50 protein-coding genes (2 of these 50 running past the window's edge) are annotated in these 56,574 nt (G+C 62.0%); 21 read left to right on the top strand and 29 right to left on the bottom strand.

What is annotated here, in order from left to right; all coding sequences use genetic code 11:
• The 3 genes in view from AC1DJO_RS22400 to AC1DJO_RS22390 are tightly spaced (at most 55 nt apart) and all read left to right on the top strand, a layout consistent with a single transcriptional unit that may run on beyond the window.
• Positions 1 to 564 carry the 3' portion of an NADPH-dependent oxidoreductase gene (locus tag AC1DJO_RS22400; protein ID WP_112389934.1) on the top strand. 282 nt of this gene lie to the left of the window's left edge, so the window shows 564 of its 846 coding nt (coding positions 283–846); its start codon lies off the left edge, out of view; its stop codon occupies positions 562 to 564.
• Between the two features lie 55 nt (positions 565 to 619).
• Complete coding sequence (locus AC1DJO_RS22395; RefSeq protein ID WP_112389935.1) at positions 620 to 1,690, top strand: LLM class flavin-dependent oxidoreductase; 1,071 nt, start codon at positions 620 to 622, stop codon at positions 1,688 to 1,690.
• A 45-nt stretch (positions 1,691 to 1,735) separates the two neighbouring features.
• A complete protein-coding gene (locus tag AC1DJO_RS22390) occupies positions 1,736 to 2,227 on the top strand; it encodes an Lrp/AsnC family transcriptional regulator (protein ID WP_112389936.1) in 492 nt (163 codons plus the stop codon).
• Here AC1DJO_RS22390 and AC1DJO_RS22385 read toward each other — a convergent pair.
• The 11 genes from AC1DJO_RS22385 to AC1DJO_RS22335 form a co-directional block, all read right to left on the bottom strand.
• Positions 2,213 to 3,601, bottom strand: coding sequence for an FAD/NAD(P)-binding protein (locus AC1DJO_RS22385; protein WP_112389937.1), 1,389 nt, complete (start codon positions 3,599 to 3,601; stop codon positions 2,213 to 2,215). The genes AC1DJO_RS22390 and AC1DJO_RS22385 overlap by 15 nt on opposite strands.
• A 79-nt stretch (positions 3,602 to 3,680) precedes the next feature.
• On the bottom strand, positions 3,681 to 5,000 hold the full coding sequence (locus tag AC1DJO_RS22380) for an LLM class flavin-dependent oxidoreductase (protein ID WP_477831553.1): 1,320 nt from the start codon (positions 4,998 to 5,000) through the stop codon (positions 3,681 to 3,683).
• Between the two features lie 141 nt (positions 5,001 to 5,141).
• Positions 5,142 to 5,738: a 2-hydroxychromene-2-carboxylate isomerase gene (locus tag AC1DJO_RS22375; RefSeq protein WP_112389939.1), complete on the bottom strand. Its 597-nt coding sequence runs from the start codon at positions 5,736 to 5,738 to the stop codon at positions 5,142 to 5,144.
• A gap of 2 nt (positions 5,739 to 5,740) precedes the next feature.
• Positions 5,741 to 6,814, bottom strand: coding sequence for an LLM class flavin-dependent oxidoreductase (locus AC1DJO_RS22370; RefSeq protein WP_112389940.1), 1,074 nt, complete (start codon positions 6,812 to 6,814; stop codon positions 5,741 to 5,743).
• A 9-nt stretch (positions 6,815 to 6,823) separates the two neighbouring features.
• On the bottom strand, positions 6,824 to 7,756 hold the full coding sequence (locus AC1DJO_RS22365) for an ABC transporter substrate-binding protein (RefSeq protein ID WP_405049669.1): 933 nt from the start codon (positions 7,754 to 7,756) through the stop codon (positions 6,824 to 6,826).
• 70 nt (positions 7,757 to 7,826) lie between these two features.
• Positions 7,827 to 8,771 carry an ABC transporter substrate-binding protein gene (locus AC1DJO_RS22360; protein ID WP_112389942.1) on the bottom strand — a complete coding sequence of 315 codons (945 nt, stop codon included), beginning with the start codon at positions 8,769 to 8,771 and terminating at the stop codon, positions 7,827 to 7,829.
• Positions 8,772 to 8,860: 89 nt separating this feature from the next.
• Positions 8,861 to 10,639 carry an amino acid ABC transporter permease/ATP-binding protein gene (locus AC1DJO_RS22355; protein ID WP_477972856.1) on the bottom strand — a complete coding sequence of 593 codons (1,779 nt, stop codon included), beginning with the start codon at positions 10,637 to 10,639 and terminating at the stop codon, positions 8,861 to 8,863.
• An 18-nt stretch (positions 10,640 to 10,657) separates the two neighbouring features.
• A complete protein-coding gene (locus AC1DJO_RS22350; protein ID WP_112389944.1) occupies positions 10,658 to 11,203 on the bottom strand; it encodes a GNAT family N-acetyltransferase in 546 nt (181 codons plus the stop codon).
• A gap of 7 nt (positions 11,204 to 11,210) precedes the next feature.
• The gene (locus AC1DJO_RS22345) at positions 11,211 to 12,410 is read right to left on the bottom strand and encodes a M20 aminoacylase family protein (RefSeq protein ID WP_112389945.1); all 1,200 of its coding nucleotides are present in this window, start codon (positions 12,408 to 12,410) and stop codon (positions 11,211 to 11,213) included.
• An 18-nt stretch (positions 12,411 to 12,428) separates the two neighbouring features.
• Positions 12,429 to 13,778 carry an LLM class flavin-dependent oxidoreductase gene (locus AC1DJO_RS22340; RefSeq protein ID WP_112389946.1) on the bottom strand — a complete coding sequence of 450 codons (1,350 nt, stop codon included), beginning with the start codon at positions 13,776 to 13,778 and terminating at the stop codon, positions 12,429 to 12,431.
• Between the two features lie 20 nt (positions 13,779 to 13,798).
• A complete protein-coding gene (locus AC1DJO_RS22335) occupies positions 13,799 to 14,791 on the bottom strand; it encodes an MsnO8 family LLM class oxidoreductase (RefSeq protein WP_112389947.1) in 993 nt (330 codons plus the stop codon).
• A gap of 174 nt (positions 14,792 to 14,965) precedes the next feature.
• On the opposite strand from AC1DJO_RS22335, the gene AC1DJO_RS22330 reads away from it, so the two are divergent.
• The 5 genes from AC1DJO_RS22330 (at position 14,966) to AC1DJO_RS22310 (ending at position 20,772) form a co-directional block, all read left to right on the top strand.
• Positions 14,966 to 15,988: an NADP-dependent oxidoreductase gene (locus AC1DJO_RS22330; RefSeq protein WP_112389948.1), complete on the top strand. Its 1,023-nt coding sequence runs from the start codon at positions 14,966 to 14,968 to the stop codon at positions 15,986 to 15,988.
• Positions 15,989 to 16,152: 164 nt separating this feature from the next.
• Positions 16,153 to 17,979, top strand: coding sequence for a bifunctional diguanylate cyclase/phosphodiesterase (locus AC1DJO_RS22325; RefSeq protein WP_112389949.1), 1,827 nt, complete (start codon positions 16,153 to 16,155; stop codon positions 17,977 to 17,979).
• Positions 17,980 to 18,055: 76 nt separating this feature from the next.
• The gene (locus AC1DJO_RS22320) at positions 18,056 to 18,340 is read left to right on the top strand and encodes a hypothetical protein (RefSeq protein WP_112389950.1); all 285 of its coding nucleotides are present in this window, start codon (positions 18,056 to 18,058) and stop codon (positions 18,338 to 18,340) included.
• A 69-nt stretch (positions 18,341 to 18,409) separates the two neighbouring features.
• Positions 18,410 to 19,270 carry a LysR family transcriptional regulator gene (locus AC1DJO_RS22315; protein WP_112389951.1) on the top strand — a complete coding sequence of 287 codons (861 nt, stop codon included), beginning with the start codon at positions 18,410 to 18,412 and terminating at the stop codon, positions 19,268 to 19,270.
• Positions 19,271 to 19,377: 107 nt separating this feature from the next.
• Positions 19,378 to 20,772, top strand: a complete 1,395-nt coding sequence (locus AC1DJO_RS22310) for an amidohydrolase family protein (protein WP_477972854.1) — start codon at positions 19,378 to 19,380, stop codon at positions 20,770 to 20,772.
• 63 nt (positions 20,773 to 20,835) lie between these two features.
• Here AC1DJO_RS22310 and AC1DJO_RS22305 read toward each other — a convergent pair whose 3' ends face one another.
• The 4 genes from AC1DJO_RS22305 to AC1DJO_RS22290 all read right to left on the bottom strand — a co-directional run bounded on the left by AC1DJO_RS22305 (position 20,836) and on the right by AC1DJO_RS22290 (position 27,237).
• Positions 20,836 to 22,830, bottom strand: coding sequence for an ABC transporter ATP-binding protein/permease (locus tag AC1DJO_RS22305; RefSeq protein ID WP_112389953.1), 1,995 nt, complete (start codon positions 22,828 to 22,830; stop codon positions 20,836 to 20,838).
• Positions 22,831 to 22,904: 74 nt separating this feature from the next.
• Positions 22,905 to 23,726: a bifunctional allantoicase/(S)-ureidoglycine aminohydrolase gene (locus AC1DJO_RS22300; protein ID WP_112389954.1), complete on the bottom strand. Its 822-nt coding sequence runs from the start codon at positions 23,724 to 23,726 to the stop codon at positions 22,905 to 22,907.
• A gap of 116 nt (positions 23,727 to 23,842) precedes the next feature.
• Positions 23,843 to 26,815, bottom strand: a complete 2,973-nt coding sequence (locus AC1DJO_RS22295) for an autotransporter outer membrane beta-barrel domain-containing protein (RefSeq protein WP_112389955.1) — start codon at positions 26,813 to 26,815, stop codon at positions 23,843 to 23,845.
• 152 nt (positions 26,816 to 26,967) lie between these two features.
• Positions 26,968 to 27,237 carry a hypothetical protein gene (locus AC1DJO_RS22290; RefSeq protein ID WP_405049668.1) on the bottom strand — a complete coding sequence of 90 codons (270 nt, stop codon included), beginning with the start codon at positions 27,235 to 27,237 and terminating at the stop codon, positions 26,968 to 26,970.
• Positions 27,238 to 27,376: 139 nt separating this feature from the next.
• Here AC1DJO_RS22290 and AC1DJO_RS22285 point away from each other — a divergent pair, with 139 nt between their 5' ends.
• Positions 27,377 to 27,928 carry a ribonuclease H family protein gene (locus AC1DJO_RS22285; RefSeq protein ID WP_112389956.1) on the top strand — a complete coding sequence of 184 codons (552 nt, stop codon included), beginning with the start codon at positions 27,377 to 27,379 and terminating at the stop codon, positions 27,926 to 27,928.
• On the opposite strand, the gene AC1DJO_RS22280 is transcribed toward AC1DJO_RS22285, so the two are convergent.
• The 5 genes from AC1DJO_RS22280 to AC1DJO_RS22260 form a co-directional block, all read right to left on the bottom strand.
• Positions 27,912 to 28,268, bottom strand: a complete 357-nt coding sequence (locus tag AC1DJO_RS22280) for a hypothetical protein (protein ID WP_112389957.1) — start codon at positions 28,266 to 28,268, stop codon at positions 27,912 to 27,914. The two genes, AC1DJO_RS22285 and AC1DJO_RS22280, sit on opposite strands and share 17 nt — an antisense overlap.
• A 375-nt stretch (positions 28,269 to 28,643) precedes the next feature.
• The gene (locus AC1DJO_RS22275) at positions 28,644 to 29,627 is read right to left on the bottom strand and encodes an ABC transporter permease (protein WP_112389958.1); all 984 of its coding nucleotides are present in this window, start codon (positions 29,625 to 29,627) and stop codon (positions 28,644 to 28,646) included.
• Positions 29,624 to 30,619, bottom strand: a complete 996-nt coding sequence (locus tag AC1DJO_RS22270) for an ABC transporter permease (protein WP_477972852.1) — start codon at positions 30,617 to 30,619, stop codon at positions 29,624 to 29,626. Before AC1DJO_RS22270 ends, AC1DJO_RS22275 begins: the two co-directional genes overlap by 4 nt.
• Positions 30,616 to 32,154, bottom strand: coding sequence for a sugar ABC transporter ATP-binding protein (locus AC1DJO_RS22265; protein ID WP_477972850.1), 1,539 nt, complete (start codon positions 32,152 to 32,154; stop codon positions 30,616 to 30,618). The genes AC1DJO_RS22270 and AC1DJO_RS22265 overlap by 4 nt, the downstream gene beginning before the upstream one ends.
• A 78-nt stretch (positions 32,155 to 32,232) precedes the next feature.
• Positions 32,233 to 33,372, bottom strand: a complete 1,140-nt coding sequence (locus AC1DJO_RS22260; RefSeq protein ID WP_112389961.1) for a sugar ABC transporter substrate-binding protein — start codon at positions 33,370 to 33,372, stop codon at positions 32,233 to 32,235.
• A gap of 221 nt (positions 33,373 to 33,593) precedes the next feature.
• On the opposite strand from AC1DJO_RS22260, the gene AC1DJO_RS22255 reads away from it, so the two are divergent.
• Positions 33,594 to 34,607 (top strand): LacI family DNA-binding transcriptional regulator, encoded by a 1,014-nt coding sequence (locus AC1DJO_RS22255; protein ID WP_112389962.1) that lies wholly within the window; start codon positions 33,594 to 33,596, stop codon positions 34,605 to 34,607.
• Between the two features lie 4 nt (positions 34,608 to 34,611).
• On the opposite strand, the gene AC1DJO_RS22250 is transcribed toward AC1DJO_RS22255, so the two are convergent.
• The 7 genes from AC1DJO_RS22250 to AC1DJO_RS22220 form a co-directional block, all read right to left on the bottom strand.
• A complete protein-coding gene (locus AC1DJO_RS22250) occupies positions 34,612 to 35,574 on the bottom strand; it encodes a GGDEF domain-containing protein (protein WP_112389963.1) in 963 nt (320 codons plus the stop codon).
• A 113-nt stretch (positions 35,575 to 35,687) separates the two neighbouring features.
• Positions 35,688 to 36,692 carry a GlxA family transcriptional regulator gene (locus AC1DJO_RS22245; protein WP_112390083.1) on the bottom strand — a complete coding sequence of 335 codons (1,005 nt, stop codon included), beginning with the start codon at positions 36,690 to 36,692 and terminating at the stop codon, positions 35,688 to 35,690.
• Positions 36,693 to 36,804: 112 nt separating this feature from the next.
• A complete protein-coding gene (locus tag AC1DJO_RS22240) occupies positions 36,805 to 37,569 on the bottom strand; it encodes an SDR family NAD(P)-dependent oxidoreductase (protein ID WP_112389964.1) in 765 nt (254 codons plus the stop codon).
• Positions 37,570 to 37,578: 9 nt separating this feature from the next.
• The gene (locus tag AC1DJO_RS22235) at positions 37,579 to 38,631 is read right to left on the bottom strand and encodes an ABC transporter ATP-binding protein (protein ID WP_112389965.1); all 1,053 of its coding nucleotides are present in this window, start codon (positions 38,629 to 38,631) and stop codon (positions 37,579 to 37,581) included.
• A gap of 20 nt (positions 38,632 to 38,651) precedes the next feature.
• Positions 38,652 to 39,482, bottom strand: a complete 831-nt coding sequence (locus AC1DJO_RS22230) for a carbohydrate ABC transporter permease (protein WP_112389966.1) — start codon at positions 39,480 to 39,482, stop codon at positions 38,652 to 38,654.
• Positions 39,483 to 39,511: 29 nt separating this feature from the next.
• Entirely contained in the window at positions 39,512 to 40,447 is a 936-nt protein-coding gene (locus tag AC1DJO_RS22225; protein WP_112389967.1) for a carbohydrate ABC transporter permease, read from the bottom strand.
• Position 40,448: 1 nt separating this feature from the next.
• On the bottom strand, positions 40,449 to 41,699 hold the full coding sequence (locus AC1DJO_RS22220) for an extracellular solute-binding protein (RefSeq protein WP_112389968.1): 1,251 nt from the start codon (positions 41,697 to 41,699) through the stop codon (positions 40,449 to 40,451).
• A 139-nt stretch (positions 41,700 to 41,838) separates the two neighbouring features.
• Between AC1DJO_RS22220 and AC1DJO_RS22215 the strand changes: the two genes are divergently transcribed.
• Together AC1DJO_RS22215 and AC1DJO_RS22210 are read left to right on the top strand one after the other, a co-directional pair.
• Positions 41,839 to 42,729, top strand: a complete 891-nt coding sequence (locus AC1DJO_RS22215; RefSeq protein WP_112389969.1) for an N-acetylglucosamine kinase — start codon at positions 41,839 to 41,841, stop codon at positions 42,727 to 42,729.
• Between the two features lie 28 nt (positions 42,730 to 42,757).
• Positions 42,758 to 43,783 carry an SIS domain-containing protein gene (locus AC1DJO_RS22210; RefSeq protein ID WP_112389970.1) on the top strand — a complete coding sequence of 342 codons (1,026 nt, stop codon included), beginning with the start codon at positions 42,758 to 42,760 and terminating at the stop codon, positions 43,781 to 43,783.
• Positions 43,784 to 43,785: 2 nt separating this feature from the next.
• Here AC1DJO_RS22210 and AC1DJO_RS22205 read toward each other — a convergent pair whose 3' ends face one another.
• Entirely contained in the window at positions 43,786 to 45,003 is a 1,218-nt protein-coding gene (locus tag AC1DJO_RS22205) for an ROK family transcriptional regulator (RefSeq protein ID WP_112389971.1), read from the bottom strand.
• Between the two features lie 110 nt (positions 45,004 to 45,113).
• Between AC1DJO_RS22205 and AC1DJO_RS22200 the strand changes: the two genes are divergently transcribed.
• Both AC1DJO_RS22200 and AC1DJO_RS22195 read left to right on the top strand, forming a co-directional pair.
• On the top strand, positions 45,114 to 46,166 hold the full coding sequence (locus AC1DJO_RS22200; protein WP_310301339.1) for a phosphotransferase: 1,053 nt from the start codon (positions 45,114 to 45,116) through the stop codon (positions 46,164 to 46,166).
• Positions 46,163 to 47,467 (top strand): aspartate aminotransferase family protein, encoded by a 1,305-nt coding sequence (locus AC1DJO_RS22195; RefSeq protein ID WP_112389973.1) that lies wholly within the window; start codon positions 46,163 to 46,165, stop codon positions 47,465 to 47,467. The genes AC1DJO_RS22200 and AC1DJO_RS22195 overlap by 4 nt, the downstream gene beginning before the upstream one ends.
• A gap of 35 nt (positions 47,468 to 47,502) precedes the next feature.
• On the opposite strand, the gene AC1DJO_RS22190 is transcribed toward AC1DJO_RS22195, so the two are convergent.
• Complete coding sequence (locus AC1DJO_RS22190; RefSeq protein ID WP_112389974.1) at positions 47,503 to 48,909, bottom strand: DUF1254 domain-containing protein; 1,407 nt, start codon at positions 48,907 to 48,909, stop codon at positions 47,503 to 47,505.
• A gap of 169 nt (positions 48,910 to 49,078) precedes the next feature.
• Here AC1DJO_RS22190 and AC1DJO_RS22185 point away from each other — a divergent pair, with 169 nt between their 5' ends.
• The 7 genes from AC1DJO_RS22185 to AC1DJO_RS22155 all read left to right on the top strand — a co-directional run.
• On the top strand, positions 49,079 to 50,290 hold the full coding sequence (locus tag AC1DJO_RS22185) for an alpha/beta hydrolase (protein WP_112389975.1): 1,212 nt from the start codon (positions 49,079 to 49,081) through the stop codon (positions 50,288 to 50,290).
• A gap of 185 nt (positions 50,291 to 50,475) precedes the next feature.
• The gene (locus AC1DJO_RS22180) at positions 50,476 to 52,107 is read left to right on the top strand and encodes an arylsulfatase (RefSeq protein WP_112389976.1); all 1,632 of its coding nucleotides are present in this window, start codon (positions 50,476 to 50,478) and stop codon (positions 52,105 to 52,107) included.
• Between the two features lie 63 nt (positions 52,108 to 52,170).
• Positions 52,171 to 53,148 (top strand): AAA family ATPase, encoded by a 978-nt coding sequence (locus AC1DJO_RS22175; protein WP_112389977.1) that lies wholly within the window; start codon positions 52,171 to 52,173, stop codon positions 53,146 to 53,148.
• Complete coding sequence (locus AC1DJO_RS22170) at positions 53,145 to 54,098, top strand: DUF58 domain-containing protein (RefSeq protein ID WP_112389978.1); 954 nt, start codon at positions 53,145 to 53,147, stop codon at positions 54,096 to 54,098. Before AC1DJO_RS22175 ends, AC1DJO_RS22170 begins: the two co-directional genes overlap by 4 nt.
• Positions 54,098 to 54,610: a DUF4381 domain-containing protein gene (locus AC1DJO_RS22165; RefSeq protein WP_112389979.1), complete on the top strand. Its 513-nt coding sequence runs from the start codon at positions 54,098 to 54,100 to the stop codon at positions 54,608 to 54,610. The genes AC1DJO_RS22170 and AC1DJO_RS22165 overlap by 1 nt, the downstream gene beginning before the upstream one ends.
• Positions 54,597 to 55,586, top strand: coding sequence for a vWA domain-containing protein (locus AC1DJO_RS22160; RefSeq protein WP_112389980.1), 990 nt, complete (start codon positions 54,597 to 54,599; stop codon positions 55,584 to 55,586). Before AC1DJO_RS22165 ends, AC1DJO_RS22160 begins: the two co-directional genes overlap by 14 nt.
• On the top strand, positions 55,583 to 56,574 hold the 5' portion of the coding sequence (locus tag AC1DJO_RS22155) for a VWA domain-containing protein (RefSeq protein ID WP_112389981.1). It continues 562 nt past the right edge of the window; only the first 992 of its 1,554 coding nucleotides appear in the window; it begins with the start codon at positions 55,583 to 55,585; its stop codon lies beyond the right edge, outside the window. Before AC1DJO_RS22160 ends, AC1DJO_RS22155 begins: the two co-directional genes overlap by 4 nt.

The raw sequence follows: 56,574 nt of genomic DNA, 5'->3' as shown, positions 1-56,574 counted from the left end.
GCCGGCAATCAGCGGCAGATTACGCAAGCGCCACTTCTCCTGGTCTGGCTTGCCGATCTTGCCCGGCCGCGCAGCATCGCCGAGGAACAGGGCGGCCCTGCCGAAGGTCTCGACTATGTGGAAAGCTTTCTGCTCGGGGTCATCGATGCCGCCCTTGCGGCACAAAATGCCGTCGTCGCTTTGGAATCCCTTGGCTTCGGCACCTGTTATATCGGCGCCATCCGCAACGACCCGGACGCGGTATCGCAGGCCCTGGGGCTGCCTGACGGGGTGTTCCCCGTTTTCGGGCTGACCGTCGGCTATCCCGATCCCGCCCGTCCTGCGGATGTCAAACCACGTCTCGCCCAGCCGGCGGTCGTTCATCGCAACCGCTACGATCCGTCCGCGCATCGTGCCTTTCTTGGCGACTACAATCAGGCGCTCTCAACATTCCAGGCGGAACAGTCCATGCCGAGGATCGACTGGACCGAGCAGGTCGGAAAGCGCATCGGCACTGTCGCTGCGCTCAATGGCAGGCACGTGCTGAAGAGCGTTATTCGCAAGCTCGGCTTTCCGCTCAAATAAGCCGCGCCGCCCGGCCATCCGATACAATCACTTAGATCGACAAGCAGGCAGACGCATGACCGATAGTTCCGAATTCCTCTGGTACATCCCCAACGATGTCACAGCCGGCCACCGCGGCGACAGCGCGACCGTCAATCACAACAGTTTGGAGACGCTGACGGAACACGCCCGCGCGCTTGAAGATCATGGTTGGAAGGGTGCGCTGATCGGTACTGGCTGGGGGCGGCCCGACACGTTCACCGTCGCAGCCGCGCTGACGGCACGCACGGCAACCTTCGAGCCGCTGATCGCCATTCGCCCCGGCTATTGGCGCCCGGCGAATTTCGCCTCGGCTGCGGCCACGCTCGACCACCTGAGCAGCGGGCGCGTCCGCGTCAACATCGTCTCCGGCCAGGACAATCTTGCGGCCTACGGCGACAGCGAGGGCGATCAGGCGCACCGCTATGCCCGCACGAAGGAATTCATGCGCCTCGTCCGCCGCCTGTGGACCGAAGAGAACGTCACCGCTGCAGGCGAGCATTTCAGCGTCGAAGGCTCCACCGTTCAGCCGCGCATTGCAGAGCGCGCCGGGCGCCGCCATCCCAAGCTCTATTTCGGCGGCGCCTCCGAGGCCGCCGAGAAAGTGGCGGCCACCGAGGCCGACGTCCAGCTTTTCTGGGGAGAGCCGCTCGACGGCGTGAAGGAGCGCATCGAAAGGCTGAAGGCGCTGAGCCGCGACCTCGACCGCGATCTCGCACCGCTGGAATTCGGCCTGAGGATCACGACCCTCGTCAGGGATACGCGGGAGGAAGCCTGGGCCGACGCCGAAAAGAAGGTTGCCGAAATGGCGGCCGGCCAGGGCGGCAACTGGCAGGACCATCGCCGCACCGTCGCCGTCGGCCAGCGCCGCCTGCTGGAGCTCCATGAACGTGGCGATGTGCTCGACGACAATCTCTACACCGCGCCGGGCAAATTTGGCGGCGGCGGCGCGGGCACGACCTGGCTCGTCGGCTCAGCCGAAGACGTCGCAGCCTCGCTGCGCAAATACGAGGCGCTCGGCATCACGCATTTCGTGCTGTCGGACACGCCTTATCTCGGAGAGATCAGGCGGCAGGGAGACAAGCTTCTGCCGCTGCTGAGGCGGTAGAGGCAGTCAAACTGCGAACGGCGAACCGGCAAGCCAGAGGACAATATGGATAGAGTCGACCGCAAGATTTTGGCGCAACTGCAGAACAATGCGGACATTCCCGGCCCCGAGCTTGCAAAGGCCGTCGGCATATCGACCACGCCCTGCTGGCGCCGGGTGCAGAAGCTCGAGGAAGAAAAGATCATCCGCCGCCGGGTGGCGCTTCTCGATGCGGCGAAGATCAACGCTGCGGTGACGGTCTTTGTCTCCATTCGCGTCAGGAGCCATTCTCCCGAGTGGCTGCGCCGGTTTTCCGAGGTCGTGGCGAGTTTCCCGGAAGTGGTCGAATTCTACCGCATGAGCGGCGATGTCGATTATCTGATGCGCGTCGTCGTGCCCGATGTGGCGGGCTATGACGCCTTCTACAAGCGGCTGGTGGCCAAGGTCGAGATCGGCGATGTCAGCTCGCGCTTTGCCATGCAGGAACTGAAATTCACCACCGAGCTTCCATTGTCCTACCTGCCGGTTGCCAATCCGAAGGCATCACGCGGGCGCTGAGTGGGCGACCGCAGCAGGAGATGCGACTGCCGCGACGACTTCGGACGCAACTGCGCGTGCCTGGACGCGAATATCGGGAACGGCGGTGATTTCCCAGAACTGCCCGGCCGTCAGCGCGCCGACAGCATAGACTTGCGCATTGACGGCGACGTCCCCGATCACCTTCGAACCGTGGTCGACGGCGATGCCGAGCCCCCGCGGATCGGCCTTGATGAGGCCCTGACGCCTCATCTCCGCAAGAAGGGGAGAATGCGAGATCCCTGCCCTCTCGACGCCCGTACAATTGATCAGCCAACCGGTGTCGAGGCTCTCGATGTCCCGCGCCCCCTTCGGTCGATAGCTGATGGCGAGCCCGCCTTCGCGCCCGGCGACACCCGACAGAAAACCGGCATGGACAGCGACCTGGCCGCTCGTCAGCAACTGTTGGAACCGGGTGTGGACATCGGGCGCCACGCGATGACGGTGAATGTTCCACCATGGCAGCGCGTGACGGAGGAAACGACTGCGCTCGGAGGCCGGCAAGCGTGCCCACAGGGCCTGGGTGTGTGGGCGCAACCGGTCCATGACCGAGCGCCAATCACCAGCAACCCGGGCTTCCCTGCGCAGACGATGGAGAAGCGCGCTCATCGTTGCAGGCAGGGTCGCGGGATCGAAATCGGCCGGCGGCTCCGGCGTTTTCGCGTGGCCGTGCGGAACGAGGCCGCGCCTTGATAGAACGTCGATCTTGCCGCGAAAACCGCGGGCGTGGAGGGCCAGAACCTGGTCGATCATCGTCAGCCCGGAGCCGAGTATGCACACACGGTCATTAAGGCCGACCCGCCTCAGCCAGGACAGCCGCCACGGATTCTCGATCACCCTGTCCTTCGCCTCGCCGGACAAGCCGGAAATCTTCACCGGCAGCGGCGCATTGCCGACACCAAGACACAGCACGACGTTGCGCCCGGCGATCTCGCCGCCATTGTCGAGCAGAAAGCCGAGCGTGGCATTGTAGCGCTCGACGCAACCCGTCGCCTTGGCCCTGATGAAATCGACCTTGCATCGCGAGCGCTTGCTGCGCAGCAGGGCTGCAAGACTGTCGCGAACATAGAGGCCATAGTCCTGACGGGAGGCAAAGTCGCCTTCCCGGAGAGGCCGCTTTCGCTCCGCAAGCCATTCGACGAACCCGTCCGGCCTGTCGGGAAACAGGCTCATGCGGCCCGCAGGCACGTTCAACCGGTGAAGATAGAGTTCCGAGCGATAGGCCGTTCCGCGGCCAAAACCCGGATCATCGCCGATAACGGCAACCGTCGCCGTTACGGGAAGAAGTTCGATGAGGTTGCAGAGCGTTGCTATGGCCGAAAAACCGGACCCCACCAGTACCGCGTCGTAGATCATTCAAATCCCTCAAATGCCAAGAGCAAACGCATCCGGTGCAGATCGGGTTCCGGTAGAATTGGGCGCAGACCGCCCAGGGTCAAAGGTAACGGCTTTTCGGCCGCGGCAGCCCGAGATGATCGCGCAGCGTAGCGCCTTCATATTCCGAGCGGAATAGCCCGCGGCGCTGCAGCTCGGGAACAAGGCGATCGACAACGTCATCGAGCCCCTGCGGCAGATAGGGGAAGACGACGTTAAAACCGTCGGATCCGCGGCTTTGCAACCATTCCGCCATCTCGTCTGCGATTGTCGCCGGCGTTCCGACAAAGGCGAGGCCCGAATAGCCGCCATAGCGCTGCGCCAGCTGGCGAACGGTCAGCTGCTCCTGGCGGGCGAGCCTGATCACCTGCTCGCGGCCGCTCTTGCTGGCATTGGTTTCAGGCACATCAGGAAGCGGCTGGTCGGGATCGAATTTCGACGCGTCATGACCAAGTGCGATAGAAAGCGAGGCGATCGCGCTGTCGTAGTGAACCAGGCTGTCGAGGTCCGCGCGCTTGGCCTTCGCCTCTTCGATCGTGTCCGCGATCACCACAAATGCCGCCGGCAGGATCTTCAGGTGCCCCGGGTCGCGCCCAAGCGTGGCCATCCGCCCTTTGATATCGGCATAGAGCGCCTGTCCGGTGGCAAGATCGCGCGGCGCGCAGAAAACCACTTCGGCGGTCTCAGCGGCAAGCTGGCGGCCGGGCTCGGATTGTCCGGCCTGGACGATCACAGGCCAGCCCTGCGGCGGCCGGGCGATGTTGAGCGGGCCTCGCACCGAAAGTTCGGGGCCTTTGTGATTGAGGACATGCATTTTGGCGAGATCGAAATATTCGCCGCTTTTGACGTCGCGAATGAAGGCATCGTCCTCGAAACTGTCCCACAAGCCGGTAACGACATCGTAGAACTCACGGGCGCGTTCATAGCGCTCACCGTGGGCTACGTGCTCCTCAAGACCAAAATTGAGGGCAGCATCGGGATTGGCCGTCGTGACAATGTTCCAGCCGGCGCGGCCACCGCTGATATGATCGAGCGAGGCGAAGCGCCGCGCCACGTGATAGGGCTCGTCGAATGTCGTCGAGGCGGTGGCGACAAGGCCGATGCGGCTCGTCAGCGCCGCAAGCGCCGAGAGCAAGGTGAAAGGCTCGAAGGACGTCACCGTGTGACTGCGTTTCAACGCCTCATCCGGCATGTTCAAGACCGCGAGGTGGTCGGCCATGAAAAACGCATCGAACTTCGCGGCCTCGAGCTTCTGGGCGAAGGAGACGATATGCCCGAAGTTGAAATTGGCGTCCGGATAGGAGCCGGGATAGCGCCAGGCGCCGGTGTGGAGGCTGACGGGGCGCATGAAGGCGCCGAGGTGAAGCTGTTTCTCAGTCAATGAACCTGACCATGATTGCGGGCGGCCGAACGGGTTGCGGCTAGAGGAATTTGGCGACGGCACGAGGCCGGTTCAAGAGGCGTTTCGCACCGCTTCCCCTTCTATCGGATGGCAACGCAAATGCGCTCAGAACGCCCGCCGTCAGGGTCTGTCGCCCTCGAAATGCCTTTCCAGGAACGGCAAATTGTCCTGACCCCAATAGGTCTCGCCGTCATAGATGAATGTCGGGAAGCCGAAGACGCCGCTGTTTCGGGCGCGCTCCCGGTCGCGGCTCCATTTCTTCTGAACGTCGTCATCGCCTTGGCGCTTCAACAGTGCCTCGCCGTCAAAGCCTGCTCTGGTGACCACTTCGGCGCGGACCTCAGGCTTGCCGATATCGCGTGCGTCGGCCCAATAGGCCGCCTGCAGGGCGCGGGTGACGCCGACCCAGTCCTTGCCGTCGAGATAGGCAGCAATCACCAGAAAGGAGGCAGGCGTGGGATCGCCGAGTTCCGGGCGCTTGTCCAGCCAGATCGTCTTGCCGCGTACCTTTGCCCAGCGTTTCAGGTCTCTCATCCAGTAGGCGCGGCGGATTTCCGGCCGGTTGCGCGAGAAGATGCCGCCGTTTTCTTCGATGACAGTGGTCAGGAAGGGCTCGATCTCGACCTCATGCCGCCTGGCGATATCGGTGAAGGCATCGAGGCCGATATAGGACCAGGGAGAACCGATGGAGAAGAAATATTCGAGGGACTTGGTCATTGCTAATATCCTGATTTCAAAGATCTCACGTCACCGGCGCGCGGCGATAATGGCTGAAGCGCAGGGGCGCGCCAACCGAGTTCGGGACCGATCAGCGTCACGAAGTCGTGTAGGATCTGCCGGTAATCCTCGTCGATGAATTCATAGGGAAGTTCGAGACGGAATTCCTGAACATGCGGCAGGATCGGATCGGCGTGCAGCGCCTCCAGAATTTGGTCCGCGGTCCCGACGAGATCGCGGGCAAAGAGGGTCCGCCGTTCCCCTTGCGGCGAGAGCGTCCGCTCGTGACGGCCCGCGGCATAGGCGGCGTAGCGCTTTCGCGTCGCCGCGCTGGCGCTGTCGAAGGGAACGATGACCCTTCCGAGCGCCACCCGTCGGCCGGCGCCGCCGGACGTCTTGTAACGCTCAAGCTGCCGTCCCTGAGCGACGAAGAACGCATCGGTCTCCTCGCCCGTCGTCACATTGCCGATCAGAAGGTTGAAGCCGTTCTGCGCCGCCCAGGCAGCCGAGCGCAGCGACCCTCCACCATACCAGATGCGGTCGATCAGTCCCTTCGCATGGGGGTTGAGCCGCGGACGCTGCGGACCGAACGGCGTCTTGATCCGCGTCTCTTCGTCCCCGAGATAGCTGCCCTTCAGATTGTCAGCGAACCTCAATACGCGGGCATGCGAGAAATCGTGGCTTTCCCAGTCACCGTCGAAGGCAAGAGGCCCGATCAGATCGGCATGAAGCGGCCGTCCGGCGCTCAGGCCGACATTGAGCCGCCCCCTGGAGAGGACATCGACGGTCGAGAGATCTTCGGCCAGCCGGTAGGGACTTTCGTAGCCGATCGGGATGACGGCCGTGCCGAGCTCTATCCGGCTGGTGCGCTGGGTGGCCGCAGCGAGAAAGGCGGTCGCCGAGGAGATGCCCGGCTCCAGGTGTCTCTGCCTGACCCAGGCGCTGTTGAAACCGAGCTCTTCGCCATGCTTGAGAAGCTGAAGGGTCTCTTCGAGCCCGCGATTGGGATCGTCTTCGGGGTAGTTTCCGGGTGTCAGGAAACCGACATGTTTTATCGCGATGGAATTGCTGGTCATCTCTGGAACTCAGAATTTCGGCAAGCCGGGCGGGTTCGTCTCGGATGCGGGCAATGCTTCCTCCGACAGATGCCAGTGATCGAGGATCTTGGCATAGGTGCCATCCTTGATCAGACCGTTCGTCGCGATCGTAAGCGTATCGGCGATGCCGCTGCCCTTGCGCGTGGTGATCGCGACATCGGAGCGATCAGGCCAGCCGGCGCTCAGCGTTCCCACCCGCTTGATGTTCTTGTCGCGCGCCGCGATGAAGACGAGCTGCGCATGTGGCTGAACGATGACGTCTGCCCGGCCGGATTGCAGCGCCAGCAGACTTGCCGCCTCATCATCGAAATAGAGAAGTTCGATCGGCTTCAGACCGGCAGCGGTGTCCTCGTCGCTCCATTTGAGCAGGATCCGCTCCTGGTTGGTGCCGGCACCAACGATGATCCGGAGACCCGCAGCGTCCTTCGGCTCCTTTATGGAGGTGATGGCGCTGTCGCCCTTGACGAAGAAGCCATGCAGCCCCTTGCGGTAGGTGGAGAAATCGAACTTCTCCTTGCGCTGCTCGGTAACCCCGACGTTGGAAATCACCGCATCATATTTTCCGGAGACCAGGCCGAGCGGCCAGTCGATCCAGGCAACCGGAACGATCTCCAGCTCCAGCCCGAGGCTTTCGGCAATGGCACCGGCATATTCCGGATCGGCGCCGACAACCGTCTTCGCATCGGTGGCATAAGTCGCGAGTGGCGGTCCGCCGGGGCTGATCGCGACGGTAAATTTGCCCGGTGTCACGAAGGAAAAGTTCTTCGGGATCGAGGCGATCGCGGCCTCGTTCTTCGCCGCATGAACGCGCGCCGGCTGCTCGGGGCTCAGATCGAATTCGTCACCGGCATGCGCAGTGGCGAAGCCGGACAGCATCATTGCGCTCAAGAGCAGCGCCGGGCGCCAGGAAGCAATAGACATCATTTCAAATCTCCTGAAATCAAACGTGCGGACCGGCTCGCATCCCTCGCGCCGGTCCGCTCAACCAGCCTTAGGAACCGCTCTTCGGCAGGCCTGGCGGGTTGGTCTTCGATTCCGCCGTCGCCTCGGATGTCAGGTTCCAGCGCTTCAGCACCTCGCCGTACTTACCGTCCTTGATCAGGTCGTTGAGAGCGAGTGTCACCGCATCGGCCAGACCGGCACCCTTCTTCGTCGTCACGGCGATCTCGGCCGCAACTGGCCAGCCACCGCTGACGGTGCCGACCAGCTTGGTCGAGCCCTTGATGGAGGCGCTGTAGGCAAGCGTGGCGTTCGGGTTGAACTCCACATCGGCGCGGCCGGACTGGATCGCGAGGTCGGCAGCGGCGCGGTCGTCGTAATACTGAACCTCGATCGGCTTCAGGCCAGCAGCGACGTTTTCACGATCCCATTCGAGGATGATCTTCTCCTGGTTGGTACCAGCACCGGTGATGACCTTCAGGCCGGCGACATCCTTCGGCTCCTTTATCGCGCTGATCTTGCTGTCGGCCTTCACGTAGAAGCCGAGCACGTCATTGCGGTAGGTGGAGAAGTCGAACTTCTCCTTGCGTTCCTCCGTCACCGTGACATTGGAGATGACGGCATCATATTTGCCGGAGGAGACGCCGAGCGGCCAGTCCTCCCAGGCGACAGGGACGAGATCGAGCTCGAGGCCGAAGGAATCGGCGAGAAGCTGGGCAATCTCGGGATCGGTACCGACGACGGTCTTCGCATCCGTTGCGTAGGTCGCGACCGGCGGATCCCACGGGTTGATGGCGACGGTGAACTTGCCCTTCTGGACGAACTTGAAGGACGGGGAGATCGCCTTGATCGCGGCTTCGTCCTTTTCGGCGCGGATGCGGTTCGAGGTATCCGGGCTCAAGTTGAACTTCTCGGCAGCCTGTGCAGAGCCGATCCCCAGGGTCGCCGCTGCAACGGCGCCGGCTAGCAGGCGGATTGCACTATTTCTGAATGTCATGTCCCTACTCCATTTCTTCTTTAGATTGTGGGTGTTGGCATGCGATCCGGACGCCCGTCGCGGCCGGAGTTTCGTTTCCTGCGGAAAGCTCAGAGCACCTTGGCGAGAAACTCTCTGGTGCGGGAATGTTCGGCCCGGGTGAAGATCTTCGACGGTGGGCCGGATTCGAGGATTCGGCCGCCGTCCATGAAGACGACGGTATCGGCAATCTCGCGGGCAAAGCCGACCTCGTGCGTCACCACCACAAGCGTCGTCCCCGTCCGGGCAAGCTCCTTGATGACATCGAGCACTTCGCCGACCAGTTCCGGATCGAGCGCCGATGTCGGCTCGTCGAACAGCAGAACCTTGGGCCGGAGTGCCAGCGCCCGGGCAATCGCCACGCGCTGTTGCTGACCGCCCGAGAGCTGGCGGGGATAGGCATTGATCTTGTCGGCAAGCCCGACCCGGGCGAGCAGCTCCTGAGCAAGCTGAACGGCTTCCTCGCGCTTGGCACCGCGCACCTGGATCGGCGCCTCGATCAGATTCTCAAGCACGGTCAGATGCGGGAAGAGATTGAAGCTCTGGAACACCATGCCGATATCGGCGCGCCGCCTCAGGATCTCCTTTTCCTTCAGCTCATAAAGCAGATTGCCCTTCTGCTCGTAGCCGACGAGTTCACCGTCGACGGCAATGAAGCCCGCATCGACGCGCTCCAGATGATTAATCGAGCGCAGCAACGTCGATTTGCCGGAACCGGAGGGTCCGAGAATCGCTGTCACGCTGCCAGCTGGCAGATTGAGGTCGATACCATCAAGCACCTTCAGCGAGCCGAAGCTTTTCGAAATTTTCTGGATGCTGATTGCCCCGCCGGCGCGCAGAACCGCGGCATCGGCAAACCCCGCATGGGCAACCGTCGTGTCAGATGCAAACTCAGCGGCCGCCGGCTGGTGGGTGAAGCGCGAGAAGAAGGCCTGGAAGGGTAAGGGCTTCGGATTGCGCAGGGCGCCCTTCGAATAATGCCGTTCGATGTAGTGCTGAGCGATCGACAGCACGGTCATGATGACCAGATACCATGCGGTCGCGACCATCAGCAGCGGAATGACTTCCAGATTGCGCCGGTAGATGACCTGCACCGTGTAGAAGAGTTCCGGCAGAGCGAGCACGTAGACCATCGAGGTGGCCTTCGCGAGACCGATCACCTCGTTGAAGCCTGTCGGCAGGATCGAGCGCATGGCCTGGGGCAAGATGATGCGGAAGGCCTGGCGGCGATGCGAGAGGCCGAGCGAGGCTGCGGCCTCGAGCTGCCCCTGGTCCACCGAGAGAATGCCGCCACGCACGATTTCAGCGAAGAAAGCCGACTGGTTCAACGTCAACCCAAGAAAGGCTGCAGCGAACGGCGTCAGAAGCTGCGTCGTCGGATAGCTCGCAAAGACCGTGTCGGTAAAGGGAATGCCGATCGTAATAGTTTCATAGAGATAGCCGAGGTTATTGAGAACCAGCAGCAGGACGATGACGGGGATCGAGCGCAGCAGCCAGATATAGCCCCAGGAGAGACCGGACAGCAGCGGCGACCGGGAAACACGCGCCAGCGCGAGCGCCGTTCCGAGGATGGAGCCGGAGATGGTGGCGAGCGCCGTCAGAAGCAGGGTGCGGCCGAGGCCGGCCAGCACGGGTTCTGCGAAGAACCATTCGGCAAAGACGTTCCAGCCCCAGCGCGGGTTCGTGGATGTAGAATAGATGATGGCCGCGATAACGGCAGCGGCGAAGACCGTGCCCGCCAAACGCGCCGGGTGGCGCGCCGGAACGATCCTGTAGCGTGCATAGTCGGAGGTTTCCGCCGCTCTGTGCTCGTGCTTTGCGATGCCCGCAAATTCGCTGGTCAGCGCCATGCCCTGCTCCTTCTCAAATCAAAGATTGGCGACCGCACGAAGCGGCGTTGCGTCGATATCCGCCGCCGGCGCCATGACGCCTGAAGCGATCGCCTTTTCGAAAGGCAGCGTCTTGTAGAATTCGGGATCGACATTGATGTCGAACAGCGCCGTGTAGCCGTTGCTCAGATAGAGACCGACGGCTTCCGGCTGTCTGAACCCGGTCGTCAGATAGACGCGCCAGTAGCCCTGGCGAGCCGCCTGCAGCTCAAGCTCGACGAGAACCTTTCGCGCCAGCCCCTGGCGGCGCAGGTCGGAGCGGGTCCAGATGCGCTTGAACTCAGCGGTCCGCTCGTCGTAGCGCTTGAAGGCGCCGCCGCCGATCGTCACGCCATCGCGGATCAAGAGCACGAAGTTCCCGTCCGGCGGCGCGAAGGCTTCCGGCGGATAGCGGTTGAGCTCGGCCGCCGCACCCTTCTCATCAAAGTAGCTGCCGTAGCGGCTGTCATATTCATGAATGAGCTCGTCGATCAGCGGTTTGGCCTGCGGATCCAATGGCGTTGTGTAGAGAAACGTGTCGCTCATGTCGTCGTTACCCGTTGTCTTCGGAGAGGAAGGTTTCGGCGAGCTGCACCCAGTAACGGGCAGCAGGCGCTATGATGGCGTCATTGAAATCATAGTGGGCGCTGTGCAGCGGCGCGCTCTCGCCGTTGCCGATGAAGAGATAGCTTCCCGGCTTTTCCTTCAGCATGAAGGCGAAGTCTTCGCTGGCCGTTCGCGGACGGAAATCGTCCTCGGTCAGGCTGCGGTCGAATGCCTTCAGTGCCACGCTTTTCGCGAATGCCGTTTCATCGGGATGGTTGATGAGCGCCGGGAAACCGCGCCGGTAATCAACTTCAGCCGTCGCGCCGAAGCTCTCCGCCTGTGCGCGAGCCAATGCCGGAATGCGGGTCTCCAGCCTTTCGCGAACGCTCTCGCTATAGGCGCGCATGGTAAGCTTCAGCTCGACGCTTTCGGGGATGACGTTAGAGGCCGATCCGCCATGGATCGACCCGACGGTGACCACCGCCATGTCCTGCGGATCGACATTGCGCGAGACGACGCTCTGCAGTGCCGTGATGAGGGACGCGGATGCGAGCACCGGATCGACGCCGCGATGCGGCTCGGCACCATGGCCACCCTTGCCGACGATCCTGATCACCGCCTGGTCGACCGATGCCATGGCCGCATTCGCGACGAAGCCGAAATGCCCCGCGGGAACGCCAGGCCAATTGTGGAGCCCGAAGATCGCATCGACAGGAAAGCGATCGAACAGACCTTCGGCGATCATCTTGCGCGCCCCAGCGCCAATCTCCTCGGCCGGCTGGAAGATCAGCCGGAGCGTGCCATCGAAGCGGCCACTCTCGGCGAGATAGCGCGCGGCGGCCAGCAGGATGGTTGTGTGCCCATCATGTCCGCAGGCATGCATGACACCGGGATTGCTGCTCGAATAGGCAAGGCCCGTCGCCTCCTCGATCGGCAGCGCATCCATATCGGCGCGAATGGCAAGCTTTTTGCCACCGCTTCCCTTCCTCAACGTCGCAACGATGCCGGTTCCGGCAATGCCGTGTTCGACGTCATAGCCCCATGAGGCAAGACGCGAGGCGATGAGCTTGCTGGTCCGATGTTCCCGAAAGGCCAGCTCCGGATATTGGTGAAGATCACGGCGCAGCTCGATGAATTCGTTAAGGAATGAGGCAATGCCCAGTTCCACACGATCATGCTTTAGAGGTGTTTGAGCTCTTGCGTTCATCAGAGGTTTCCCCAGCGCTCAGGCGCTGGCGGCCTTTCGCTGGTCTGCATCGCCGTCGCTTTCGGCATAGCGGCTGGTGCGGAAGGGCAGTCCCAGATGATCGCGAAGCGTTTCGCCCTTCAGCTTCGGATCGAAATAGCCGCGGCGCTGCAGGATGGGCAGGACGTGATGCGCGAAGTCGTCAAAGCCTTCAGCGATCACGGGGAAGCCGAGAATGAAGCCGTCGGCAGCCTCCTCGTCGATCCAGCGGATGATCTCGTCGGCGATATGATCGGCGGTTCCGATGAAGGCCGTGCGCGGCGTTGCCGCATCGAGCGCCACCTCGCGCAGTGTCAGGCCGTTCTCACGCGCCGTCTTCTTGATCCGGTCGGTCGTGGCGCGGAAATTGTTGCGGCCGATATCGCCGAGTTCCGGGAATTGTTCATCCAGCGGATACACGCTGAAATCGTGGTGATCGAAGAACCGGCCGAGATAGCGCAGGGCCTCCTCGATGGTAACAAGACCCCGGATTGCCTGATACTTGGCTTCCGCCTCCTCCGCCGTCGCCCCAACGATCGGGCCGATGCCGGGATAGATACCGATTTCCCTGGCGCTGCGGCCCTGAGCGATGGCGCTCTGCTTGAGCTGCTTGTAGAAGGTCTTTGGCTCCTCGATCGGGCCGCCATTGGTGAAGACAGCGTCGGCGTGCTTTCCGGCAAGCTTTATGCCGGAATCCGAGGCGCCCGCCTGGAAGACGACCGGCTGCCCCTGCTTCGAGCGGCGGATGTTGAGCGGCCCTTCGATGCGGAAGAACCGCCCCTTGTGATCGAGCCGGTGCATCTTTTCGAAGTCGGCATATTGCCCGCTGTCGCGGTCGCGGATGAAGGCATCGTCATCCCAGGAATCCCATAGCCCCTTGGTCGCGTCGATATATTCCTCGGCGATCTCGTATCTTAGCTCATGCTCGGGATGCTCGCGCCCGTAGTTGCGCCCGGATCCTTCGAGCGGCGAGGTCACGGCATTCCAGCCGGCGCGGCCGCCGCTGATGAGATCGAGCGACGCGAACTGGCGGGCGATGGTGAAGGGGTCGCTATAGGAGGTCGAGACCGTACCGACGAGACCGATCTTCGACGTCGAGGCGGCCAGCGCCGACAGGATCGTCAGAGGTTCGAAACGGTTCAGAAAATGCGGGATTGACTGCTCGTTGATATAGAGGCCGTCGGCAACGAAGGCGAAGGCGATGCCCACGTTTTCGGCCTTGCGCGCCGTATCGATGAAGAACTGAAGATTGGTCGATGCATCGGCCGGGCCGCTCGGATGCTTCCAAGCGTTCATGTGGCCGCCCGGGCCTTGCAACATGATACCGAAAGTGACGTGTTTCTGAGCCATGATGTGTCTCCGGAGCGCAGTTAGGCAGCGAGTGAAAGGCGTTCTTTGGCGAGGAGCTCGATCGACGCCAGACGTTCGCTCGGCGTCAGAGCCGGCGTGTCGAGCACGAATTCCTGGACGCCATATTGGGAGTGGAGGCCGTCGAGCGCGTCGCGCACCTGGCGTGCCGTTCCATGCAGGACACTTGGGATCTTCTCCTCGGTCCTGAATTCGGCGACGCCTGCCTGTCTGGCATATTCTGCGGCCTGCTCCTCATTGCCGACATTCACGGTCTGACCGTTCGGCAGGAACAGCTTGACGATCCGCAGATCGCCGACCCGCTGGCGGGCCCGTTCGGCATTCTCGGCGGCAAAGGCGGCGAGCGCGAGGATCGGAACATCCCCTCCGGTTGCCTGGGCGTAAGCATCAAAGGTACGCTTGAGATTGTCGGGATCGCCGTTCAGATGCCCGGCGAAAACCAGCCGCCAGCCTTTCTCGGCCGCGAGAAGCGCGCTTTCGACACTGGCGCCCAGCAGAAAGCGTTCGGGCTTGACCGGCGGGATCGGCGTTGCAGCGGCGCGGTCTTCACGCGTCTCAAAAGCGAGGTAAGCGTTCAGGTCCGAGAGCTGGTCGGCAAAGCTCGGCTTCAGCGCCGGATCGATCGCGACCTGCAGCGCGCGCGTCGAATATGGAAAGCCGCCCGGCGCTTTTCCGACGCCGAGATCGACACGCCCCGGCGCAAGAGACGAGAGAACGTTGAAGGTCTCGGCAACCTTGTAGGCGCTATAGTGCTGCAGCATCACTCCACCGGAGCCGATGCGGATCGAGCGCGTCCTTGCCAGAAGATGGGCGATCAGGACCTCAGGCGCCGAGCTTGCCAGATTGCTCATGCTGTGGTGCTCTGCCACCCAGAAACGGTGATAGCCGAGCTCTTCAGCGGCGGTCGCAAGCTTGACGGCCGCCACGAGCGCTTCGGCGGCATTGGCGCCCTCTTCGATCGGGGCCTTGTCGAGCAGGCTGAGAAGATATGTCATCACGACGCCTCATTTATTTCTATATTGTCTATAAAATCAGTAGATAATTGCCATCGTAAGGAACCGCTTTCTCTTTGGAGTTGAAAGAAGGGAAAAATCGACCGTGCCGCTCGCGCATGACGGCGTTAGCGTCGGCCTGCGCGAAACACCGTCTTCATCATGGAAAGGATTGTCATGCCCGAAGCACTGGAAAACGTAAGGATCACCCTGGCGTCACGGCCGAAAGGATCGCCCGTACCGGAGAATTTCCAGATCGAGCGGCAGCCGGTCCCCGCCGCGGCGGAAGGTGAAGTGCTGCTGCAGATCCTCTTCCTGTCGCTCGATCCCTATATGCGCGGACGCATGGATGACGCCAAATCCTATGCCGCGCCCGTCGGCATCGGGCAGGTCATGGAGGGCGGTACCGTTGCCCGCGTCATCCGCAGCCGAAACAGCGATTTCGCGCCCGGCGATCTCGTCCTGTCGCATTCGGGCTGGCAGACCTATGCGACGTCAAACGGTGAGGGGCTGCGCAAGCTCGATCCGCAGCAGGCGCCGCTGACAACCGCGCTCGGCGTTCTCGGCATGCCCGGCTTCACCGCCTATGCCGGCCTGCGCAACATCGGCAAGCCACAGCAAGGCGAGACCGTCGTCGTCGCTGCCGCCAGCGGCGCTGTCGGTGCGGTGGTTGGCCAGATCGCCAGGATACGCGGAGCCCGGGTCGTCGGCATTGCCGGTGGGGCCGAGAAATGTGCCTATGTCAGCGGCGCGCTCGGCTTCGACGTTGCCATCGATCACCGCGCGAAGGACTTTACCGCTCAGCTCCTCTTGGCCTGCCCGGATGGAATCGACGTCTATTTCGAGAATGTCGGCGGCCATGTCTGGGAAGCGGTCTTCCCGCTTCTGAACGACTTCGCACGCGTGCCCGTCTGCGGGCTGATTGCGCATTACAACAATGAGGCGGCGGAGGGATTCGACCGCCTTCCCGGCTTCATGCGCGCCGTTTTGCGCAAGAGCCTGACCGTGCGCGGCTTTATTCAGCGCGAGTTCGCCGCGCAGCGGCCGGATTTTCTTGAAGAGGCATCCGGATGGCTGGCGGACGGCCGCCTGAAATTCCGTGAGGATATCGTCGATGGTCTGGACAATGCGCCCCAGGCTTTCATCGGCCTGCTGCAAGGCAAGAATTTCGGGAAACTGATCGTGCGTGTGAGCGAATGATTGGCCGGCGAAAGCCTCGGGCTGCGGTCCATGGCCGATAGAACCTGTGCGATCGTCCACGCGCTGCCAAAAATCCAGCAATCGCGTCAATTTTAGCTATTCCTGAAACGAGATTTGATCGTTCATCCGCCTACTTTAGGTTTTGCTAACCCCGTGGCGATGACATGCTCGAATTGCAAAACAAGGTTCTGGAACGCATTGCCAAGGGCGAGCCGCTTGCGGCAACGCTGGAGGCGCTTTGCCTGCTGGTTGAGATCAGGCTTCCGGAGGTCAAATGCTCTGTTCTTCGGGTTGAAAACGGCAGACTCCATCCGCTCGCAGCCCCGTCCCTGCCCCATTCCTATAGCCAGGCTCTCGACAATCTGGAGGTCGGACCGGCTGCCGGGTCGTGCGGCACGGCCGCCTTCTACGGTGTCCCTGTTATCGTCACAGATATCGCAACCGATGGCCGATGGGCGGCCTATCGCGATCTGGCTCTGCCGCTCGGTCTTCTGGCATGCTGGTCCACCCCAGTGATCAGCGCAGGCCGGGTCATCGCAACCTTCGCTCTTTATTTTCAGGAGTGCCGGCGTCCTGACGATGGAGACAAGGAAATCATCGAAACCTGCACGCATCTCTGCGCCATCGCCATCGAGCGCGATGAAAGGGTCCGCGAGCGCGAACGTCTGACCTACACGGACGCGCTGACCGGCGAAGCCAACCGCGCACGGTTCAACGAAGTGCTGGAAGAACTCCAGACCGCCAACCGCACCTTCGGTCTGCTGCTTGCCGATATCGACAATCTCAAACTGGTCAACGACACCTTCGGGCATGGTGCAGGCGATGCGCTGATCCGGACGGTCGCCAGGCGCATCGCATCGGTCGTTCCGCCGGAGCGGACTTTCAGGCTGGGTGGCGATGAGTTCGCCGTGATCCTCGATGGCGGCGGCATGGAGGAGCTGGCAGCCTGTGGCGATGCCATCCTTCGCGCCGTCAAGCGGCCCGCCCAGTGCGACAAGCATGTGGTCTTCCCATCGATGACGGCGGGCGGCGCCGTTGCCGGAGATGGTGATCCCCGCCAGAATGCCGATGTCGCGCTTTATCACGGCAAGTCCCGGCACCGCGGCCAGTTCACCGCCTATTATCCCGGCATGGGCACCGCGCTGACGCGGCGTTTCCGGGCCATTCGCGATGTTGGTATCGCGCTGGCGGAGCGGCGTATCGAAGCGCATTACCAGCCAATCGTCCGGCTGGACACAGGCGAGGTCGTCGGCTTCGAAGCGCTGTGCCGTATGCGCACGCCGGCCGGCGAGACGGTCGCGGCGGCCCATTTCCATGAGGCGATGCTGGACGGCGAGATCGCCTTGCAACTGACCGAACGGATGCTCGACATGGTGACATCGGACATGCGCCGGTGGCTTGATCTCGGCCTCCCCCTTCAGCATGTCGGGATCAACCTTTCGGCTGCCGATTTTCATACCGGCAATCTCCGAGCGAAACTGGACGAACATCTCATCGGCAAAGGCGTGCCGCTGGACCATGTGATCCTGGAGGTGACGGAATCCGTCTATCTCGGCCCCCGCGACCACACGGTCGGCGACGAGATCCGGGCGCTTCGGGAACAGGGCTTGCGCGTCGCGCTCGACGACTTCGGCACCGGTTATGCCTCGCTCACCCACCTGCTGACCGTCCCCGTCGATATCATCAAGATCGACAAGTCCTTCGTCGATCGCCTGATCAGCGAAGAACCGGGTGCCGCCATCGTCGAAGGACTGATCGGCATCGCTCACAGACTTGGCATCAAGGTCGTTGCCGAGGGTATCGAGACCGAAGAGCAGGCATCGCATCTTCTCGCCATGGGATGCATTCTCGGCCAGGGTTTCGTCTATTCCCGCGCTGTCGGGTTTGATGCCGCCACCGAACTCCTGAGAACCAGGGGTCAAAAGCCCGACGACGCCGGTGAGAACAACCGGCCTCCACTGCGCCACGACCGCCTTAGCCGGGCACTTTGAAGCAGGGGGCGCCTTCGTCACGTTACAACCTTGAAATCGCTCTAGCTCGCGACACCTAACCCGTGAAAGCGAGCCCATGACGCAGATATCTCATTCGACACTCACCCCGGCGCAGGCGACCACGGCGTTGCTGAACTTTGCCGATACGCTCCTCAGCCTGCTTGCCGGCCTCCGGGACGAAGACCGCGCCCAGATGGGTGCACTCATCACCGATGTGTCGCAGACGCTGCGGCGCCTGGCCGACGATATCGCCGGCGGCGACCCTGATATCGCATTCGAAGTCATGAGATCGGCCGCGCGTTTGATCAGCGTTCTCAGGCTTGCGGTCAACCGGCGGCCTGCCGGATCCCGCCTGCACTGACCCGAGCCCGGCATTCCCGTAAATAATTGCCGGCAGATAGGAGTCGGCGATGGTTGAGACAGCGAGAAAATGACACGCTATCCGATGTTCAGCCCGCAATTGCTGATCAGCTTTGTCGCGGTTTGCGAGACCAGCAGTTTCACCCGCGCCGCCGATCGCGTCTCGCTGTCGCAATCGACCATCAGCCAGCAGATCCGGCGGCTGGAGGAGCTGCTGGGAAAAGCGCTGCTCGAGCGGACGTCGCATGAGGTGCGGCTGACCGAAGAAGGCATCAAGCTGCTGAGCTATGCGCGCCGCATCATCGCGCTCAACGAAGAGGCGCATGACGCGCTGACGGGGCCATGGAGAGATGGCGTCTTGCGGCTCGGCATGCCGGAGGATCTGACCGTACCGACCATCGACCTTCTCGCCGAATTCAAGCGCGAGCATCCGCATCTGCGGCTGGATGTCTCAAGCGGCCTCAGCCGCGAGCTGCACCGGGCCTATCTGCTGGAAGAGCTGGATCTTGTGCTCGTCAAGCAGGTGCGCGTGCATCTGCCCCGGGCCGCGCGCGCCGAGCCGCTGCTCTGGTTCGACAGCGAAAAGTATCCGGCGATCGAACAATCCCCGGTGCCGATCGCCGTCTTTCCTGTCAACGGCCTTTACCGCGAAGAACTGTGCGAGACGCTTGAAGGCCTCGGCCTCAGGTGGCGCGTCGGCTATAGCAGCGGCGGGCTCGCGGCGCTTGCCGCAGCCTCTGCCGCTGGCCTTGGCGTCAGCCTCCTGCCGGCAAGCTGCCGGCTTCAGGGGCATCGCGTGCTGGGTACCGCCGAGGGTCTGCCGCCGATCGAGAATTTCGAGCTCGCGCTGTTTTACCGCGACACCGCCTCGCCGCTCGCCCTCGATCTCGCCGAGCGTCTCATTTCCTTTTGCGGCCTGAAGCACCACTGATCATTCGCAAATCGAATAGTCACCATTGTCATATGTCGCTGCCATCGCGCCGCGTCATTTCCTAAAATGGCCTCATCCATTTCATGCACGACGATGAGGAGACGATCATGCACAATGCCGTATCGCAAAGCCGCAGAGCCTTCCTGAGCCGAACCGGACAGGTGACGACAGCCGCAGCGCTTGCGGGCCTGACAGGCGGCATGAGCCGCGAGGCCGCAGCTGCCGATTGCGCCAGCGAAGCCGATGTCACAGCCATCACCGATAACCCCTACCTGCTGACGGATGTTCGCCTCGAAGACGGTTTCGAACGCGACGGCGATATCGTCACCGGAACCCGCACGTCGCTGAATACGCTTGAAATCAAGGACGGCAAGATCGCCGCGCTGCACGCAGCCGGCACTACGCTTCCATCTGGCGTCCCTGTCTATCAGGCCAGCGGCCAGCTGGCGCTGCCGAAGATGCGCGACATGCATATCCATCTCGACAAGACCTTCTACGGCGGTCCGTGGAAGGCGCCTCTGCCCCGTCAGGGCAAGACGATCATGGACATGATCGCGCTTGAGGAAAAACTGCTGCCGCAATTGCTGCCGACATCCGAGCAGCGGGCCGAGGGTCTGATTGCGCTGATCCAATCCAAGGGTAGCACGGTCGCCCGCAGCCACTGCAACATCGATCCGGTCAGCGGCCTGAAGAGCCTGGAACACCTGAAACTCGCGCTGGAAAAGCACAAGGACAGCTTCGATTGCGAGATCGTTGCCTTCCCCCAGCACGGCCTGCTGCACTCGAAGGTCGATGGCCTCATGCGAGAGGCGATGCAGATGGGCGCCGCCTATGTTGGCGGTCTCGACCCGACGAATGTCGACAGCGCCATGGAAAAGTCGCTCGATGCGATGTTCCAGATTGCGATCGACAGCGGCAAGGGCGTTGATATCCACCTGCATGAGACGAGCCCGGCCGGTGTCGCCGCGATCGACTACATGATCGACACTGTCGAGAAGAACCCTGTGCTGAAAGACAAGGTGACCATCAGCCATGCCTTCGCGCTGACGACGCTTTCCCCGGAAGCGCTTGACGAAACCGCCGCGCGGCTGGCGGCGAACGGCATGACCATCGCCTCCACAGTGCCGATCGGCGGATTGACGATGCCCTTGCCCCAACTCAGTAAGGCCGGCGTCTTCGTCATGACCGGCACCGACAGCGTCATCGATCACTGGTCGCCATTCGGCAGCGGAGACATGCTGGAAAAGGCCTATCTCTACGCCCAGCTCTATCGTGGTTCCGACGAGTATCACCTGTCGCGGTCGCTTGCCATTTCGACCGGCGGCATCCTGCCACTCGACGCCGATGGCAATCGCGCCTGGCCGAAGATCGGCGACGAAGCGGGCTTCACGCTTGCCAGCGCCAGCTGCTCCGCAGAGGCCGTCGCCCGCGTGTCGCCGCGCAGCGCAACGTTCCACAAAGGACGCCTCGTTTCCGGCGGCGTCGCCAAGGCGTCATCCTGATAATCGATGCATGACGCGCTGCCCGCAGATAGCCGCAGCGCGTCATGGCTTGCTCCAGCAAGTTTAGTTCCGGCCGCCGTTCTTGTGGCCGGAGTGTCGCTTCGTGTTGAGCAGCGCCGAGGCGCTGCGCCGCAGCAGCGATTTCGGCCTCTTCTTCCGCGGGATCAGATCGATATCGCTGACAAGCTTGGCGCCGCCGTCGCGGCGTTCCAGGGTGATCTTGCGGCTGTGAAATGCTTCCAGCTCGACCCGATGCGCGACGCTGACGATGGTGACTTTCGGCAATTCGCGGATCACGGTTTCCATCATCTGCTCCTGGCTTTTCTCGTCCAGAGCCGACGTTGCCTCGTCCAGCACGATGATATCGGGATTGTGCAGCAGCAGGCGCGCGATGGCCAGCCTCTGCTTCTCGCCACCCGACAACGTCTGGTCCCAGGGCGCGTCTTCCTCGATCTTCTCACCGAGATAGCCGAGCCCGACCGCCTCCAGTGCCGCCAATACTTCCTCCACCGTCCAGTCATCGGCGGCACGGGGATAGGCCGTTGCCCTGCGCAGCGTCCCGGAGGGGATGTAGGGCCGCTGCGGCAACATGAACAACCGGCTGCCGGCGCGAAAATTGACGCTGCCGCGCCCCCACGGCCAGAGGCCCGCAATCGCCCTGACGAGCGTGCTCTTGCCCGAGCCGGATTCCCCGGCAATCAGAACGCGCTCGCCGGGTTCGATATCGACCTGGGTTTCCTTAACGACGGACGTCCCGTCATCGAGCGATACCGAAAGCTCGTTCAGGCTCAAAATGGCATCCCCTTCCGTCTCCCCGCGCTGGATGCGGCCGATCGAATCGTTGTTCTCGGCGCGCTCAAGGCCGTCCAGCGACATCATCAGCGAGGCGATACGCCGGGCACTGGCATTCCAGTCCGCCAGCCGCGGATAGTTGTCGACCAGCCAGCCGAATGCCGCCTGCACGATGGTGAAGGCCGAGGCCGCCTGCATCACCTCGCCAAGCGTCATGCTGCCGTCGAGAAACTTCGGAGCGCATAGCAGGATAGGAACGACAGGTGCGATGAGGCTCGATCCCTGCGATACCAGTGTCGTACGCATATGCTGGCCCGCAAGCAGTGCCCATTGCTTTAGAACCTTTCCGAAGGTGCGGTCGACGTCGTTACGCTCCTCTTCTTCGCCGCCGAGCAAAGCGATGCTTTCCCCGTTTTCCCGCACATGCGTCAGCAGATAGCGAAACTCGGCCTCTGCCTGGTTCTTGACCTCGGAGACGGCAACGAAACTGCGTCCGATAATGGCGATCGACGTGGAGGTGATGCCTGCATAGAGCACGGCGGCAATGACCAGAAAGCCCGGTATGGTGACCGTCGAGCCTGCAACCGGAAGCGTCAGCGCACCGCCGATGGTCCACAGCACCACGATGAAGGTCGAGGCGGACAGAAATGCCACGAGCACGCCGGCAACGAAATCGACCGGCGATTCCGTCGCGATCCGCAGATCCTCGGAAATGCGGGCTTCCGGATTTGCGTGATCGCCGCCGATCAGGTTCAGTTGGTAATAACGGCCATTCGCCAGCCAGCGCTGGATGACGGCCGATGTCAGCCAAGAGCGCCAACGCCGCTGCATCATCATGCGAACGGAGACCTGCGCCGTGACGAGTGCGACACTTGCAAGCACCAGCGGCAGGAATACCGCGCTCAGATAATAGATGGTGCCTGCATCGCGCGTCTCGATCGCGTCGAAAATATGCCGGTTCCAGAGGTTGATCCCGTACTGGAGGCCGACATTGAGGATGATCATCGCCAAGAGGCCGATGGAGCACGGCCATGACGATCGGTCGCCGTGACGGCCCCAATAGCCGCGGGCGCTGATCCAGAACCGCCGCAGCAGATAGCGCTTGCGCGCATGCTCGGCTTCTTCCGGCGTCAGTCCCGGATCGGGTTCAACGGCATCCGGCGGCGGTGGAGCCTCGACAACCGGCCCCACGCCCTGAGGCGATTTCGCGGCGCCATCCGGTTTGGCACCGTCGACCGATTTCGGTTTCAGTTCTGCTTCGGTCATGAGCCGACAACGGCGCAAAAATCAAAAGGTTTCACGCCGGCCGGACAATTTGGGTCGCGCCCGCAAGACGTCCTCTAGAACAGCGGTGCGTGCCGGTTGACGTCCTTGTAGAGCAGGTAGCGGAAGCGGCCGGGGCCGCCTGCATAGCAGGCCTGCGGGCAAAATGCGCGCAGCCACATGAAATCGCCGGCCTCGACTTCCACCCAATCCTGATTGAGGCGGTAGACGGCCCGGCCTTCGAGAACATAGAGACCATGCTCCATGACATGGGTTTCCATGAAGGGGATCACGGCGCCCGGTTCGAAGGTGACGATGGTCACATGCATGTCGTAGCGGATGTCGGCGGGATCGATGAAGCGCGTCGTCGCCCATTTGCCGTCCGTGCCGGGCATCGCGCCCGGTTCGTGCTGGTCCTCATGGGTGAAGATGGCGGGCGGCGCCTCCAGCCCCTCGACAGGCTGGAATGCCTTTCTGATCCAGTGGAAAGTCGCAAGCTCCGCGCCGTCATTTTGCAGCGTCCATGCACTGCCGGCAGGCAGATAGGCGAAGGATCCGGCGCGAAGCTGATGGACGCGTCCTTCGTGTCCGATCGCCAATGTCCCCGACACGACGAAGATAGCCGTCTCGGCCCGTGGCTCACCTTCCGGCTTGGTGCTGCCGCCGCCGGGCGCCACTTCCATGATATATTGAGAGAAGGTCTCGGAAAAACCGGTCATCGGCCGCGCGATGATCCAGGCACGGGTCTTTGACCAGTGTGGCAGATAGCTGGTGACGATATCCGTCATCACGCCCCGCGGGATGACCGCATATGCCGTGGTAAAAACCGCCTTGCCGGAGAGGAGATCGGTCTGCGGCGGAAGGCCACCGGGAGGGGAGTAATACGAGCGGTTTGCCATGGTCATTCTCTCAGCGTTTTCGACGGTTCGGACGGTAGTCTTCGGCACGCGGCGGCTCAAGACCGGTTTTGCAATCCGGCGGATTTTATCGGGCGCATCAGGAGGTGCGGCCCCTCCTAGAAATTCGCAACCAGTCTCGCCTGTGCCGTACTGGATTGCAGGCCCTTGCCGAACTCGCCGGAATAGCTGAGCGTCAGCCAGGTGGATTTGGTGAGTGCTGCGGAGAGGCCGAGCCTCACCAGCAGGGAATCCTGGGGCATCTCGACCCCTTCGATGACGAACGGCGAGCCGCCTGCAAAGGCCAGGCTCGAATACGGCGTCAGGTCGCCGGCGAGATGCCGCCAGCCGAACATGCCGGAGACCTTGACTGGAAGATCGCCCTGCGGCCAGTCGGCCGACCAGCGAAAGCCGATCGTCGAGGCGACGATCGCGTCGTTGCCGTCCGTAGCCGACAAGGCCGCCGCACCGCCGCTCTCGCGGAAGCCATCGCTATCCAGATTGACGTAGGCAAGGTTGGCGAAGGGCTGCAGCTTGATGGCATCCAGCTCCTGCGTCCAGGAGATGCCGGCGAAGACCTGGCTCGTGGCGCTGGCATAGCCGGCGGTCAGCTGATCAGCAAAGGTGCCGAAGGCGATGTCGCGCTGGGTCGATGCGTCGTTGTGAGAATAGATGGCCCCACCGACGAGGTCGAGGGGTCCGAAATCGCCCGCGGCATAAAGACCGCCGTGATATGAATCCGTATCCGCCTGATCGAGGGCATCGTGGCTGTAACCGGCCATCCCGCCGAGACGCCAGTGATCCGAAACCGGCACGTCCCCACCTGCGATGATGCCTGATGTCGTGGTGTCGAGACCGGCGGCGTTGCCATCGCCCTGCCAGCTGTTTGAAGACAGGAAGCCAGCGCTCCAGAATGTTGCCTGGTCGTGCTGCTGATCGGTGCGCGATGCCACTTCCTCGATAATTGCATCGCGGGCAAAGCGGCTTTCCCACAGCAAAGCGCTTTTGAGCGAAGCGTGAACCTCGCCGCTTAGCTGTGAGAAGGCGCTGTTGGCGGTGCTGATATCCAGCGGCAGAACGGCGTCATAGACACCATTTCCCGAACCCAGGGCCTCGACAGCAGCCGCTGTGGAACGGCCGTTCGCCGTCTCCGCGACATCGGCGAACTGCACACTGTTGCGATCCAGCTGCATGTCGGTAGCGGTCGTGCCGTAGGTCAACGTCGGCGACAGGAAGGCGAAGTTGCTCGTGACGTCATCGAAGGTGCCGGTGATGTTGCCGGCGCTGAGGATCGTGTAATTGGTTGCCAGCCCGTAATTGCCGCTCGCCGCCCTTATATCCAGCGTGCCGCCCTGGATATCGACGGCGCCTGTCGCGTCCACCTTGTCGGCAGCACCACTGGCGTCGATATCCACCTGATAGGTCGAGCCCGCGCGAAACGTCAGCCCCCCCGTTACCGCAAGCGTTGCAATCCCCGGGCCAGGCGAAAGGATGCCACCCGAATTCACCGTCAGGCCACCGACGACGCCGCTGCCGGACAAAAGGCCGCCGCCGAAAATATCGACCGCGCCGGATATCGTTCCGTCATTGACCAGCGAGCCGCCGGACACCGTTGCCGGCCCGCTGATCGTCCCAGTGTTGGCAAACGTGCCTCCGCTGTTGACGAGTGACGCGATGGTGCCGTCGTTAGAGGCGTTGCCAGCGTTCGTGACGGCGCCCGCGACCGCCCCGCTATTGTTGGTGAAACTGCCTGCTGCCCCAACAGCGACGTCATCGAGCGTTGCGTTGTTGACGACGCTGCCGCCGTTGACGGTCGTCGCCCCCGTGACTGCACCACCGCCGTTGTTCGTGAACGTGCCGCCGTCGTTCTGAAGCGAGGCGACCGTGCCCGCATTGGTCACGGTGCCGGAATTCTTGATCGCACCGGCAGTTGCGCCGCTGTTGTTGACGAAGGCGGCGACCGCAGCGACATCCGCATCGGTGATGACAAAATTGTTGGTGACAGCCCCGCCTGTAACAGTCGTCTTACCCGTCACCGTCCCGCCGGCATTGTTGGTGAAAGCGCCGCCGGTGTTGGTCAGGGCATCGATCGTACCGGCATTCGATGTGTTACCGGCATTGGTGACGGCGCCGGCCGCCGCGCCGCTGGCATTTGTGAACATGCCATCTGCACCGACATTGACGTTGTGAAGGGTGGCATTGTTTGTCACCGTGCCGCCCGAGACGTTGGTGCCGCCGGTAACGACGCCGCCGAAATTGTTGGTGAACGACCCGGCGTCGTTCTGAACGGAGCCGATCGTTCCGGCATTGGTGAGCGCGCCGGAATTCCGGATCGCACCGGCCGTGGCTCCATTGTTGTTGACGAAGGCGGCAACGGCGGCAACGTCCGCGTCGGTGATGACGAAATTGTTGGTGACCGTGCCGCCGGAAACCGTGGTTTTCCCGGTCACCGTGCCGCCGGTGTTGTTGGTGAAATTGCCCGCCGTATTCGTCAGAGTGCCGATCGTCCCGGCGTTGGAAGCCGTCCCGGCATTGGTGACCGTCTGGGTGATGGCGCCATTGTTGTTGACGAACGTCCCGCCCGCGGAAACATCGACGGCATCCATCCCGCCATTGTTGGTCAATGCGGTCGCCGTTCCGACCACGGCGCTGTCGAGCGTGCCGTTGACCGTCACATTGCCATTGTTGAGCATCAGGCGGCCGTTGAGGTCGCCATCGACGGAAAGCGCGCCGCCATCCAGGCTGACATTCGAGTTCAGTATGCCGCCCGCATTGATGCTGACGCTACCCGAGCTGATCGTGGTGCCGTTCGTCGTATTCAGCACGCCCGTATTGGTAATGGTGACATTGCCGCCGCCGACATCGAGCGTTCCAACAGAAACGCCATTTGTGACCTGCGGAGATCCGGTGTTGACGACAGCGGTGTCGGCTGCGCCGGGCGCGGCAGGCGTCCAGTTCGAACTATTACTGAATTCATTGTCCGAGCTGCCCGACCACGCCGATTGGGCAAGGCCGTGCACAGGCAGCACCACGGAAGCCAGCGCCGTGAACAGGCCTAGACGGCGGGAGAATGCCGGAAGCAGTGGTTTCATCAGGTCGGCCGACGCTAGCAAGCACCCGCCATTCGCCGGCGGGACGGTTAACAATTCCTATCCGAGCCTGGTTAATGAAGTCTTACATCGTTGGGTTGAAAGCCCTTTGCCGAATCCTGATCGACCGGACGGGAAACGCTGAAACCGGCTCGCTAGTGGACGGCCGGCTCCGAGTCATCGAGGAAGGACGCGATCCCGTCGCGGGCGATGGTCGCCAGGAATTCGTCGAACGCATCGCGGTCGGTCTCGAACGGTTCGTCCCAGCGGATCAGGTCTTCCGACTGGGTCACGACTTCCATCGTCCAGTCTTCCTGGCTGCCCTGGGTCCGGAAAATGTCCACAAGCACGGTGACACCATCTTCCGTGAATTCACCTGACAGCTCCGAATGTTCAAGCTTCGGTTCCTTGGCCTTTTTCGCCACTTTAATCTCCTGCGCCATCCGGCGCATGTTCGGGACACTTTCAAACGTAGCTAGGTGTCGTGCTGGCCGGTGTCAACCGGCGCTTCCCTCGACAGCAGCCAGTTGACCACTTCCCGGAAAGGCATCAAGGCTGGCAGCCATGACGACGAAGCTTATAAGCGGACCGGAGAACAGCCAGCTGGATATTCCCCGGAGCCACCAACCGCTGATCATCTTCACGGATGGCTCCTTCGAGCCAGGTGCTGCCCACGCGGGATGGGCCTTCGTCGTCTATGCGGATGAGGTCGAGGTGCTTGCAAGCGCCGGGCGCTTCCCGGCTGCGCCAGGGAATAATGCAGTCGAACTGACCGCAATCCTGAACGCCGCTCGATGGCTCAACGCCCATGCCGCTAACCGGCAGGCCGTCATTCTGACCGACTCCCGCTATGTGCTGGAGGGCTGCAATCGATGGCGTTTCATCTGGAGAAGCAACGGCTGGAAGAGGATCGAGCCTGACAGCCGCCGCAGGAAGCGGGCGATTGCCGATCGCGCGCTGTGGCAATCCCTCGATATCGAGCTTCAGCAGAACGACCAGATCACCGTCAACTGGTGCAAGGCGCATTCCGGCATCGCTGGCAATGTTCGCGCCGACGCGCTGGCGACACAAGCGCGTCTGGCGAAGACGGGCGACAATATCAGCGCTTCAATATGAAGACCGCCTTGCCGCCTTGAGACGCCTCGATGCCCTCCTTGGTCCGCTTCAGCATCAGGCATTTTTCCGCAGCCTGCGGCTCGGTCCTGATGCAGATCCCGTCCGCCACGGCTTTCCAGGTCGGGTGAATGCTGACCATGCTGTCGCTGATCGTTCCGCCGCCATCCGGTTTGAAAACCAGGATATTCGATACCCGGCGCTTGACGACATACATTTCCCAGGGATTGCCGTCGGCAACCACGCGCGCCAGAGACTCGGCAGCATACGCGCCGGGTGCCGAAAGCATGGTAATTGCGACGGCAGCAGCGGCGAACAACCCGCCGGAGGATTTTTTGGACATCAGTGACTTTCTGAGCGTTGATGGGGCCTGGCGCCGATTGCACGCAATCGTCACCGCAACGAGGCGCAAGGATGAGTCGAGCGCGCCTGTATCCGGTCTTGCCATTCAACATGGCATTTTTGAGTCTGCCGCGACCTGTTTCAGATGCCTGCTCACCACCTGTCGGCGGTCAGCCATCTGAGATGCGGATCACTCGCGTCCAAAAGAAAAGGCCGGGCGAACAATCGCACCGACCTTTCTTTATCGCTTCAGCCTCGTGCCAGTACATCCGTGGTCACTGTCTGAGCGATGTCATGGGGTTAGTCTATTCCGCCTGCATGGATTTGCAAGCACGGTTTGATACCAAATTCGGCTAGGATCGCGGCCCGCGCTGTATCAGGCAAGCTTCTGGCGTCCATAGAGCAGCAGCATGCAGACGATGACCGCGCCGTAAATCAGCTGCCGTCCGGCTTCCTCGATCTGCATGACGGAGAGGATCGATTGCAACAGGGTAATCAGGATCACGCCTGCAACCGTCCCGAGATATGAGCCCTTGCCGCCCAGTACATGGGTGCCGCCAAGAACGACAGCGGCAATCGACGGCAGCAGATAGGCATCTCCCATCGATTGCGAGGCCTTCGACGCATATCCGGCAAGCAGCACGCCGCCGAGCGCGCTCAGTGCACCCGATATGACAAAGGCGAGGAGCGTGATCCGGCGGGTATCGATGCCGGACATGTAGGCGGCCCGTTCACGGTTGCCTATGGCGTAGAGCGAGCGGCCAAATGTCGTCCGCGTCAAGAGGAAAACGGTGAGAATGCCGGTGACGAGCCAGACGAGCACGCCGTTTGGAATGGCCGGAATGAGGTAGCCGGTAGCAAGAAAGCGCATCGCTGGAGAGGCCGCGTCCTGCGGCGCGAAACCGCCGGTATAGACGACCATCAGACCCTGGACGACGGCATTGGTCGCGAGCGTGATGATCATCGATGGAATACGCAGATAGGCAACCGCTGCACCGTTGAAGGCGCCGATTGCCGCACCACAGAGGATACCGAAGGGGATCGCAACGATCGAGCCCGCCGTACCATAGGCCGTTGCCGCACAGGCCATCATCGCGCCCGCCGTCACCACCCATGGCACCGAGAGGTCGATCTGGCCGAGCAGAATCACCATCATCATTCCCGTCGCGATCACCCCAAGAAACGAGGCGACCTTCAGCTGCTGCAGCAAGTAGTCGGGAGACAGGAAATTCGATGAGTAGATCGAGCCGCCGAGCAGCAGCAGAATGATGCAGCCGAAGGCGATGGCGACGGCCGGATCGACGCTGCGAAGACGGACCGGAATGATCGACTGGCGCATGTAGGATGCATCCTCACTCATTGGAACCACTCCAGCCGGTTGCGAACGCGGGCAAGCCCGATGCAGCCGATGCTGATCGCCGCCATCAGCACGATCCCCTGGAAAAGGGGCTGCCAAAGCGGATCGAGGTCGAAGACGAACAACAGGTCGCCGATGGTGCGGAAAGCCAGGGCGCCGAACACCGCGCCGATGGCGCTGCCCTTGCCGCCGGCCAGCGACACGCCGCCAAGCACCACGGCGGCAATCGAATAGAGCGTATAGGCGTTGCCGCTCGCAAACGCCGCCTCGCCGGTATAAGAGAAAAAGGTCAGGTATAGGCCGCCGATCGCCGATAAGAGCCCGGCCAGCGCATAGGCTGCCAGCTTGGCCCGCTTGATCGGCATGCCCGACATATAGGCGGCGTTTTCGGACGAACCCGCGGCATAGGCCGCGCGGCCAAGCACCGACCGGCTGAACGGTACCCAGATGATCAGGATCGTCAATGTCAGGACAATCAGGCTGGTTGGGAAGATGCCGAACAGCTTGGAGGTGAAGGCATCAGCCAGATCCTCGTTCACCGATCCTCCCGGCGTCGGCCGCAGCAGCAAGGCGAGGCCGAAGAAGATGGCACTCGTCGCGATCGTCGTGACGATTGGCTGCAGCCTGCCGAAAATGATGATCAGGCCATTGAGCAGGCCGCAGGCAAGGCCGGTCAGCAGCACCGCGACAATGCCAAGACCTGTTTGCAGCGGTGTGCCGACGACCAGCCACGACGCAAGGCAATTGCAAAGGATCAGGATCATGCCGGCCGAAAGGTCGATGCCCGCGGTGATGACCACGAAACACTGCGCCATGGCGACAAAAGCAAGCAGCGTTGCCTTGTTCGACGCCGTCTGAACGACATTCGGCGTGAAGCCCGCGGGATGGTTGCTGACATAGATCACGAACATGACGAGGAACAGCGCCGCGGCAAGCAGCGTGCCCTTGTGCTGAACATACCAGAACCGCCAGTCGCTTGGAGACTTCGCGCTCATTGCCCGATCCTTTGTTCGACGGCCTGCGGATTGATGTTGAGTGCGCTGGCGATCAGTTCATGCTCGTTGATCTCTTCACCTTCGAGCGAGCGGATGACTCTGCCGTCATACATGACCAGAACACGGTCGCAGCAGCCGATCAGCTCATCGTAGTCGGTCGAGTAGAAGATGATTGCCGCGCCATCATCGGCAAGCTTGCGCAACAGCGCGTAGATTTCCTGCTTGGTGCCGACGTCGATGCCGCGCGTCGGATCGTTGAGCAGGGTGATCTTCGGGCGGTTCATCAGCCATTTGGCGATGACCACCTTCTGCTGGTTGCCGCCGGACAGGGCCCCCACCGGCATGTCGATCGTTGCGGCCTTGATTGCAAGGAGCTTCAGGAGTTCGTCGATCCTCGCCTGCTCGGCACTGCGATCGATGACGCCATGCCTGGAGACGCTGCCGAGTGCGGCAATCGACAGGTTTTCGCGCACGGTCATCGGCAGCATCAGCCCTTCCGTCTTGCGATCCTCAGGGATCAGCGCAATCGACGTGCCGCCCGACTTTGCCTGTTTCGGGCTCCTCAATGCCACCGGCTGACCGGCAACCTCGATACTGCCCTTGGTGTCGCGAAGCACGCCGAACAGCGCCAGCAGCAGTTCGCGCTGCCCCTGCCCGTCCAACCCGCCGAAGCCGATGATCTCGCCGGGGCGAATGTCGAAGCTGATATTTGACAACCTGTCTCCCCAGGAAAGCCCGCGGCAGGAGAGCACCGGGGCGCGATCGGCCGGTTTTGCAGGCTTCGGTGGAAAGACATTGGTGTATTCGCGGCCGATCATCAATTCGACCACCTGCTGATCGGTCTTGGTGCCGGCGGGATACGATTCGATGCTGCGGCCATTGCGAAACACCGTGCAATCGTCGGCGAGCGCTGCGATCTCGTGCATGCGATGGGAGATGTAAACGAGTGCCATGCCCTCCGAACGCAACCGCTTCAACACTTCGAAAACCTTCTCGACATCCGATTGGGTCAGGGCCGACGTCGCTTCGTCCAGGATCATCAGCCTGGGCTTGCGGGCCAGCGCCTTGGCAATCTCCACCATCTGGCGGCGCGACAGCGGCAGGTCCTTGACCAGCGACGAGGGATGAATGTCGGATGCGCCGGCCCGCGCCAGCGCTTCTTCGGCTATCGCCCTTTGCCGGCGCCGGTCAATCAGGCCGAAGCGCAAGGGCGGGTTACTGATGACGATATTGTCGGCAACCGACAGGTCCGGGATCAGCGATAGCTCCTGAAAGACGCAGACAATACCGGCGGCCGTTGCTGCAGCCGGACTGGTGAAGGAGACGTCGCCGCCATCGAGCAGCATACGCCCCTCGTCGGGGGCGACGGCACCTGCCATGATCTTGATAAGCGTCGATTTTCCGGCCCCGTTTTCGCCAAGGACGGCATGGATGGCGCCGGGCCGGATGGCGATGCTCGCATCCTTCAGGGCGATCACGCCGCCATATCGCTTCGATACGCCGTCCATCCGGAAAAACGGTTCAGGCAAATTCATGCGTCCACCTCCCGCGGTCGCAGCAACAGCAAGGCTGCGGGCGCGAACGCCCGCAGTCAATATGGCAAATTGGACCGCTTACTGGTTTTCCTTGCTCTGCCCCATGATTTCCTGGGCGGTGAAATTGATGCCGCAGGTGGGGAAGGCATTGCCGACGAAGAAATTGTCGGATTCCTTCGGATAGTAATCCTGGCCTTCCTTGAAATCAGGATCGGACACGAGCGCCGTCGGCAGCTTGATCGCCTGCGGGATCACCTGCCCCTCAAGAGCAGCAATCGCCGTCTTGATGGCGACGGCAACCTGGGCCGGGCCAGTGCCGGCCGACGTGCATTTCAGGCCATCGCCGGCATGGGCAGCGCAGAGCTTGCGGAAGCCGTTTTCGGTCTCGCCACCAAACGGCACGAAGGGATGCTTGGCATCGATCATCGCCTGGACGACGCCGGTATCACCGCCCTGGGCGGTAATCCCGTCGAACGGGCCGTTGGTGGCAATTGCGTCGGCCGTGGCCTTCTGCGCGACGCCGTCGTCCCATTTGCCGACGACTTCGGTCACGTCAAACTTCTTGCCGGATGCGGCGAGCGTTTCCTTGATGCCATCGTGGCGGTCGGTATCGACGGATGTGCCGGCTACGCCGCGAACTTCGAGAACCTTGCCGCCCTGAGGCATATGCTTGACCAGCCAATCGCCCCAGATGACCCCGAGACCTTTCTGGTCGACGTTGACGTTGATCGCGTCCTTGCTGTCGAGCGTGTTGTCGAAGGCAACCAAGACGACACCGGCCTCCTTGGCGCGCTTGATGACCGGGCCAAAGGCTGTCGGGTTCTGCGCATCGACGACGACGGCGTCATATCCGGCGTCAATGAAGTTGTTGATCGCCGATATCTGTGCCGGCACGTCCTCGCCGGTGGAGACGACCTTGAACTCCTTGAGCTTTGCCTTGACGTCAGGCTGCGCGGCATACGCCTTCGCCGTCTGCACCATCTGAATGCGCCAGGTATTGGCGATATAGCCGTTCGCCAGCGCGATGCGGTACGGGCCTTCTTTCTTGGGGAACTGCAGGAATTGCGTATCGGACGCCCATGGCGTCATGCATTGCGGATCGGCGGCCGGGCCGGAGACGACTTTCGGCTCCGCATAGGCAGCACTGCACAAAAGAGCCAGCATGGGCGCGGCAAGGCCAGCGAGCCGGATGGACTTCGCTTTCAACGACTTGGGCATGAATGTCCTCCTCCACGAGGCGGATCGAAGCCGCCTCTCCAGTATGATCTGATTGGCATGCTTGATCCGGAAGGCTCCATTCCCATCCATATCCGGAACGGCAAAAAGGTAACATAGTTGACAGCGCTGTCAAATTCTATTTGCTAGCGCTGTCAACTATGGCATAACTATAGATATTCTGACTTCGCATAGAGAAATATATCATACCGGAGAATTACTTCATGCGACGCGTGACATTGGACGATGTTGCAAGTCTTGCGGGCGTCAGCCCGATTACCGTGTCACGGGTACTGCGCAAGCCCGATGCCGTCTCCGAGGGCCTGCGCATGCGTGTCAACGCCGCGGTGAAGGAGCTCGGCTACGTGCCGAATATCGCCGCAAGCCGGCTCGCCTCTGCCCGTACTCACGCGATCGGCGTCATCGTGCCGACGCTCTACAACGTGATCTTTGCCGAGTATCTGTTTGCCTTGCATGAAGTGCTCGTCGGCGCCGGCTTTCAGGTCATTGTCGTCAATAGCCGCTATTCGGAACTCGAGGAGGAAAATGCCGTCAAGGCGCTGCTCGGCCAGCGGGTCGAGGCGATCATCATGGCCGGCATTCACCACACGGCACATGCGCGGCAGCTGCTTGCTCATGCCAATATGCCCGTCGTCGAGACATTCGAGCTCTCCGACGATCCCATCGATATCAATATCGGCATGTCGCAGGAGAAGGCCGGCTGGGCGGCGACACGCCACCTCATCGAGCGCGGTTTCCAGCGCATTGCATTCCTCAGCGGCAATCTCGATCATCGTTCCCAGTCGCGTTTCGATGGATACCATCTGGCGATGAAGGAGGCGGACTATCAGAGCCTGGAGCTCGTGACGCAGAAACCCCGCCACAGCTCCATCGCGCTTGGCTCGGCACTTTGCGCCGAGATGTTCGAACGCGGCAACATTCCCGAGGCGATCTTCTGCACCGACGACAACCTTGCGCTTGGCGCCATGCAGGAGTGTCGGAAACACAATATCCGGATTCCGAGCGACATCTCGATCATCGGCTTCCACGACCTGGAATTTGCCGCCTGCGCCTCCCCTTCGCTATCGTCCATCGCATCGAGACGCTACGAGACCGGCAGGCTCGCCGCTGAAAAAGTTCTGGCGGCCGTCAACGCCAGCACCGCCCATGGCGCCGAGCAGATCGATCTCGGCTTCAAGCTGATCGTGCGCGAGAGCACGGGCGGACAGCGATCTTAGGCGATCAGGCGGCGTCGAGACTGGGCGGCTGATGAACGACGAAGCGGTTTCGTCCCGACGCCTTGGCGCGGTACATCGCCCGGTCCGCTTCCTCGTAGAGCGAAGCCGAGGTCGATCCCGATCCGGCCCATGCGACGCCTATCGAAGCGCCGAGCGCGATATCGTCCCCCGCATTCCACTGCATGGCGGCGACGATGCGGTTTGCCGCGGTCTCCACCTGCTGGATCGAGGCGCTCCTGTAAATGACCGCGAATTCGTCGCCGCCAATTCGGGATACGAGATCAGCACCTTCGGCGGCAAAATTCAGCCGGCGCGCCGCCTCGATCAGGCAGGAATCGCCGACTCGGTGGCCGAGGCTGTCGTTGACGCGTTTGAAGCCGTCGAGATCAACCAGCAGCAGCGCGCAGTCGGTCGCCAGCCCGGACCCGACGAGGGTATCGAGGCGCTCATGGAACCTGAAGCGGTTCGCCAGTCCCGTCAGATGATCGAAATCGGCACGATGGCGGATTTCCTTCAGCATCATGATCTCGAGCGTCACGTCCTGCTTCAGCCCGAAGATCCGCACCGCCTTGCCGTTTTCGGATTCGACCCGCGCCGTGATCCTGATCCAGCGGCGATTTCCCTTTCGGGTGATCACCTCGGCGTCGAGCGAAAAGCTGCCGAGCTGCTCGATCGCGGCACTGCGAAGCCGCTTCAATTCGCTGAGCGTCTCGGCGGAATACATGGTGACGATCTCATCGCGCACCAAAGGTGTTCCCGGATCGACATCGAAGAGCTCGTAGACCATGTCGGTCCACCACAGGCGCTCATCGGCAAGACTGCATTCCCAGGCGCCGATGCGGGCAGCCTTGGAGCAGCTGTCGAAGACCTTTTTGAGATGATAGACGTCGCTCGCGAGATCGATGCGATCGACCTCAACGGTGTCCGTTCGGCTTGATCGTTTCCTGACCGGGGACGACGACGGCATCATGTTCCTCCATCCCGGCTATGGGATGACGGAAATCTGACATGGATTTATTGACGGGCGGTTTATCAGCCATCGAAGATACACTCTGTTTCTCAGGCTTTATTGCCGCAGTCTCAGCCGCTCAGTCCGCGCAGCTTGATATTTTTCCGGACGGTGGCCGGAGGTGCCTCGAAACGCTCCCTGAACTTTCTGATGAAATGCGAGGAATTCTGAAAGCCGGCGCGAATGGCGATCTCGGCGAGCGGAATCTTCGTGGTTTTCACCAGGCGCATCGCCGCGTCCAGCCGGACGATCAGGTAGGCGGAGGCCGGAGAAGTGCCGACCGCCGCCCGGAACGAGCGCTCGAGCTGGCGGCGCGATAGCCCGCTCTGCGATGCGATATCCTCGATATCGAGCAGATCTTCGATATGCTGCTCCATCGTCAGAAGCGCCTTTTCGACCCTCGCATCGTCGATACTGCCCTGCCCGATCGGATTTCGCGGCTGCATCTCGTTGGCATCCCGCCGTCTAGCGATCTGCAGGATTTCGAGCGCGTTCTTCTCGGCGAACTCTCCGACATGCCGGTTGAGCAGAAACGCCGCCAGATCCGCCGCGCTGCTGCCGCCCGCACAGGTGATGACGTTTCCGTCCTCGACGAACAGCTCGTGCGACGTCACGGAGATGTCCGGGAAGCGCTCGCGAAACTCGCCATGGTGCAGCCAGCTGACACAGGCCTTCTTTCCCTGGAGAAGACCCGCCTCCGCCAGAATGAAACTGCCGGTGCAGAGGCCGATCACCGGCACACCCGCATGCGCGGCATTGACGACATAGGAGACAGCGGCGCTGTCGAGCGCCTCGATCTTCTCGTTGATCCGGCCGCCGACGACCACGATATAGTCGAACTCGGCGGGTGGTTTCAGCGACGCGTTTGGTGGCACGGGTACGCCCGAGCTCGACGTCACGAAATGCTTGTCGACACTCATGACCAACCAATCGCAGGCAATTCTCCCGGAATTGTCGCGCTGATCGCTGCCCAGCCGCAGCGTATCGACGAACAGGGAAAAGGCGCTCAGCGTAAAATTTCGCGCCAGCAGGAAGCCGATCTTCAACTTCAGTGAGTTGGCTCTGTCGCCACGCATATGCAGATCCATCCGGCAGCAAGTTTGTCGCGAGCATATGCGGAAACAGCATTGCGTGCACAAGTGTTGGCGACATTCACGCAGACTGTCCGCGGCGTCTGATCTGCCGAACTTACTCTACGAGGCTCGCCCCGCCATCGATGACAAGGCACTGCCCGGTCATCCGCGAGGCGCGGTCCGACAGCCAGAGGATCGCATCGGCAATATCCGATGCCTCAGGAATGCTCTTCAGCGGTGCTGCGGCAATCAGCCCGGCCTTGAACTCACGGTAGGCATCTTCGCTGAGCCAGGAGAGCGCCCAGGAAGTATCGACGAACCCGGGGCAGACGGCGTTGACGCGGATATGCGGCGCCAGCGTCCGCGCAAGGCCGCGGGTCATCGTGTTGACGGCCCCTTTCGAGGCTGCATAGGCCAGCGACGAACCAGAGCCCGAGATGGCCGAGTCCGACGAGACGTTGACGATCGACCCCAGCGGCGCCTTCTGTAGATAGGGGACGGCGGCGCGGATCATCTGATAGGTGCCGCTGACATTGACGCGGAAGATCGCTTCGAAATCTGCAGCGTTGGATGCATTGAGATCTCCGGCTGGGGCCTGGCGCGTGACGCCGGCATTGTTGACGAGCGCGTCGATCCTGCCGAAGCGGCGGATCGTCTCGTCCGCGATCCGTCGGCAATCCGCATCCCCGGCAATATCACCGGGGATGGCGATCGCGTCGGCTCCCGCTTCCAGGCATTGGCGGACCACGTCTTCCGCGCCTGTCCTGTTGCGGCTGTAGTTGACGGCAACGTCGTAGCCGCTGCGGGCAAAGGCGATCGCCGTTGCCGCGCCGATACCGGATCCGGCACCGGTGATGATGACAGTTTTCCTGCTGCTCATGGTCTGCTCCTAGATCCGGATGCGCTGCTCGCCCTCGTCGAACAGGCAGACCTTTGCAGGATCGTAGGCCAGATGGACCTGCTGACCGGGCTGCACGACCAGCCGCTCATGTGCCTGGACGACGACCTGATGCTTGCCGACGCTGACGATCACCTCGGTGCTGGCGCCGGTCGGCTCGACGAGATGGACGATACCGGCCACGCCCTTGTCCGACAGGACGATATGCTCCGGCCGGATGCCATAGTGGATCCTGCTTTCCTCGGCTGGCGCATTCGCAGGCAGGGGAAAGCTGATGCCGTCGAGGCTCTCGAACGCCCCTCCAACAACCGTCCCCTCGATGATATTCATCGCCGGAGAGCCGATAAACTGCGCCACGAAGATGTTGGCGGGATTGTCGTAGAGCTCCAGCGGCGTTCCGGCCTGCTCGACGATGCCGGCGCGCATGACGACGATGCGGTCCGCCATGGTCATCGCCTCGACCTGATCATGGGTGACGTAGACTGTGGTGGTTTTCAAGCGCTGGTGCAGCGCCTTGATTTCGGCGCGCATCTGGACACGGAGCTTGGCATCGAGGTTCGAAAGCGGCTCGTCGAACAGGAACACCTTGGGATCGCGAACGATGGCGCGGCCCATGGCGACGCGCTGGCGCTGGCCGCCGGAGAGCTGGCGCGGATAGCGTGCCAATAGATCCTGAAGCCCGAGGATTTCGGCGGCGCGCATCACTTTGCCATCAATCTCGGCCTTCGGCACCTTCTTCAGCTGAAGTGCGAATTCCATATTTTCCCGGATCGTCATATGCGGATAGAGCGCATAGTTCTGAAACACCATGGCGATGTCCCGGGATTTCGGTGCGACGTCGTTGATGACGTTGCCGCCGATGGCGATCTCGCCGCCGCTGATATCCTCAAGTCCGGCGATCATCCGCAGAAGCGTCGACTTTCCGCAGCCGGAGGGACCGACGAGGATGACGAACTCGCCGTCCGGAATATCGACGGATACATCCTTGATAACGCTGGTCTGGGCGTAGCTCTTGCTGACGCTGCGGATTTGCACGGAGCTCATTCGGGTCCAATCTCCTGGAATTACTTGACGGCGCCTTGGGTGATGCCGGCGATGAATTGCTTGGAAAGCACGATGTAGAGAAGCGTGATCGGCAATGCGGCCAGCGTCAGGCCGGTGAACATCACGCCCCAATCTGTGGTGAACTCGCCGATGAAAACAGTCAGGCCCTGTGGCAATGTCTTCAGATTGTCCGAGGTGATCAGGATCAGCGGGAAGAAGAAGTCGTTCCAGATCGGCACCGCATTCTGGATTGCCACGATCACCATGGCTGGGCGCGCGAGCGGTAGCATGATCTTCAGCATGATCCGCAATTCACTGGCGCCATCGATACGCGCGGACTCTTCCAGCTCGCGCGGCAGCGTGCGCAGGAAACCCGTCATGATGAACACCGCCGACGGCAGGCCCATGGCGACATAGACGAGGACGAGGCCGGCATAGGTATCGACCAGATGCAGCGTATCGAGCTGGATGAAGAGCGGGATGATCGCCAGCTTCAATGGCACCGTCATGCCGCTGATGAAGAACATCAGCACAGCGCTGCCGAGGCGGAATTCATAGCGGGCGATCGCATAGGCCGCCATCGTGCCAAAGGTCAGGATCAGGATGATCGAGGCCGCCGTGACTCCGAAGGAATTCAGCATGTAGCGAATGAAATTCGTCTGATCCCAGACCTTCTGCAGATTGTCGAAGCCGAAGCTCTGCGGCAGGGCAAAGGGCGAGGTGAAGATCTCTGCATTCTTCTTGAATGAGGAAAGTACCATGACGACAAGCGGGTAGAGCATGATGAGTGCGTTCAGCACCAGCACTGCCTGAATGAAGCCGTTCTTGATCCACTCGTTGGAATTCTTCATGTCGTTTCCCGAAACTGGCAAAGGGCGGCCTAGAGCTGGATTTCACGGCGGCGCAGGAAGCGCAGCGCCACGAAGGAGAAGCCGGCGACGAAGAGGAACATCAGGACGGCGAGCGCGCTGCCCTGGCCGAAATCCTGGATACCGTTGGTGACGCTGCCGAAGGCCGTGCGATAGAAATAGAGGCCGAGCACATCGGTCGATCCGCCGGGCGATCCTGTCAGCCCCGCCATGACATAAGGGATTTCGAACCAGTTGAAGCTGCCGATGAAGGTCAGGATGCAGACGATCGTGACGCTGGGGGCGATCAGCGGCCAGATGATGCGGCGGAGGAGCACATAGTCGCCGGCTCCATCGAGCCGCGCCGCCTCGATCACCTCGGCGGAAATCCGCTGCATGCCGGCCAGCAGCACCAGCGTCGGGAAACCCAGCCAATGCCAGATATTGGCGAAGATGATGCTCCCGAGTGCGGTATTTTCATTGCCGAGCCATGCCGGTCCCTGGATGTGGATCAGCGCCAGCGCGCCGTTGACGATACCGAACAGCGGATGCAGGAAGAGCTTCCAGAGAAAGCCGACGATAACGGAAGACAGCACCACAGGAAGAAACACGATGACCTGGTGGATGCGGTGGCCGGGCAATCCCTTCAACAGCCCGAAGGCGATGAGGAAAGCGGTGCCGTTTTCGAAGACCATCAGAGAGACGAAGACGATAACATTGTGCCAGAAGGCATTGAACGTCCAGTCGCTATAGGGCTCCTCGAAGAGGACCTTTCGGAAGTTCTCCAGGCCGATGAAGTTCGACGGCAGCAGGCCGTTAAAATCATAAAAGGCAAAACGGAGGGCGGAGAGCAATGGCCAGACGACGAAGAGCGTCATCACGGCCATCGCCGGGAAGAGCAGGAAGCAGATCCACAAGGACCGGCGCTGCGGCAGAAAAGTCGTCGTGCGGCGCCGGTCCTTGTTCATGTCATTTCCCCTGGAAAGGCTTGTACCACTTGGCGAGACCATCGGTCAGATCGGCGCCAAGCTGATCGGGCGTCATGCTGCCGGACATCATCTTCGTAATGTCGTTCTGCAGCAACTCGGAACCCGTGGGCTTCTGGAAGCGGAAATAGACGACGTTGATGTGCGGCATCGCGGTCTCGTTGAGCTTGGCGACTTCTGCCAGCAGCGGGTCCTTTACGACGACGCCCTTGATCGGCGAGATGTTGCCGAGGAGCGCGGTGAACTTGTCGCCGAATTCCTTGGTGCCCATCCAGGCGACCAGCTTGAGAGCGGCTTCCTTGTTCGGCGATGCTGCGTTGACCGCATAGCCGCCGTCATAGAACTTCGTTGCCTGGGGAACATCGCCTGCCTTTGCAGCCGGCGGTGCAATGAAGTCCATGTTGATCTGCGGGTTTTCGCCCTTGTAGGTGGAGATGTCGAAGCTGCCGCCGGCAAGCATGGCCGCACGGCCGCTGACGAAGAGCTGGCCCGCGGTATCGTAATCGATGCCTTCGAAGCCTGGCGACATGTAGTCGCGCAGCTCGAGCAGCTTGTTGAGCGCCGCGATGTAGCGCGGATCCTTGAAAGTCGCCTTGCCGGTCTTCAGGTCGGAGACGAAATCCTGGCCGAGCAGCGGGCCGGTGAAGGAGGCAACGAACATTTCGTTGAACCAGCTGGTGCCAAGGCCGTTGGCGAGCGGAATGACGCCCTTTTCCTTCAGCGCCTTGGAAACGGTAATGAACTCATCCCAGGTGGTGGGCGCCTTGAGACCGGCCTTTTCGAAGACATCCTTGTTGATGAAGAGGCCGAGGGTCTGCGAGGCGAAGGGCAGCGAATAGACCTGGCCGTCTGCACGGTATGTGCCCGACAGGAGCGCATCGGCCGACATGTTTGCCAGCGAGGGCATGTTGGAGCTGTCCTGCTTGACGAAATAGCCTGACTTCACGAACTGCTCGAGCCAGCCATAGGCATGCGTGTGAATGACATCGCCGCCCTTGCCGCCGGCCAGCGCCGTCGAGACGATCGTCGGATAGTTCTCATCCGGGAAGGATTCGAACTTCACGTGGATATCCGGATTTTCCTTGGTGAAGTCGGCAAACAGCTCGTTGTAGGCCGCCTTGTCTTCCTGGCGCCAGGTCCAGAAGGAAATGTCCGTGGCATAGGTGAAGGGAGCGGAAAGCCCCCAGGCAATTGTCGCTGCGGTCAGCAGCCCTGCTATCGATCTCACTCTCATTACGCTCCCCTTTTCGTTTTCTAGGGCGTGTTCACGATCATTAACAAATCATAGTTCTTGCCTTTTGGCTAGATAGTTTGTAAAGCTGCCTAACTATATTTTTTAGCCCACCGAACTTCATGCAGAAGGCATATATTCTATGGCGAAAAGCGGCCTGATCGCAGGCATCGATATCGGCGGCACAAAGACGCATCTGCTCGTCAGCGAAGACGGCAATGTGGTTGCTGATACGGTTGTGCCCACCTCGGACTGGCGAACATGGGACCGGCCCGCCGATGCTGCCGTACTCGCAGCGCTGATCACGGGAACGGCGAAGGCAGAACCTGCCGCTATCGCTGTCGGTGCCCATGGCTGCGATACCGGTCCACATTGCACGCAGATGGAAAGCGACCTCGGCGCTCACCTCACCGGCAAGATCAAGGTCGTCAACGATTCCGAACTGCTGGTTCCCGCAGCAGGCTTCGAGGCAGGTATCGGGGTCGTCTCCGGCACCGGGTCGATTGCCGTTGCACGCAACGGCGAAGGCGAGATGCTGGTTGCCGGTGGTTGGGGCTGGATCCTCGGCGACGAAGGCAGTGCCGCAGCGCTCGTCAGGGAAGCCGCCCGGGCGATCCGCAAGTCGATCGATCTCGGCGAGAGCGGTGATCCGCTTGTCGCCGGTCTGATGTCGAAGCTGCAGACCGACGATGCGACGAAGATCGGCCGCCTGCTCAACGAGACGCGCGGCGCGGCCGTCTGGGGCAGCTATGCCGATGCCGTATTCGACGCTGCCTCGCAGAAATCGCCACTCGCATCGAGGGTGATCGAGGACGGTGCCGCCGCCCTCGCCCGCCTTGTCGGCATTCTGATCAGCCGCGGTGCGGACGCCAGTCACGTCGTCATCGGCGGCGGTGTCGTTGTCGAGCAGCCGAGCCTGTTCGAGGCCTTTCGCCGGGCGATGGCGGAAGTCTCTCCGAAGAGCGAAATCACCCTGCTGCGCGCAGCCCCGGTCAACGGCGCGCTGGCGCTCGCGCGCCGCCTGCTCGGCTGAACCGATTGGATAGACAGAGGAAGCGGAAATGGAACGCATTGGTTACAGAAACGCGGTTGCCCGCCAGCCGGAAAGCCTGGCGGAAGGCCTGAGCGTCGTGCGCGAGGCGCTCGCCAGGCTCGATATCAGCGGATTCGCCGGCAAGACAGTAGGCTTTGCCGGTATCGGCGCCAGCTATCAGGCCGCCATGGCGGGCGCCGTTTACCTTCGCGCGCTGGGCATCCCATCCTTTCCCTATTGCCCGACCGATCTCTACGAAGCGCTAGATAGCGCCGCCGGCGCCTTCGTGGCCCTGTCGGCATCGGGTCAGAGCCGTGAAATCTCAGACGTGATGCGGCTCCGGCCTTCCACGCCGAAGATTGCGATCTGCAGAGGCAGCGAGAACCCGCTTGCCGAACTCACCGGCGCCGTCCTTCCGACGGGGTCCGGTTCCGACAATGGCGCGAGCTCAACGGGCTATACCGGCATGCTGCTCGCCATCGGGCTGCTCTGCGAGAGGCTGGCGGGCGGACGCTCTTCTCCCGAGTGGAACCGCCTGCCAGCCGCTGTTTCGAAGACATTGCAATCCGCCGCGGGGCAAGCGTCCGAAGCCGCAAAGATGCTCGGTGCCTGCAGTTCGATCGATCTCGTCGGCGGAGGGACCGGCTATGCCAATGCCGGCGAAGGTGCGATGTTGATCCGCGAGGCGGTGCGTATTCCCGCCGCCGGATGGGACACAATGAACTATCTGCATGGGCCGATGGAATCGCAGGATCGGAGAACCGGTGTCATCGCCTTCGGCAACGGCCGGGAGACGAAGATCGCCGAGGACATGGCGGGCTTCGGCTGCCCCTCTGTTCTGATCACCAACCGCCACGACATTGCCCAGCGTGACAATCTGGTGGTGATCGCCGTGCCCGGCCTCAACCACCCGATCGCCGATGCGATCATCGAGATCGTCGCCCTGCAGATGATAACAGGCGACATGCAGGACGCCGCCGGGCTGACGAACATCACCTTCCGCTATCGCCAAACCGATACCAAGCTGAAACCGTGGTCGCCGACGGAAGTGTAGGATCAGCCGAAAGACGCTTCCGGCCCCTCGTCCGAGGCCGGGCCGGCGGGCAGCACCAGCGTCGCATCCGGCGCTTCGCCGAGAATATCGGCCAGCGCATAGTCGGCGGCAAGCCGGGTAGCCCCGAGCACGGTGCCATTGACGCCGAGGCTGCTCACCGCAATCTCCGTCGCCCAGGTCAGGTCGCGGGCAACATGACGGACCTCATCGAGCATCAGCGGATTCTGACCGACGCCGCCGCCCAGAACAACGAGACCCGGATCAAAGAAGCCGATGCAGCCAGCGACCATTCTCCCGATATCGGCCCCATGTCTGTTGACCCAGAGGACCGCTTCCTTTTCGCCTGCATGCGCCCGGTCGAAGAGTTCGCGTGCCGTCGCCGGGGGTTCCCCGGCGGTGGCGGGCCATCCGGCGATGCAACGTTCCATCAGCGCATCGGAGCCCAAATGATGTTCCAGGCCCTCGCGCTCCGGCACATGTCCGGCCGACCACGGAAACGGCAGGCGGCCAGCCTCACCCGCGGCGCCATTGAAGCCGCGGAAGAGCTTGCCGCCGATGACGATGCCGAGGCCGATGCGCACGCCGATCTGCAGAAACAGAAAGATCTCGCGGCCCTGCGCCGCGCCGTCGCGAAGCTCGCCGAAGGCCGCGCAGTTGACGTTGTTCTCCAGCAGGATCGGCGCTTCGACGGATTGCCGCAACCGCTGCAAGACGGCTTCCGGCCCCTTGCGGCGGCTCAGCCCCAGCCGGTTGCGCGAGACGATGCGTGGAACGGCGACAGCGATGCTGCGCAGGTTCTTGCTGCGCTTGCCGACCGCCAGGATCGCAGTTCGCGCCGCCTCATCGACGATCTCCGCCACCTCTTCCGTCGTGGCGCGCTGCTGCTTGGCGATTTTCAGTTCGGCGGTTGCGAGCGGCGTTCCGTCGAGCCCCTGCGCGACAGCGCGCACCTGCGCGACACCGACATCGATCCCGAGCACATATCCGGCTTCCGGCCCCAGGGCATAAACCGTGGCCGAACGGCCCATTGCCCCCTGCTGCGAACCGATCGGGGCCACCAGTCCCAATGCGCCGAGCTCGTTCATCACTGCGGTCATTGTCGGCTTGGACAGATTGAGCATCGCGCCGAGCCGCGGCCGGGTGATCGGGCCGGAAGACGCAACGACGCGCAGAACGGAGCGGGAGCTTTCGGTAAGCGGCGGAATGGTGGCTGGCGGCATTGCTTCTCTTTCATCCGGCATTGGCCGGTTGCGTGCAACGCATCGTTCAAATCGCGCAGCATCGAATTTCAAACATCGTCCGTGACCCGGTGTCAATAAAGGCCAGCTTGATGACCCAAACCTCCGAGCCCGATACCAACGACGCCCTGACGGCAAAACTGGAGAGGACGCCGCTTGCGCGCGTCGAAGCCATTGCTGCCCAGTATTTCTGCATCGCCGGCCGCGCTTCGGTACTCTCAAGCGAACGCGACGAGACCTTCCTGATCCAGGCCACGCATGGCCAGCGCGCGATCCTGAAGATCGCCAATACGGCCGAGCGCGCCGATGTGCTGACCTTCCAGACCGATGCCTTGCGCCACCTCGAGCGCAAACCGCTGGCGCTTCCCCTTCCCAAGCCGATCCCGGCCTATAACGGCAATTTTCTCCTCAAGCTGGGTTTCGGAAGCGACCAGCGCTTCGTACGCATGCTGACATTTCTGGATGGCGTTCAGCTCTACAAGGCACCGCGCTCCGTGCCGCAGATACAAGCGCTGGGGCGCAGCCTGGCGCGACTCGCTCAGGCTCTGGCGGATTTCAGACCTGAGCCGCTGCTGCAGAACCTGCTTTGGGACATCTGCAACGCCGCCGCTTTGCGGCCCCTCACCTCTCACGTTGGCGAAGAGCGGCGCAGCCTCGTCGTTTCAGCGCTCGACGGCTTCGAGCGTCTCGCTTCCAATGGATTTTCCGGGCTCCCACGGCAAGTGATCCACAACGATTTCAATCCGCACAACATTCTCGTAGCGGCAGACGACCCTGCGGAGATCACCGGGGTCATCGACTTCGGCGATCTCGTCGAGGCGCCGCTGGTCAACGATCTCGCCGTGGCGCTGTCCTATCAGGCGGGCGGTGACGACGGAATGGAGGCTATCGTTGCGATGCTTCAGGCCTATCATGCGGTCCGCCCGCTCTCCGCAGACGAGCTTTCGGCACTGCCCTGTCTTCTGCGGACGCGGCTGGCGATGACCGTTCTCATCCCGGAATGGCGTGCCAGCCTCTACCCTGAAAACCGCGACTACATCCTGCGCAACCACCCGGCAGCCCTTGCCGGGCTCATTCGCCTGGCGGATCATAGCGACGAAGCGCTTGCCGCCTTCTTCCGGCAGACTATCGGAGACTCAGCATGACCATGGCCAACGCATTCGGAGCCGGCGATTTCGAGCGCCTGAGCGCTGCCGAGCAATCGATGATCAAGCGGCGCGAACGCGTACTCGGACCGGCCTACCGGCTGTTCTATGAGCGGCCCCTGCATTTCGTACGCGGCGAAGGCGTCTGGCTCTACGACGCAGAAGGACGCGCCTATCTCGACGCCTATAACAACGTTGCCTCCATCGGCCACGGCAATCCGGCGGTGCTGGAGGCGATCGCCCGCCAGGCCGAAACGCTGAACACGCATACGCGCTACCTGCACGAAAACATCCTCGACTACGCCGAGGCTCTCACCGCGACATGCCCGGATGAACTCAGCCAGGTCATGTTCACCTGCACCGGCAGCGAGGCCAACGATCTGGCCGTGCGGATCGCCCGCAGCTATACCGGCGGAACCGGCATCATCGTAACGGCGCATGCCTATCACGGCGTCACGGCAACAGTTGCCGCCTTCTCACCCTCGCTCGGCCCCAATGTCGATCTCGGAGCGCATGTGCGCACCGTCGCCGCACCCGATCCTTCGCTTCCGCCTGAACAGATGGAAGCCGCCTTTGCCGACGGCGTGAAGGCCGCAATTGCCGATCTCACACGCCACGGCATCAAGCCGGCGATGCTGATCGTCGATACGATCTTTTCCAGCGACGGCGTCATCCCAGGCCATGCCGGCTTCCTCAAGCCGGCCGTCGAGGCGATCCGGACGGCAGGCGGCATTTTCGTTGCCGATGAAGTGCAACCTGGCTTCGGGCGAACAGGCGAGGCGATGTGGGGATTCCAGCGCCACGGCTTCGTGCCCGATCTGGTCACGACGGGCAAGCCGATGGGTAACGGCTATCCCGTCGCCGGACTGATCGCCAGACCCGAGGTGATCGCCGAATTCGGCAAGAACTCGCGCTACTTCAACACGTTCGGCGGAAATCCTGTCGCCGCCGCCGCAGGCATGGCCGTGTTACGCTTCATTGAGGAGCAGGATCTCATTGCCCATACCCGCGACGTCGGCACCCATTTCCTGCACGGACTCGAAGCGCTGAAGACCCGCTTTCCGGGGATCGGCGATATCCGCGGTGCAGGGCTCTTCATCGGGGCCGATATCGTCGAGAACGGCAGGCCGTCGGCATCGCTTGCAGCGCGCATCGTCAACGGTCTCCGGGAGAGACAGGTTCTGATTAGCGCCAGCGGCCCTGACGCCAACGTTCTGAAGATCCGCCCGCCGCTGGTCTTTGCCCGTGATCACGCCGATCAGTTTCTGGACGCATTGGAGCAGACGCTAGGCGCGATGTGAACGGGCCCGCTACGGCAAGAAGGTCGGGCGGCGGCCTACTGAAGTCTGACGGCATCGGACAGTACCCATTTCTTGTCGAAGAAATCCTTGGTTGGCCCATAGGCGCGGAACATCAATTCAAAGTGCCTTTTCGGATCGGTGGGGACCCAATTGGCATCCTTGCCCTTCGGCGGCCTTGGCCCGAAATACAGATCGATGGAACCATCGGCATTCTTTGCGAGATCCGGAATCTGCGAGGATCGGCTGGCGCGCGAAACGTTCTTGATCAGCGCATGGGTTTTGCGGTCATAGGCGGTCACCGACCAATATTGCTGAACAGGCACATTTGCCGGCGCGTTCAGTTTGTAGGTGTGGCGCCCGTCGAAGGCGCGGCCGTCCTTGTCGCGGATGGAGATCGAGTAGAACTGACCGGCGCCCAGTCTTTTGATGCCGATATAGGCCATCGTGTAGATCACCCCGCGATGATCGACAGGATAGGAATCCGCCTCGTCGAAATCCCTTTGGGCGGCCGTGACGACGTCGGCATAGCCTGGAAAGGTCCAACGGCTGGTCTCGCTGAAAAACGGCGCAAAACCGTCATCGTACTTTGCTTGAAGCAGGGCTTGCGCTTCCTTCATGGCCTTTGCTAGCAACGATTTGACGTGACTATCCGGTTTGAAGGGCTTGCCTTTCTCGATGCCGAGCGACTTCAGCTGATCGATCATGACCCGGTCACGCGCGATCCACGGCTCCTCCTGGACGACACGATTGAGATTGTCGAAGAAGCGCGCGTCCCATTGGATCGTCGAATCGAAAACGATGTCCTTCACATCGCTGAACACGGTCTGAGGGGGATTGGCCGCTGCCGAGAGCGGATAGACCTTCATCTTTTTTCCATATTCGATGGAGGCCTCAACATCGGCGGTGTCATGGCTCGCCATATTGGAGCGGAACAGTATATAGCCGCCGTAGACATTGGATTTCAGCGGGATGTATCCGTCAGGCGGTGTTTCCTTGTAATCAGGCGGTAGGATGAGGAATTTTCCGCCCTTTCCCTTGTCCGCGCCGAGCAGACCGGCATCTTCAAGCGGCTGCTGCCAAACCGTAACAATATTGCCGTTGAAGGAACCCTTCGCCTCTGCTGCAGGAAGATCGAGAACGAAAGGCCCGTCCTTCGTGTCGAAGAACGCCATGAAGTAAAGCGCATCGGGATTTGGCGTCAGCGTCTGGTTCTTCCAGTCGAGCGGTTCGCCCCAATAGATGACCTGGCCGACCTTGCCCGGTGTCTTGTTCAGCATCTCCTGCCGCATCAGATCGTAGTTGACGGCAGGCATGCCCCAGACGACGGCCTGGACCGCCTTTCGCTCGATCTCGCGATCGGTAATCTCGCTTCTCGCCTTGTCTGCCGCCATCGCTGGCAGGCTCGTCAACAATAGCAGGCATAGTGCCGGTAGCAGCTTCATCGGATTGCCCTCCACTTTGCACCAACGATAGCGCTGCGAAGAGGGAACATAAGTACGCAACGGTAAACGCCTCTGACCGGACCGTAAATTTACAGCGGTTTACCGTTGCGTACTTACGCGTGCGGGCGCGATGCCTATTGTGCCGACGTTGGGGATCGATGGAGCCGGAATGAAGATATCAGCTGTTTTCGCCATTGTGCTGCTGCTCGCATCCTGCGGACATCCGAGCGGCGTCATGACCCCTGTGGTGCTGACGGCGGCGACGCCGAAGACCGCGCAGGTCGATATGCTCGTTGCCACGACGCGCCAGCCATCCGGCGACCCTGCCACACTTTTCAACGGTGAGCGCAGCCCGAAGCCCTATCTCACCGACATTTCCGTATCGCTTCCGCCTGGCAGGAAATCCGGCGAGGTGCAATGGCCGAAACGCCTGCCGCCGAATCCTGCGACCGACTTCGCGGTGACCCACGTCCAGCCGATCGCGACGGTGCCCGAAGGGCGCGTCTGGTTCAAGCAGCATATCCAAGGCGGCCATGCGCTGGTCTTCATCCACGGCTTCAACAACAAATACGAGGATTCCGTCTTCCGGCTGGCACAGATCGTCCATGACAGCGGCATGCATGCCACGCCGATCCTCTTCACCTGGCCGTCGCGCGCCGAAGTGACGGGCTATGAATACGACAAGGAAAGCACCAATTATTCGCGGACCGCGCTCGAACAGACGCTTCGCGTGCTGGCGCAGGACCCCGAGGTGAAGGACATCACGGTGCTTGCCCACTCCATGGGAACATGGCTGGCGATGGAGTCTCTTCGGCAGATGGGCATTCGCGACGGCCACGTGAACCGCAAGATCCATAATGTCATTCTGGCATCGCCTGATATCGATATTCAGGTCTTCGCCAAGCAATTCGTCGAGATGGGCGAACCGCGGCCGAAGTTCACCATCTTCGTGTCGCAGGACGACCGGGCGCTGGCGCTGTCGAGCTTCATTACCGGGCGTGTTTCACGCCTCGGCGCCATCGACCCGTCCAAGGAGCCGTATAGATCGAAGCTCGCTGAGGCCTCCATCACTGCCATCGACCTCACCCAGGTCAAATCCGGTGACCGGCTCAATCATGGCAAATTCGCCGAGAGCCCGGAGATCGTCCAGCTGATCGGTCAGCGGCTGATGACCGGGCAGACCCTGACGGACTCCAACATCACTCTCGGCCAAGGCGTGGCGGCGGTCGTCGGCGGCACGGTGCGCACGGTCGGAACGGTGGCGGGCACGGCGGTGGCGGCGCCACTGACGATCGTTGAACAACCGGCGCACAGGCCCGCGGACTCGGACGTCGGAGCGACCTTGCGGGAAGACCAGCAATCCAAGCCGCTGACGCAATGAGCCGGCCGGTTTAGTCCAGCATTTACGCTCAGTTACGCCGGGATTTACTGTTACGTACTTCCGCCCGCTACTGAAAGGAACAAGTCTCCTGCGGCGTCGCCTGACGACGATCAGAAGCCGGAGGCGCGGCCGCCCGGCACAAGGGAGACTGCAATGTTGAACGATCCATCAGCGAGGAGAGCGTCATGACGGTATCTCTTCAGAAGAAGCTGTTCTCGGCGGCGGTTGCCGCCGCCATGACGCTGACATCGACGACCTTCCTTTCGCCAGCAAACGCTCAGCAGGCAGCGCCTGCCGCCAGCACGGCTGCGGCCAAGCCCAATATCCTCGTCATCTTTGGCGACGACATCGGCCAAACCAATATCAGCGCATACTCCTTCGGCGTCGTCGGATATAAGACGCCGAATATCGACAGCATCGCGAAAGCGGGCATAATGTTCACGGACTACTATGCCGAAAACAGCTGCACGGCAGGCCGCTCGACATTCATCACCGGGCAGACCTGCCTGCGCACCGGCCTCTGCAAGGTCGGCGCGCCGGGCGCCCCTGTCGGCTTGCAGGCCGGCGACATGACGATCGCCCAGGCGCTGAAGCCGCTCGGCTATGCCACGGGACAGTTCGGCAAGAACCATTTGGGCGACCGCGACGAGTATTTGCCGACCAACCATGGCTTCGACGAGTTTTTCGGCAATCTCTACCATCTCAATGCCGAGGAAGAGCCCGAAGCGCCGTATTGGCCGAAGGATGATCAGGAGTTCCTTAAGGCTTATAATCCGCGTGGCGTCATTAAGGCCTCTGCCGATGGTGAAGTCGAGGATACCGGCGCATTGAACAAGAAGCGCATGGAGACAATCGACGACGAGACGACCGCTGCCGCAATCGATTTCATGGGCCGTCAAGTCAAGCAGAACAAGCCGTTCTTCACGTGGATGAACACCACCCGCATGCATCTCTTCACCCATGTGCGTGAATCCATGCGTGGTCAGAGCGGCATGCCGGGCAACGAATATGGAGATGGCATGGTGGAGCACGACGGCGACGTCGGTAAACTCCTGAAGGCACTCGACGATCTCGGCATCGCCGACAACACCATCGTTGTCTACACCACGGATAACGGGCCTAATCAATTCTCCTGGCCGGATGCGGCGACAACGCCCTTCCGCAGTGAGAAGGATACCAACTGGGAAGGCGCTTTCCGCGTGCCCGCCATGGTGAAATGGCCCGGACACATCCAGCCGGGCCAGATCTCGAACGGCATGATGTCCGGCCTCGACTGGTTCCCGACACTGCTCGCGGCAGCGGGCGATCCCGACGTCAAGAAACGCCTCCTTGATGGCTGGCAGCCACAGGGCAGCACCACGACGTTCAAGAACCATCTCGATGGCTATAACCAGCTGGACTACATCACCGGAAAGTCCGACAAGAGCGCGCGTAGCGACTTCTACTACTTCGACGACGATGGCGATCTGGTCTGCATACGCTACGACGACTGGAAAGTTGTCTTCAAGGAGCAGCCTGCGTCCGGTGGCTTTGCAGTGTGGCGTACGCCTTTGATCACTTGGCGCATTCCCAAGCTGTTCAACCTGCGGATGGACCCGTACGAACGCGCCGATACGGTTTCGGACCAGTATAACGACTGGCTGACTCGCAACGACTATCTGCTGGTCAAAGGCCAGCTGAAAGCCGCCAATTTTCTGGAGACCTTCGTAAAATATCCGCCGAGCCAGCGGGTCGCCAGCTTCAACATCGAGGGCGTCCGCGCCCAGGTGGACAAGGCGATCGACCAGTCCTTCAAGGATCGCGGCATCGAGAAGTAACAACGACGAAGGAGGCGCGCATCTGTGCGCGTCTCCCATTTCCCGTTATTCCTCGAGGGTTTCATGACGGCACGCGACGATATCATTGCGCTCGGCAAACGCATCGGCCAGTCCATCATCGGCCAGGACGCCATGGTCGAACGGCTGCTGCTCGGGCTGCTCGCCAACGGTCATCTGCTCGTCGAGGGGCTGCCAGGGCTTGCCAAGACGCGGGCGATCAAGAGCCTTGCGAAGAACCTCGCCGCCGATCTCTCACGCGTTCAATTTACGCCCGACCTGCTGCCCGCCGATATCACCGGGTCGGAGGTCTACTTCTCCGAAGGCGGAAAGGGCGAATTCAAGTTTCAGCAAGGACCGATTTTCGCCAATCTGATCCTCGCCGACGAAATCAACCGGGCGCCAGCGAAAGTGCAATCCGCCCTGCTCGAGGCCATGGAGGAGCGGCAGGTAACGGTCGGCGGCAAAAGCTATCCTCTGCCCGGCCTCTTCATGGTGATGGCGACGCAGAACCCGATCGAGCAGGAGGGTACCTATCCTCTCCCTGAAGCGCAGCTCGACCGCTTCCTGATGCATGTCGAGGTCGGCTATCCCGACGAAAAGTCGGAAGCGCTGATCATGCAGCTCAACCGGAGCGAAGAGAACGCTGCTCAGACGACAGCCAAACCGCCGGTGGTGGAACGTCTGAGCGAGCAGTCGGTCTTCGATGCCCGCAGGGAAATAGGCGCGGTCACACTGTCCGATCCCGTCGAGAAATATATCGTCGCCCTGGTATTCGCGACCCGTTATCCGGACCGCTACAACAAGGATCTTGCCGCTCTCCTGCAGGTCGGTGTCAGCCCGCGCGGCGGGATCGGCCTAGACAAGGTTTCGCGATCCTACGCCTGGCTCCGGGGCCGTGACTACGTGACGCCCGATGACGTGAAGGCCGTCGTCAACGACGTGTTCCGTCACCGGCTGATCCTCTCGTATGAAGCCCATGCCTCCAACACGCCTGCCGATCAGGTAATCGACCGCATCACCGAACTGGTGGCCGTCTCATGAAACAAGCGCCGTTGGCAAACGATGGTGTTCATATCTCGACCGAGCAGCTTGTCGCACTCGAAGCCCGAGCCCGCGACCTGACCTTCGTGCAGAAAGCCAGAAGCCACCAGCAGATGGCCGGGAGCATGCAATCGGCTCTGCGCGGCCGCGGTCTGATCTTCGAAGAACTGCGCGAATATCTGCCTGGAGACGACATCCGCTCCATCGACTGGCGGGTGACGGCGCGGACATCGCGGCCCGTGGTCAGGATCTACGGCGAAGAGAAGGAGCGGCCCGCCATCCTCGTCGTCGATCAGCGCATCAACATGTTCTTCGGGAGCCGCCGGTCGATGAAATCGGTGACGGCGGCTGAAGCTGCGATGCTCTGCGCCTGGCGCATCCTCGGCTCCGGAGACCGGGTCGGCGGTTTCGTCTTTGGCGATACCGGCATCAGCGAAGTCCGCCCGCATCGCAGTCGCAATGCCGTCATTGCTCTTGCCGATCGCATTGCCGAGAAGAACGCGCGGCTTTCGGCAGCCTATGCGGATGCGCCTGCGTCAACCGCGCTTGACGATGCGTTGCGCCAGACGGCCAGCGTCGCCCGCCACGATCATCTGGTGATCATCGTCAGCGACTTCGATGGCCATGGCGCCATGACACGCGACCTGCTGTTGCAGCTTTCCGCCACCAATGACGTGATATGCCTGCTGATCTACGACCCGTTTCTGCTGGAACTGCCCGATAGCGGCGAGATCGTCGTTAGCGGCGGAGCATTGCAGGCGGAACTCAGCCTTGGCCGCAGCGCCGTTCGCGCCGCCATCGGCAAATTCGCCACCGATCGCGGCAACGAATTGCGTGCCTGGCAGAAAGAACTTGGCCTTCCGATGCTGCCGATTTCCGCGGCGGAAGAAACGGCGCCGCAGCTGCGCAAACTGCTGGAACAATCGGCCTGGCGCCAGCGGAGGCGCTGATGGAACCGGCCGCGAAACTCGATCCGATGACGGAAACGGCGCTGCGCTCGCTGCGCGACATTGCGGTGCCGCCGCCGGTATCCTGGATGCCGCAGACCTGGGGCTGGGCCGTCCTGGCGGCGATCGCATGTGCGCTCGCTCTCGCTTGGGTCATCCTTGCAGCTCTCCGGTACCACCGAAATGCCTACCGCCGAGAGGCTATGCGGCAGCTTGATCAGATCGAAAGCAGCACCGCGAAAGCAAAGCCGGCCCTTGCGCTGCGCGAAATCGCCGAACTTGTGAAGCGCACTGCCCTCGCCGCCTGGCCGCGAAAGGACGTGGCGGCGATCGATGGCGCAGACTGGGTTCAGTTTCTAAGCACGTCGGGAGGTGCCGGTAAGGCGCTGAATGGCGTTCTCGACGATCTTGAATACCGGCCGGATGCGGCGCTTTCTGCCCTTGCACCGGGCACCGTCGAAGATGCGGCTCTCGGCGCCCGCCGCTGGATCGAGAAACATCATGTATCAGCTTGATCTTCCCTGGCTGCTTCTTCTCCTGCCGGTACCGCTACTCGTCTGGTGGCTTCTGCCGCCAAAACGCGAGACCTCGACATCGGTCCGCCTGCCCTTCTTCGACCAGGTCGCGCGGGCAGCCGGCGTGACACCGAGCGAGGGTTCGGTCGTCGCGCGGCGAGGATGGGTGCAGACCGCCGTTCTCGCGCTTGCATGGTGCCTCATCGTCATCGCGCTGGCGCGCCCGCAATATGTCGAGCCCCCGATCGAGAAGAAGGAGCCGCAGCGCGACATCCTGTTGGCACTCGACCTGTCGCAATCGATGGAGGCGAAAGACTTCCGCACGCCACAGGGCGCGCTCGAATCCCGCATCGATGCCGTCCGCCAGGTCGTAGCCAGTTTCATCGGCAAGCGTGGCGGCGACAGGATCGGGCTGATCGCCTTCGGTGATGCGCCCTATCCGCTCGCTCCGTTCACCATGGATCATGCCCTCGTCCGCACGATGGTCGAAGACCTGATGCCAGGGATCGCCGGACCGCGAACGGCGCTGGGCGACTCTCTCGGCCTTGCCATCCGCATGTTCGACAAGACCACGGTGCCGGAGAAGGTCCTGATCCTGCTGACTGACGGCAACGACACGGCAAGCAAGATGCCGCCCCTCAAAGCCGTTGAAGTGGCCAAGGCGAAGAACGTCACGATCCACACGATTGGCATCGGCGACCCTGATGCCACCGGCGAAGACAAGCTCGATCTGGCAACCCTGAAGCAGATCGCCGCCAGCAGCGGCGGCCAGTATTTCTTCGGCGGCAATCAGCAGGAACTCGCGGCCATCTACGACACGCTCGACAGCATGACGCCTGAAGATCAGAAAGTTCTGACCTGGCGGCCGCGCACCGAGCTTTTCCATTGGCCGGCCACAGCCGCAGCCGTCCTGCTCGGCGGCTACTATCTGATCTCCGGCGGCGCGGGGCTGGTCAGGCGGAGGGCGCCCGGATGATCGCCGATTTCCATTTCCTGCGGCCGTGGTGGCTGCTTGCACTGGCTCTGCCCCCTGTGATCGTCTGGCTGGCACATCGCGCCGGAGACAGCAGGGCCCGCTGGAGCGACATGATTGCCCCGCACCTCCTCGACAGCCTGGTCATCGAGCCCGACCGCCGACGTCATCTGCGGCCGGCCTGGATGATCGCGGCTCTGGCCGCGTTGACCATCCTCGCCGGTGCTGGGCCAACCTGGCATCGCGAAGCGCCTCCCTTCGTCTCGGATTCGGCCGCCCTCGTCATCGCTGTCGATCTATCGCCGACGATGGACGCCGTCGATATCACGCCAAGCCGGCTGGAGCGCGCCAAGCTCAAGATCCACGACATCCTGACGGCCCGCGCCGGTGCCCGCACCGCGGTGGTCGCCTATGCCGGGACGGCGCATCTCGTCGTACCGCTGACGGAGGACCAAGCGCTCATCGAAACCTATACCGATGCGCTGGCGACACGCATCATGCCGAAACCCGGCAAGGATACTGCCGCCGCTCTGACGCTGTCTGGCAGCCTGCTTCGCGCGGATGGCAGTCCCGGCACGATCCTGCTGATGACCGACGGCATAGAAGAGACGGCTGCCGGCGCTGCCGGGAAGACCGGCAGCGCCCTGATCGCCCTTGGCATCGGCACCGCCGAAGGCGGTCTGGTCAAGCAGGCGGACGGCAGCTTCCTCACCGCAGTGAGCGGAAGCCGGGTCGTCGCCAAGCTCGACCTCGAGGCGCTCAAGGCGTTTGGAAGTGCATCTGGCGCATCTGTCGCCACTCTCACCGACGACGATGCCGATGTCCGGTGGGTTGGCCAGCATATTCGCACCAGCTTTGCGCAGCAGTCCGCCAGTGAGGGTGATCGCTGGCATGATATGGGCTGGTGGCTGTTGCCGCCTGCAGCCCTGCTGCTCGCCCTCTCCTTCCGGCGCGGATGGGTCGTGAAGGTCGCCGTGATGCTCGCCTTGCT

The organism is Rhizobium sp. 05N430, assembly GCF_056396985.1.
The sequence above is the reverse complement of the archived record's forward strand: the minus strand, read 5'-3'. Positions and strand labels throughout refer to the sequence as shown.

What these genes read in the sequence shown, in the direction of transcription:
- AC1DJO_RS22395 (WP_112389935.1), top strand. Translation starts at nt 620, where the DNA reads ATGACCGATAGTTCCGAATTCCTCTGGTACATCCCCAACGATGTCACA.
- AC1DJO_RS22390 (WP_112389936.1), top strand. Translation starts at nt 1,736, where the DNA reads ATGGATAGAGTCGACCGCAAGATTTTGGCGCAACTGCAGAACAATGCG.
- AC1DJO_RS22385 (WP_112389937.1), bottom strand. Translation starts at nt 3,601, where the DNA reads ATGATCTACGACGCGGTACTGGTGGGGTCCGGTTTTTCGGCCATAGCA.
- AC1DJO_RS22375 (WP_112389939.1), bottom strand. Translation starts at nt 5,738, where the DNA reads ATGACCAAGTCCCTCGAATATTTCTTCTCCATCGGTTCTCCCTGGTCC.
- AC1DJO_RS22370 (WP_112389940.1), bottom strand. Translation starts at nt 6,814, where the DNA reads ATGACCAGCAATTCCATCGCGATAAAACATGTCGGTTTCCTGACACCC.
- AC1DJO_RS22365 (WP_405049669.1), bottom strand. Translation starts at nt 7,756, where the DNA reads ATGTCTATTGCTTCCTGGCGCCCGGCGCTGCTCTTGAGCGCAATGATG.
- AC1DJO_RS22360 (WP_112389942.1), bottom strand. Translation starts at nt 8,771, where the DNA reads ATGACATTCAGAAATAGTGCAATCCGCCTGCTAGCCGGCGCCGTTGCA.
- AC1DJO_RS22355 (WP_477972856.1), bottom strand. Translation starts at nt 10,639, where the DNA reads ATGGCGCTGACCAGCGAATTTGCGGGCATCGCAAAGCACGAGCACAGA.
- AC1DJO_RS22350 (WP_112389944.1), bottom strand. Translation starts at nt 11,203, where the DNA reads ATGAGCGACACGTTTCTCTACACAACGCCATTGGATCCGCAGGCCAAA.
- AC1DJO_RS22345 (WP_112389945.1), bottom strand. Translation starts at nt 12,410, where the DNA reads ATGAACGCAAGAGCTCAAACACCTCTAAAGCATGATCGTGTGGAACTG.
- AC1DJO_RS22340 (WP_112389946.1), bottom strand. Translation starts at nt 13,778, where the DNA reads ATGGCTCAGAAACACGTCACTTTCGGTATCATGTTGCAAGGCCCGGGC.
- AC1DJO_RS22335 (WP_112389947.1), bottom strand. Translation starts at nt 14,791, where the DNA reads ATGACATATCTTCTCAGCCTGCTCGACAAGGCCCCGATCGAAGAGGGC.
- AC1DJO_RS22330 (WP_112389948.1), top strand. Translation starts at nt 14,966, where the DNA reads ATGCCCGAAGCACTGGAAAACGTAAGGATCACCCTGGCGTCACGGCCG.
- AC1DJO_RS22325 (WP_112389949.1), top strand. Translation starts at nt 16,153, where the DNA reads ATGCTCGAATTGCAAAACAAGGTTCTGGAACGCATTGCCAAGGGCGAG.
- AC1DJO_RS22320 (WP_112389950.1), top strand. Translation starts at nt 18,056, where the DNA reads ATGACGCAGATATCTCATTCGACACTCACCCCGGCGCAGGCGACCACG.
- AC1DJO_RS22315 (WP_112389951.1), top strand. Translation starts at nt 18,410, where the DNA reads ATGACACGCTATCCGATGTTCAGCCCGCAATTGCTGATCAGCTTTGTC.
- AC1DJO_RS22310 (WP_477972854.1), top strand. Translation starts at nt 19,378, where the DNA reads ATGCACAATGCCGTATCGCAAAGCCGCAGAGCCTTCCTGAGCCGAACC.
- AC1DJO_RS22305 (WP_112389953.1), bottom strand. Translation starts at nt 22,830, where the DNA reads ATGACCGAAGCAGAACTGAAACCGAAATCGGTCGACGGTGCCAAACCG.
- AC1DJO_RS22300 (WP_112389954.1), bottom strand. Translation starts at nt 23,726, where the DNA reads ATGGCAAACCGCTCGTATTACTCCCCTCCCGGTGGCCTTCCGCCGCAG.
- AC1DJO_RS22295 (WP_112389955.1), bottom strand. Translation starts at nt 26,815, where the DNA reads ATGAAACCACTGCTTCCGGCATTCTCCCGCCGTCTAGGCCTGTTCACG.
- AC1DJO_RS22285 (WP_112389956.1), top strand. Translation starts at nt 27,377, where the DNA reads ATGACGACGAAGCTTATAAGCGGACCGGAGAACAGCCAGCTGGATATT.
- AC1DJO_RS22280 (WP_112389957.1), bottom strand. Translation starts at nt 28,268, where the DNA reads ATGTCCAAAAAATCCTCCGGCGGGTTGTTCGCCGCTGCTGCCGTCGCA.
- AC1DJO_RS22275 (WP_112389958.1), bottom strand. Translation starts at nt 29,627, where the DNA reads ATGAGTGAGGATGCATCCTACATGCGCCAGTCGATCATTCCGGTCCGT.
- AC1DJO_RS22270 (WP_477972852.1), bottom strand. Translation starts at nt 30,619, where the DNA reads ATGAGCGCGAAGTCTCCAAGCGACTGGCGGTTCTGGTATGTTCAGCAC.
- AC1DJO_RS22265 (WP_477972850.1), bottom strand. Translation starts at nt 32,154, where the DNA reads ATGAATTTGCCTGAACCGTTTTTCCGGATGGACGGCGTATCGAAGCGA.
- AC1DJO_RS22260 (WP_112389961.1), bottom strand. Translation starts at nt 33,372, where the DNA reads ATGCCCAAGTCGTTGAAAGCGAAGTCCATCCGGCTCGCTGGCCTTGCC.
- AC1DJO_RS22255 (WP_112389962.1), top strand. Translation starts at nt 33,594, where the DNA reads ATGCGACGCGTGACATTGGACGATGTTGCAAGTCTTGCGGGCGTCAGC.
- AC1DJO_RS22250 (WP_112389963.1), bottom strand. Translation starts at nt 35,574, where the DNA reads ATGCCGTCGTCGTCCCCGGTCAGGAAACGATCAAGCCGAACGGACACC.
- AC1DJO_RS22245 (WP_112390083.1), bottom strand. Translation starts at nt 36,692, where the DNA reads ATGCGTGGCGACAGAGCCAACTCACTGAAGTTGAAGATCGGCTTCCTG.
- AC1DJO_RS22240 (WP_112389964.1), bottom strand. Translation starts at nt 37,569, where the DNA reads ATGAGCAGCAGGAAAACTGTCATCATCACCGGTGCCGGATCCGGTATC.
- AC1DJO_RS22235 (WP_112389965.1), bottom strand. Translation starts at nt 38,631, where the DNA reads ATGAGCTCCGTGCAAATCCGCAGCGTCAGCAAGAGCTACGCCCAGACC.
- AC1DJO_RS22230 (WP_112389966.1), bottom strand. Translation starts at nt 39,482, where the DNA reads ATGAAGAATTCCAACGAGTGGATCAAGAACGGCTTCATTCAGGCAGTG.
- AC1DJO_RS22225 (WP_112389967.1), bottom strand. Translation starts at nt 40,447, where the DNA reads ATGAACAAGGACCGGCGCCGCACGACGACTTTTCTGCCGCAGCGCCGG.
- AC1DJO_RS22220 (WP_112389968.1), bottom strand. Translation starts at nt 41,699, where the DNA reads ATGAGAGTGAGATCGATAGCAGGGCTGCTGACCGCAGCGACAATTGCC.
- AC1DJO_RS22215 (WP_112389969.1), top strand. Translation starts at nt 41,839, where the DNA reads ATGGCGAAAAGCGGCCTGATCGCAGGCATCGATATCGGCGGCACAAAG.
- AC1DJO_RS22210 (WP_112389970.1), top strand. Translation starts at nt 42,758, where the DNA reads ATGGAACGCATTGGTTACAGAAACGCGGTTGCCCGCCAGCCGGAAAGC.
- AC1DJO_RS22205 (WP_112389971.1), bottom strand. Translation starts at nt 45,003, where the DNA reads ATGCCGCCAGCCACCATTCCGCCGCTTACCGAAAGCTCCCGCTCCGTT.
- AC1DJO_RS22200 (WP_310301339.1), top strand. Translation starts at nt 45,114, where the DNA reads ATGACCCAAACCTCCGAGCCCGATACCAACGACGCCCTGACGGCAAAA.
- AC1DJO_RS22195 (WP_112389973.1), top strand. Translation starts at nt 46,163, where the DNA reads ATGACCATGGCCAACGCATTCGGAGCCGGCGATTTCGAGCGCCTGAGC.
- AC1DJO_RS22190 (WP_112389974.1), bottom strand. Translation starts at nt 48,909, where the DNA reads ATGAAGCTGCTACCGGCACTATGCCTGCTATTGTTGACGAGCCTGCCA.
- AC1DJO_RS22185 (WP_112389975.1), top strand. Translation starts at nt 49,079, where the DNA reads ATGAAGATATCAGCTGTTTTCGCCATTGTGCTGCTGCTCGCATCCTGC.
- AC1DJO_RS22180 (WP_112389976.1), top strand. Translation starts at nt 50,476, where the DNA reads ATGACGGTATCTCTTCAGAAGAAGCTGTTCTCGGCGGCGGTTGCCGCC.
- AC1DJO_RS22175 (WP_112389977.1), top strand. Translation starts at nt 52,171, where the DNA reads ATGACGGCACGCGACGATATCATTGCGCTCGGCAAACGCATCGGCCAG.
- AC1DJO_RS22170 (WP_112389978.1), top strand. Translation starts at nt 53,145, where the DNA reads ATGAAACAAGCGCCGTTGGCAAACGATGGTGTTCATATCTCGACCGAG.
- AC1DJO_RS22165 (WP_112389979.1), top strand. Translation starts at nt 54,098, where the DNA reads ATGGAACCGGCCGCGAAACTCGATCCGATGACGGAAACGGCGCTGCGC.
- AC1DJO_RS22160 (WP_112389980.1), top strand. Translation starts at nt 54,597, where the DNA reads ATGTATCAGCTTGATCTTCCCTGGCTGCTTCTTCTCCTGCCGGTACCG.